Genomic DNA, 55131 nt, shown 5'->3' with positions numbered 1-55131 from the left:
AGATTGCCATTTATGATGTCGGCATGGGCTTCTGGGCTTATCTTGTCGGGATTTTCATTGGCGGCATTCTCTATGCGCGGCTCGGTATGAAGCGATCGGTGTTGATCAGCCTTGTGCTCATGTGCGTGTCCAATTTCAGCTTTGCCGCGCTGGCGGCGCTCGGCAAAAGCAATTGGGGCATGGCCGGCGCGATCGGCTTTGAAAATTTCGCCAGCGGCATCGGCGGCGTCACCGTCGTCGCCTATTTCTCCGCCCTGTGCGACCTGCGCTTCACCGCGTCGCAATATGCGCTGATTTCCGCTGCCGCCAGCATCGTCGGCCGTTTCCTGACCGGCACCACGGCCGGCGCGCTGATCGAGCGGTTCGGCTATGTCGATTTCTACCTGCTGACGACGGCGTTGGCCGTGCCCGGCATATTGCTCTTCTGGCTGATGATGCGGGCCGGGTTGATCGACGCCAGCGTCGGAACGGCCGCAAAGACCGGAAAGGATCAGCACGCCGCGTAGAGGTCCAGCGGCCGGCCCAGGTCGCTATGCGCCTGTGCCACCGCCTGAAGGCAGGTGAGGGCGCCGAGCGCATGATCGTTGCCCAGCAGCGCGCTCACCTGGTCATAGGCTTGGTTCGGGTCCCGCAGGGCAAGGCCAGTCGCCTCCATGATCATGGCTTCGTCCGCAGTCATGCGCGCGCAGCAACAGGGCGCCACCATGATCCGGCGGCTCGATGCGCGAGCCAGTTCCAGCATCATCGCGCGCATCAGCACCAGGGGCCGTCGATAGCTGCGCCCGAAGGCCCCCAGCATGGCGTTAGCCGCATGGGCATCATTCACGCCGGCGCTCGCCATGCGCCGCATCACGAACAGGAATAGCCGATTGCCGTAGCCGCCGGGGATGGGACGGGGCAGGTCGATCGGGGAAGTCTCTCCATAAGCCATAGAATCGCGCCTTCTCAACTAATCCGAGGCGGAGGATACGCTATTGAGAGGCAGTCGCAAGTATAATCAGTCGGGGAGTTGCGCGTTCAGTCGCAAAATCTGCCCGGCCAGATAGAGCGATCCTCCAATCAGCAGCTTTGGCGATGTGCGGAAGGGAAGGCTGGCGGCTATGGCTTGGATCGCTGCCCCTGGGCCATCATGCGCCGTGATGCCAATGCCCCATTGATCGGCGATCGCGGCAAAGCGTTCGGCCGGGTGATGGTCATGTCCCGGCACCGGCAGCGCATGGATATGCCCGACGATCCCTGCGAACGGCGCGAGGAAAGCGTCGATATCCTTGTTGGCCAGCATGCCGATCACGAGGTGAACCATCTGGCCGTCCAGCCTGTCGGGCGTGAAATAGGCGGCGATGGCCTCACCCGCTGCGGCATTATGGCCGCCGTCCAGCCACGCGACCGTGTCGGGCGGCAAGGGCGTGAGCAAGGGGCCGCGGTCCAGCCGCTGCAATCGCGCGGGCCATTGCGCCCAGAGCGGCGAAGCTTTCAATGCGGCATCCGACAGCGGCACGGCCTGCTGATGCCGCAGCATCGCGATGGCGAGCGCCGCGTTCTGCGCCTGATGCGCGCCAGCTAGACGCGGCAAGGGCGTATCGAGCCGCCCTAGGGCGTCGCGATAATGGAGCCGGTCGCGATAGACGGCGGCATCCCACCCGTCTCCCTGACCAATCCATTGGGTTCCGACCCTTTGCGCGGCGGCTTCCATGATCGGACCGAGCTTGTCGGGATAGCGTTGCGTGACCAAAGGGGCGCCAGCCTTGGCGATCCCCGCCTTTTCCGCCGCGATCTGCGCCAGCGTGTCGCCTAGAAAGGCCTGATGGTCGATGCCGAGCTGCGCAATGCCGCAAACGACCGGGTCGGCTATGACGTTGGTCGCGTCCAGCCGTCCGCCCAGTCCGACTTCAATGATGCAGGCGTCGGCGCGCTGCTCGGCAAAGGCCAGGAAGGCGGCGGCAGTCGTCACCTCAAAGAAGCTGGCATTCACGCCCTCCGCAATGTCCAGCACGCGCTCCAGATAGCGCGCCAGCATCGCGTCGTCGATCAACTGGCCAGCAATGCGTATCCGCTCGTTGAAGCGCACCAGATGCGGCGAGGTAAAGACATGGACGCTCTTGCCATCGGCCTCCATCGCCGCGCGGAGGAAGGCGCAGGTCGATCCCTTGCCATTGGTTCCGGCGACGTGAAGTACGGGCGGCAGCGCGCGATGCGGATCGCCCAGCCGCTCCAGCAGCCGCGTGATCCGCTCCAGCCCCAATATGTCCGCGCCCGGCGATAGCGACGAGAGCCGGTCGAGTTGCGCCTGGACGTCCGGATCGTCGGAAACGGCATGGTCGGCCACGGCGCTGCTTCCCCTTGGCGCGTGGGGGTCAGGCGGCGGCGCGCGGCCGCAGATAGCCGATCACCCGCGCCAGCGTATCGCGCAGGTCACGGCGATGGACCACCATGTCCAGCATGCCATGGTCAAGCAGATATTCGGCGCGCTGGAACCCTTCGGGCAGCTTTTCACGAATCGTGCTCTCGATCACGCGCTGGCCGGCGAACCCGATCAGCGCATTGGGTTCGGCGATCTGGATGTCGCCCAGCATGGCGTAGCTCGCGGTGACGCCGCCGGTCGTCGGATCGGTCAGCACCACGATATAGGGCAATCCCTTGGCGTGCAGCTTCTGGATGGCGACGGTCGCGCGGGGCATCTGCATCAGCGACAATATGCCTTCCTGCATCCGGGCGCCGCCCGCGGCAGTGAAGATCACATAGGGGCAATCATGCGCGATCGCGTCATTGACGCCCTGGATGAAGGCCGCGCCGACACCCATGCCCATGGACCCGCCCATGAAGGCGAAATTCTGCACCCCCATCACCAGCGGCACATCGTCGATCGCGCCGCGCGCGTTGATCAGAGCGTCCTGGTCGCCAGTGGCTTGGCGCGCAGCCTTGATCCGATCGGGATAGCGCTTGCTGTCGCGAAACTTCAGCGGATCTTCGGGCACATGGGGCGTCGGCAACAGGATGAAACCGGCGTCCAATATCTGTTCGAACCGCGCCGCCGGGCCGATCCGGCCATGATGGTCGCAGCGCGGGCAGACCGACAGATTTTCTTCCCACTCCTTGATGAACACCATTTCCGCGCAGGACGGGCATTTGTGCCACAACGTTTCGGCGGTGGTTTCCTTCTTGGTGAAGGGGAGGGCGTTGCGGACGCGGTTGATCCAGCTCATGCGGCAGTCTCTTGGGCTTGATGGGTGAGCGCACCGCGCAGCGCGGCGACGAATTCCTGGACGAAGGGCGCGGCGGCATCACCATGGCTGCCGACGATGTCGACGATTGCCGATCCGACGACGACGCCATCGGCCACGCGGCCGATCGCGGCGGCCTGTTCTGGCGTGCGGACGCCAAAGCCGACCGCCACCGGCAGGTCGGTCGCGGCCTTCAATCGGGCGACGGCTATCTCGATCGACGATTGCGCCGCCTGCTGCTTGCCGGTCACGCCAGCGACCGCGACATGGTAGAGGAACCCGCTCGCGCCCTCGAGAACCGCGGGCAGGCGCTGCGCATCCGTAGTCGGCGTCGCCAGGCGCACCGGATGGACGCTGGCCGCGCGCAGGGCTGGGCCGATCTCGGCATCCTCTTCGGGCGGCACGTCGACGCAAATGACGCCATCAATGCCAGCCGCTTTGCACTGATCCGCGAACCAGTTCGCGCCGCGCACCAGCATGGGATTGGCATAGCCCATCAGGATGAGCGGCGTGTCGGGATGGCGCGCGCGGAAATCGGCGGCGATGGCGAATATGTCCTTCGTCTTCGTGCCCGATCCCAAGCTGCGCAGGTTCGCCAGTTCAATCGCCGGCCCATCAGCCATGGGATCGGTGAAGGGCATGCCAAGCTCGATGATATCCGCGCCGCCCGCGACCAGCGCATCCAGGATGGCGGGCGTGGACGCGACGTCGGGGTCCCCCGCCGTCACGAAGGTGATGAGCGCGGCGCGGCCCTGCGCCTTGCAGGCGGCGAAGCGGGTGGAAAGGCGATCCATCACATCTCCACTCCCAGCGCATCGGCCACGGTGAAGATGTCCTTGTCGCCGCGACCCGACAGGTTGACGACGATGATCTTGTCCGCGTCCAGCGCCGGGGCGACCTGCTCGGCGGCGGCGATGGCGTGGGCGGATTCGAGCGCGGGAATGATGCCTTCGAGGCGCGAAAGCGACTGGAAGCTTTCCAGCGCCTCGTCGTCCTTGATCGGCATATATTTGACCCGGCCGATTTCGTGCAGCCAGCTATGTTCGGGGCCGATGCCCGGGTAATCAAGGCCGGCGGAAATGCTGTGCGCTTCGGTGATCTGGCCGTCCTCATCCTGAAGCAGATAGGTACGGTTGCCGTGCAATATGCCTGATGCGCCGCCCGCCAGGCTGGCCGCATGCTTGCCGGTCAGCCCTTCGCCAGCCGCCTCCACGCCGATCATCGCCACTTCCGGATCGTCGAGGAAGGGGTGGAACATGCCGATGGCGTTGGACCCGCCACCGACCGGGGCGATCAGCATGTCGGGCAGGCGCCCTTCGGCTTCCAGCATCTGCGCGCGGGTTTCCTTGCCGATCACCGACTGGAAATCGCGCACCAGTTCGGGATAGGGGTGCGGCCCCGCCGCCGTGCCGATGATGTAAAAGGTGTCATGCACGTTCGACACCCAATGGCGCAGCGCGTCGTTCATCGAGTCCTTGAGCGTGGACGATCCGGAATGTACCGGGATGACTTCCGCGCCGAGCAGCTTCATGCGAAAGACGTTGGGCTTCTGCCGCTCGACATCCTTGGCGCCCATGAAAATCTTGCATTCCAGGCCAAAGAGCGCCGCGACGGTCGCAGTGGCGACGCCATGCTGGCCAGCCCCGGTTTCCGCGATGACCTTCTTCTTGCCCATGCGGCGGGCGAGCAATGCTTGCCCAATACAATTATTGATCTTGTGCGCGCCGGTGTGGTTGAGTTCCTCGCGCTTCAGATAGATTTTCGCGCCCTTGCCGGGTTCCGCCTTTGCGCGCAGCGCCTCGGTCAACCGCCCGGCATAATAAAGCGGGTTGGGGCGGCCAACATAGGTGCGGAGCAGTTCGGCCATCTCCGCGTCGAACGCCGGGTCCGCCTTGGCGGCGTTGTAGACCTTTTCCAATTCCAAGATCAGCGGCATCAGCGTTTCGGCGACGTAACGACCGCCGAACGCGCCGAAATGGCCATTGGCGTCGGGCTGGCTGCGCAGGCTGTTGGGCAGGGCGATGGTGTCAGTCATGAATCGGTCTTTCCAGAAGGACGAAAATAAGGGCGGTCGCAGGTGCCGGCTGGCACGCGATCAGCGCCATCGTCCTTCAATGCGCGGGGCAGGGGCGGGGAGCGTCAACATGCAGATACCGCTTTGCAGAAGGCCATGATCTTGTCCACACTCTTGATGCCTGGCACGTCTTCCACACCCGACGAAATGTCGATCAGCGGCGCGCCGGTTTCGCGGATGGCGTCGCAGACATTGGCGATGGACAGCCCGCCCGACAGGCCCCAGGGGGCGGGGATCGCTACGCCGCGCAGCAATCCCCAGTCAAAGCGCAGGCCCATGCCGCCGGGCAGCGCGGCGCCATCGGGCGTCTTGGCGTCGAACAGCAGGCGATCAACGGCCCCGGCATAGGCGGCCGCACCCTCTACGTCGGACCGCGTTTTCACGGAAATGGCCTTCCACACCGGCAGTCCGAAGCGCGCGCGGACGGCGGCTGCGCGTTCGGGGCTTTCCTTGCCATGCAATTGCAAGGCGCTAATCGCTCCGGTTTCGGCGATGCGCGCCAGGTCCGCGTCGTCGGCATCCACCACAACGGCGACCCGCTCGACATACGTCGGCACAGGCGCGGCGAGCGCGCGCATCTGGTCAGCCTCCACATGGCGCGGGCTTTTGGGGAAATGCACAAAGCCCAAATGGGTCGCCCCCGCGCGCACGGCCGCGCCGACGGTTTCGGCCGTCGACAGGCCGCAAATCTTGATCGCGAGTCGGGACATGGCCGCGCTTTAGCGGTGATCCGACGCGAAGTCACATGGCGGGCGATGGCCCTCCATGGTCAAATCCATGTCATGCAGCGCCAGCCACTGGTCGGCATGAGCGACACATGCCGCGCCCAGATAGGCGTCCAGCGCGGCGATGATGGCGGCATCGCTCATATCCCTGGGGTCAATCGGCGCATGCCAATGCAAGTCAAACCGGGGACCTTTGGTGCGCAGCAGGTAGAAGGGCAGGATGCGCGCGCCGACCTTGCGCGCCAGTCGCAGCGCGATCGACAAGTTGCCCGAAGGCGCCAGCGGCCGGCCGAAGGTCGGGAACCACACTTGCCGCTCGCGCCTCTCATCGGCCAGGATATAGAGCGTCGCACGGTCCTTCTGCGTCAGATGCTTGAGCACACCCCGCGCCGCGCCCTCGCCGCCGATCGCCTCGCCCATATAGCTGGAGCGCGCTTTCTTAAGTTGAGCGGCGATCCTTGGGTCTTCGGGGTCTTCATAGACGCCCAGGCCCGGCCGGTCGGTCGACCATTTGATGTGCGCGGCGAGCAAATCCCAATTGCCCAGATGACAGGTAAGCGCGATCATCGGGCCGGGACCATCCAGAACCTGGCTGTAGCCCGCCGCATCAATGACCCGCACATGCGCGTCATTTACCAGCCGGTCGATATTGGCCAGTTCCGCCATGGTCCGCCCGACATTGACCCATCGCCGGGTCAAAATCGCCTCGCGCTCGGCTTCGGGCAGATCAGGCCGCAGGATCGCCAGATTGGCCCGTGCCCGCGCATCGCGCAGTTTCATGTTGCGCCGCGCGACATGCGCCGACAGCCATCCGCCAAGCGACGACGCCATGGGCGCGGGTAGATGACGCATCAGCGCGAAGAGAAAGGGGTTGGAGAGCATGGGCCGAGCGTCATACAGCAGCGGTCGAAACGGTAAAGGGTGCGGCGGCAAGGATGATATGGCTCTGGGCAATTCTTCAGATGCTCACCCTGATCGGCGTGGCGACCTATTGGCGTCACCTGCCGACTGAGCGGAAGGAAGAGGCGCCAGAGGGCGTTGCCGTCGTGCTGAGCCTGCGCGACGATTGGGACGGGTCGCCCAATCTCATCGCACGATTGAAGGCGCAGCATGTCTGCTTTCGCCTGATCCTGGCAACATCGGGGGACTGCCCCGCCGCGCGCGACCTGGCGGCGCGCGAGGGCGACTGGGTGCAATTGGTCGCTGCCGGCGTTGCCGAAGGTGAAGGGCAGAAGGTGCACAAGCTGCGCGCGGCCCTGCGGGAATTAAGGCTTGAAGACCGCTATCTGGTTTTTCTGGACGCCGACATTGTCCCACCCGCGCGGCTGCTCGGGCGGCTGCTGTTTCCGCTGGTGCGCGACAAGGCGGATATTGTGACCGGCTATCGCCTGCTGCTGCCCGGTCGTGGATGGATGTCGGGTCTGGTCGGCGCCGTGGAAATGCAGCTCGCGACCTTGCCGCGTTCGGCCACTGCCACCATGCCCTGGGGCGGGGCGATGGCGATGACGCGCGCGGGGGCTGACCGTCTGGACCTGGACGCGGTGCTGGCGGGGCGACTGTCCGACGATATGAGCATTGGCCTTGCCGGATGGCGCGCGAAATTGCGGATGCGGCCGGTGCGCGATCTGCTCGTCGCCAGCCCGATCGAGGGTCGCGCCGCCGACTTGCTGGCCTTTGGCGTCCGCCAATATCGGCACGTCCGCACCAACAGCCTGCGCATGTGGGGCATCGCGACTGGCGTCGTCGCGGTGCAATCGGCCGCCTGGCTGTGGGCGATCGGCTGGGGCAGCTGGACGGCGATCGCAATCGGCTACGGGGCAGCCTGGGGCCGGGCGCTGATCCGACGGAAGATCGTGACTTCCGTGCTCGAACCTAACCAGGCGAAGGTGGCGCAGCGCTCACTCTATTGGGACATGGCCACCCCCTTCGTGGTCACATGGGCGCATCTCGCGGTCCAGCTAGCGGCTGCCATGTCGAATGACATTCGCTGGGGCGGTTGGCTTTATCGCGTGAAGCGCGGCCGGGTCACGAGCATGTCTCGTTTGCCCAGCTGAGATATAGTCTCAACGCCAGCGGCTATGAGATTAAAATCCGGCCGGAAACTGATGCTGGCCATCATCGCCAATGCGCAGGACCACCTTGCCCGCGACCGCGCTCATCGGCAGGTCTCTATAGAGATGCGGGAAAAGCGCCCCGCCGCGCGACACCTCCCATTTCACCGCATCGCCAAAGGGCGCGAGGTCGATCATCAGCATGACCAGCCGATCCTGCCCGGCAAAATGCTTCGCCACCGTCTCCGCCGCCTGTTCGCGCGTCGACATGTGAATATAGCCATCGGCCAGGTCGACCGGCGCACCCTTGAACACGCCGTCGGCCTTGAACTGGTCGAACTGCTCTGCGGTCAGCACCTTGTAGGCGAACAGCTCGCTCATGCCTCGCTGCTGTCGCCTTCGCCGTCCGGATCGGCCTCCGCTTCGCTCTCCTCGATCTTCGCGGCGCTGACGACATGCTCATTGTCGGCCACATTGAACAGGCGCACGCCCGCCGAATTGCGGCCGATGACACGCAGCGAATCAAGACCCATACGGATAAGCTTCGCCTGATCCGTCACGAGCATCAGCTGATCGGCGCGAGTCGCGGGGAAGCTGGCGACCACCGGACCATTGCGACCGATATTGTCGATGTTGGTGATCCCCTGTCCACCGCGCCCGGTGCGGCGATATTCATAGGCGGACGACAGCTTGCCATAGCCATTGGCGCACACGGTCAGGATGAACTGCTCATTCTCCTGCATGCGGGCAAAGACCTCCAGGTCCTGCATCTCGCCGTCCTTTTCCGGTTTCCACGGGGCGAAGCGCAGATATTCCTCACGCTGCTCAGCGTCCGCACCCGACCGATGCAGCACGGACAGCGAAATCACCGAGTCGCCATCGGCCAGCTTCATGCCGCGTACGCCGGTCGAATTGCGGCTCTGAAATTCGCGCACATCCTCCGCCTGGAAGCGGATCGCCTTGCCCATATGGGTGGCGAGCAGCACGTCGTCGCTTTCGTCGAGCAGGGCAACGCCGATCAGCCGGTCATCCTCATCCTCGCCCTCGAACTTCATCGCGATCTTGCCGTTGGATGGGACGTTGGCAAAGGCGTCCATGCTGTTGCGGCGGACCGATCCCTTGGCGGTCGCGAACATGACGTGCAGATCGGCCCATTCCGCCTCATCCTCCGGCAGCGGCAGGACGGTGGAAATGGTTTCGCCCGGTCCCAGCGGCAGCAGATTGACCATCGGCCGCCCGCGCGTCGCAGGCCCGCCTTCTGGCAGACGCCAGACCTTGAGGCGATAGACCTTGCCAGCGGTGGAGAAAAACAGGACCGGCGTATGGGTCGAGGTCACGAACAATTCGGTGACGGCGTCCTCATCCTTGGTCGCCATGCCGCTGCGTCCCTTGCCGCCGCGCGCCTGCGCCCGGAAGGTATCGAGCGGCGTGCGCTTGATATAGCCCTGCATGGTCACGGTGACGACCATGTCTTCGCGCTCGATCAAGTCTTCATCGTCGATCCCGTCGGCAGCGGCGGTGATTTCCGACAGGCGCGGCGTCGCAAATTCGCTCTCGATCGCTTCGAACTCCTCGCGCATGACGGCATAGAGTTTGACGCGGTCGGCGAGGATGGCGAGATATTCGGTGATGGCTTCGGCCAGTTCCGCCAGTTCCTTGCCGATTTCGTCACGGCCGAGCGCCGTCAGCCGGTGCAGGCGCAGATCCAGGATCGCGCGCACCTGAATGTCCGACAGCTTATATGTGTCGCCCTCGATATCGCCTTCGATCGCTTCGACCAGTCGCAGATAGGATGCGATCTCGCCGATCGGCCATTCGCGCGCCAGCAGAGCCTCGCGCGCTTCGGCCGGGCTGGACGATCCACGGATGATCTTCACCACCTCGTCCAGATTGGTGACGGCGACCACCAGGCCGAGCAAGATATGCGCCCGGTCGCGCGCCTTGTTCAGTTCATATTTGGTCCGCCGGGTGATGACCTCTTCGCGGAACTTGATGAAGGCTTCGATGATGTCGCGCAGGCCCAGGACTTCCGGGCGGCCGCCGCGAATGGCGAGCATGTTCGCCGGGAAGCTCGACTGCGCGGGCGTGTTGCGCCAAAGCTGGTTGAGCACGACTTCGGGGGTCGCGTCGCGCTTCAAGTCCATGACGATGCGCACGCCTTCGCGGCTCGATTCGTCGCGGATGTCGCTGATGCCCTCGATCCGTTTGTCCTTGGCGGCTTCGGCGACCTTCTCGACAAGACCGGACTTGCCGACCTGATAGGGGATGGACGTCAGCACGATGGAGCGCCGGTCGCCGCGTCCTTCCTCGACATCGTGCCGCGCGCGCATGATGATCGAACCACGCCCGGTATTGTAGGCGCTCCGTGCGCCGGACTGGCCAAGGATTAGCGGCGCCGTCGGGAAATCGGGGCCGGGGACGATCTGGATCAGTTCGTCGGTGGTGATGCCGGGATTGTCGATATAGGCAAGGCACGCGCGCAGCACTTCGCCCAAGTTATGCGGCGGGATGTTGGTCGCCATGCCCACCGCGATGCCGCCCGCGCCGTTGACCAGCAAATTGGGGAAGCGGGCCGGCAGAACCTGCGGCTCGCTTTCCGACGCGTCATAGTTGGGCGTGAAGTCGACCGTATCCTTGTCGAGGTCCTCCAGCAGCGCGTTGGCCACCTTCGCGAGGCGCGCTTCGGTATAGCGCATCGCCGCCGGCGGATCGGGGTCCATGGAGCCGAAATTGCCCTGGCCGTCGATCAGCGGCACGCGCATCGACCAGTCCTGCGTCATCCGCGCCAAGGCGTCGTAGATCGAACTGTCGCCATGCGGGTGATATTTACCCATCACCTCACCGACCAAGCGGGCGGACTTGCGATAGGGACGGTTGTAGACGAAGCCCGATTCCTGGGCAGAGAAGAGAATGCGCCGGTGGACCGGCTTCAACCCGTCGCGCACGTCCGGCAAGGCGCGGGCGACGATGACGGACATGGCGTAATCGAGATAGCTGGCCTTCATCTCATCAACGATGGAGATGGGGCTGATATCCGAAGGGTCGGCGAGGACGGTCTCGTCGGTCAATGCGATTCTCTTTTTGGATGGTGCGTTGCGATGTCCAAGCACTAGCCCAGCGAAACAAATCTGTCACCCCTCGCGCGCGCGCGTCAGGCGCGCCGCCCGGAACGAAAGCTGCGCATAGAGGTTGCAAATCACTCCGATTTAGGCTTGTTCAAAGCCCGTTCACGCGCCGGCCCCTAACCGGTTGCCAAACCCTGGAAGGTCGCCTGGATACAGGTGCAGAGGAGATGAGGATCATGCGTTTTGTAACCCCGGTGGCGCTCGCGCTGACTCTGGCGATGGCGAGCGGCGCGGTTTCTGCCCCCGCCTTTGCCGCGAAGAAGGAAGAGAAGAAGGCCGGGCCCAAGCTCAACGTCACGCCCGACGTGCTCAAGGCCCTGCAGGCGGCGCAGAAGGCGTCCGAAGCCAAGGATCTGGCCGCCACCAAGGCAGCGCTCGCCGAAGCGGACAGCAAGGCGACCTCCAATGACGACAAATATCAGATCGGGGCGATCAAGCTGAACGCTGGCATCGGCAATAATGACGAGACTCTCAAGATGGAGGGGCTCAACCAGATGCTCGACAGCGGCCTGACGCCGCCCGAGCAGGCCGGCCAGTTCAATGCCGTCGCCGCCGATGCGGCGCTGGGGCAGAAAGATTACGATGTCGCGATTCAGCGCGGCCAGGCGGCGCTTGCGGCCGGATATAAGGCTGAGGCCGTGCAGCCGACCATAGCACAGGCTTATTTCGGCAAGGCCGGAACGACCAACACGTCGGCGGAACCCGCGCGAGGATTTACGCAGCAGGGTCTGGCCGCGCTCAAGGCGGCGGCAGATGCCATGAAAGCGTCAGGGCAGCAGGTGCCTGCCCAATGGTATCAGATCGGCGTTGGTCGCGCTGAGGCCGCCAAGCTGCCCGACGTGACGGAATGGGCCAAGATGGCGTATCAGGCCAATCCCAGCGGCGAAAATCTGCGCACCCTGGTTCGCCTGTTCCAGCGCGCCAATCCCAACATCACCAACCGCGAAAATCTGGACGTGCTGCGCCTTTTGGGCGCCTCGGACGGCCTCGTGGTCGCGCAGGACTTCACCGAATATGCCGAAATGGCGTCGAAAACCGGCATTTATGGTGAGGTCAAGTCGGTGATCGATAAAGGCCGTTCGAAAGGTGTGCTGAACGCCAGCCAAGGTGCTGACCTGTATCAGACCGCCGTTCCCAAGATCGCGAATGACAAGAGCACGTTGGGGGCTGCGGAAGCGGATGCCCAGAAAGCTGCAAATGGCAAGATCGCTGCAGCGACCGGCGACGCTTATCTGGGCTATGGCGACTATGCCAAAGCCGCCACCATGTTCGAACTGGCCAAGCAGAAGGGCGGGGTCGACGCGGACGAAGTGAATACCCGGTTGGGCATCGCCAAGACGATGAGTGGCGATATGGCCGGGGCCAAGGCCGCCTTTGAAGCCGTGCAGGGCGGCGCGCGCAAGCAGATCGCGGGCCTGTGGCTGGCCTATCTGGGCACCAAGGGCGCCTGATCGCACTGGGCCGCCGGAGCCGATAACGGTTCCGGCGGCCTTCTTATTGCAGGGCAGGGCGGTTACGGTGCGGGTATCGCACCGACGAGATTGACAGGATTGGCGGGGGCTTTTGTGGGTGGTTTGAACGGATTGCGCGGCGGACTGGCAATTGCGGTCGCCTTGAGCGCGCTGATGACAGCGCCGGTATCGGCGAAGAAAAAGAAGATCGTGGTGGCAGGCCCGCCCATCACCATGTCCGACAGCTTTCGCGCCAGCGCGGCATCGGCCGAAACGGCACTGAAGGCGCGGGATACCACAACGGCGGCAGCGCGTATCGGCGCACTGTCGCCAACATCCGATTTCGAAGCCTATGTCGCGGCCGCGATGCGCTACCAACTGGCTGTGCAGCGCCGCGACGTGCAGGCGCAACGGATCGCGTTGACCGACCTTTTCAAAAGCCCGGAGCTTCCCAAGGCGGAAGCACCGCGGTTGCGCTATATTGCAGGCTATCTGTCCTTCATGGTCGGCAATTATGACGATGCGACCGCGCAACTCGATTATGCCAAGACGCTGGGATATGACGGCATAGACGCGACCATGCTGCGCGCTGACATCGCGTTGCGGCGGAACAAGCCAAAGGAGGCGCGCCCCCTGCTTCGCGAAGCGCTCGCCCGTCAGCGCGCCTCTGGGCAAGAGGTGCCGCTGGCCTGGATCGACCGTGCGATATCGCTCGCCTATCAGGCGCAGGATTTCAATGAAGTTGGCGCGCTCTATCGGGAACGCCTCGCGCGAACGGCCAGTCCGCAGGATTGGCGCTCGGCTTTGACCAATTATATGTCCGCCGCCGATCTGGAGGCGCAGGCCCAGTTGGATCTTTACCGGCTTCAAGCCGCCAATGGCGCCATGGCGAGCGAGCGGGACTATCAGGCCTATGCGCAGCTCGCCGAAAAGGCCGGCTTCTTTGCCGAGGCGAAGGCGATAATCGAGGCCGGCCGCAAGGCAGGGAAGCTGACCGCCAAACAGGCCGCCACCAGCCAGCTGCTCAAGACCGTAACGCCCAAGGCAACCAAGGAAATTGCCGGCCTTCCGGCGATGGCCAAAAAGGCGGCGGCCGCGTCGACCGGAAAGGAAGCGCTCGCCCTGGGCGACAATTATGTATCGCTCGCCCAATTCCCGCAGGCGGTTGAGCAATATCGGCTGGCGCTGTCCAAGGGCGGCGTGGATGCCGGCCGCGTCAACGCACGGCTGGGTATCGCCTTGGCGCGCTCGGGCGACTATGCCGGCGCGCAGGCGGCGCTGGCGCAGGCGACCGACAGCGACTGGGCCAGCGTTGCGGGTTTCTGGTCGACCTGGATCGACCAGCAGAACCGTAAAGCCGGGGCAGCTTAAGCATCAGCAACGGGCCGCTGCCGGCTCAGACCGGCAATGGCACGCCTGGCTGATTCTTCGATGTGCGGATGGTCAGCGATGTCTTGACGCTGACGACGTTGGGAGCTGGCGTCAGTTTCGACGTCAGAAATTGCTGGAAGCTCTGCAAATCCCGCGCCACGACCTTGAGAATGAAGTCGATTTCACCATTGAGCATGTGGCATTCGCGCACTTCGGGCAATCCGTCGACATGCTGCTGAAACGCCTTCAGATCTGCTTCGGCCTGGCTCTTGAGGCTGACCATGGCGAAAACGGTGATCGTGTAGCCCAACATGGCCGGGTCCACGACGGCATGATAGGAGGTGATTGCGCCCGATTCCTCCAGCGCACGCACCCGGCGTAGGCATGGCGGGGCGGTCAACCCGACCTTGCGCGCTAATTCCACGTTCGTCATCCGCCCGTCATTCTGCAGTTCGCCAAGGATTTGCAGGTCGATGTCGTCGATATTGGGGCCGGCCATTATCCTGATTATTTCCTATCTTGAGTGATCGCCGCATCATAATAATATTTCAGGGCATTGCAATTGTCCCACTATGCGACGGATTGTTTCTGTCGCGGACCAACCCCTTTCCCTCAGCCGAACATGCGCCTATCGAAGAGGGAGCAACGCGTCGCTGCGCGGTTTGATGGGGAATATGGTGCGGTTCAACGATCTTCTGCAAACGGTACTGGCGGCGGAAAGCCGCTCTGGACTGAGCGCGGTGACGTTGTGGCGGCAGTGCGTTGACCTTCTGGCGCAGCACGACCGTATCGACCGAAATGCTATGGCTGAGGAGGAGCGGGACCTGCTGCTCGGCCGACTTGCCATGCTGCGACCGCAATTGAGCGAAGCCCAGCGGATCGCGACGGTGGTGGAATTGGGTCGGCGTCTGCGGTCGCCTGCATTGATCAGCTTCTTCGCCAATGACCGGCCTTCTGTGGCGGCCGCCGCTATTGCGCGCGCGGAGCTTCCCGACCTTGCATGGGCCGAGATTTTGCCGCAGCTGACGCCGACCGCGCGGGGCGTGCTGCGCGGCCGCCGTGATACGGGGCCTTACACGCGCAAGGCGTTACAGGCCTTCGGCGCAGCTGATCTGGTCCTCACGGCGGCAAATTCCGATCCCAAGAGCGACGATGCGCTTCTGTTGACGCAGGAGGTAGCGTCGGAGCCCGAGCCGCAGGTGCGGGTGGCCGACAAACCAGCGCCTCAGCCAGTACGCGCCTTTCCATCCGGCCGGGATCAGGATCAGATTCGGAACCTGGTCGATCGCATCGCTGAATTTACGAGCAATCGGCGCCCGGTCGGTGAGCCAGCCGCCCAAAGTGATGCGCAAACTCAAGCGCCCCGCGCTTTCGCCTTTGAAACCGATACGTCCGGGGCGATCCTCTGGATCGATCAGGGGCCGCACGCGGCATTGATCGGTTTAACCTTGGGTGAGGCGGCGCTGGAGGGCGGAAGCGGGCCGGATGGTCATGTTGCGGGCGCTTTCGCTCGCCGGAGTGGGTTTCAAAACGGTCGCTTCACCATCATGGATGGCGTGATGGCGGGGGAGTGGCGCATGTCCGCCATGCCCTTTTTTGACCCCCAGTCCGGGCGTTTCCAGGGATTCCGCGGTGAAGCGCGGCGTCCGTATCTGCACGAGGTCGCGGCCCGCACCGTCCCGCCCTCGATGGAGGTCACCGGGCTTTCGGCCGATTCGCTGCGACAGCTCGTGCATGAGCTTCGCACGCCCCTGAACGCTATTTTGGGCTTTGCCGAGATCATCGAGCAGGAATTATTTGGCGCGGTCGGCGGGCAATATCGCGAGATGGCGGGCAATATCGCGGTTGACGCGCGCCACTTGCTGGTCGCGTTCGAGGATCTGGATCTGGCGGCCCGCGTCTCGCGCGGGGATGGCAATGGCGCGCCGAAGCGCATCAACCCCGAAACGCTGATAAGACAGGTCATTGATCGTTTTTGTGAACAGGGCGGCGCAGAATTGCCCGCGATCGACATCGCCGTCGCGTCTGACCTGCCGCAGATTCTGGTCGATCCTGTTCAGGGTGAGCGCATGGTGCAGCATTTGGTGCGAACCATCGTGTCCGTCGCGCCACGGGACGAGGCGGTTACAGGGGCGTGCTGGATGCGTCCCGATGCCGGGCATGGCTGCGTTATGCTTGCGGTCGACCGTCCCTCGACGCTGGCGGGGCTGGAGGAAGCGCAACTTCTTGACCCGGGCTATAGTGCAGATGGCAATTGGGTTGACGGCCCCCTGCTGGGTCTTGGATTTTCGCTGCGGCTGATCCGTAGCCTGGCCGGTGCCTGTGGCGGATCGCTCGACATTGAACCGAAGCGGATATTATTGAGCATTCCGGTTGCCGGCGTCGCGAGCGGGGCCGTCGATATCGGCTGATCGCGCAGAGGCGTTGCAACCCTATGGCAACCATTGGGCGATAGAGGATGGGCATGATCGCTTCTTCGCACGACGGCAATTTGCTCCTGCCTCCCTTGGATCAGGACCGCATCCAGCTCGACCCTGGTTTCGGCACCCGGTTCATGCTCTTTGTCGACACCGAAGAAGAGTTTGACTGGGATGGGCCATTCAGCCGCGCGGGCCATGGCGTCACTGCGCTGCGGGGCATGGCGCGCGGGCAGGCCTATTTTCAGTCTGCCGGGGTCAAGCCTGTCTACGTCACGGACTATCCGATCGTCGAATCGGACCATGCCGTTGCATTGCTCGGGCAATGGCGGGCGGATGGTTCGGCCGACATTGGCGCGCATCTGCACCCGTGGGTCAATCCGCCGCATGTGGAAGAGGTGAATACCGCCAATTCCTATGTCGGCTTCCTGCCCGAAGCGATTGAACGCGCCAAGCTGGAAGCGTTATGCAGCCAGATGGAGGCGCGGTTCGGCGAGCGTCCTATCTGCTACAGGGCAGGGCGTTACGGTGTGGGACCACACAGTGCCCGGCTGCTTGAAGATGCGGGCTTCAAACTCGACACCTCGGTACGAAGCCGCTTTGATTATAGCGGTCAGCATGGGCCTGACTTTCAAGGATTGCCCCAAAACCCCTATTGGTCGGGACCAAGCCGTTCCCTCATCGAGCTTCCTTTGTCGACGGCCTTTATCGGTCTGGCGCGCGGCGGTGGAGAGGCGCTTTATCGCACGGCACAGCGCGTCAGGCCCTTGGCAGCGGCACTTTCGCGGGCGCGCCTGCTCAGCCGTGTGCCGTTGACCCCGGAAGGTGTACCGGCGCGTGATGCGATTGCCGCGATCGACGCGCTGATCGAGGAGGGGGTGCGGGTGCTGAATTTCAGCTTCCATTCGCCAACGCTGGCGCCGGGACACACGCCTTATGTGCGTAGCGAAGGGGATCTCGCCACCTTCTACAAATGGTGGGACGCTGTCCTTTCTCATATGGCATATCGTGGCGTCGCGCCCGCCAGTCTCAACGCGTTGCTGGCGGCGGTCCCGCTGCGTGCAGAGGCTTGCAAAGCGGCGTGATGCTGCCTAATCCGTCGGCCAGGTGGGGCCTGTAGCTCAATGGTTAGAGCTGGCCGCTCATAACGGCTAGGTTGCGGGTTCGAGTCCTGCCGGGCCCACCAACACTCGATTTCATGAACATTATGCGGTATCATAAATCCCTGTGAATCAGGGATTTGTGAGCCGTTCTTCATCCATAATGTCTCAGGATGTATCGGGGTATCTCACGAATCGTGGGGTATCGGTGGGGGTATCGAAACCAATTTTTGGGGTATCGATGACTCTTACATACGCTGAAGCGAAAAACGCCGCCGCCACCGGGCGGAACTACAAGATGACCGATTCTGCTGGTCTCTATCTCTATGTAACAAAGGCCGGCGCGAAGTCGTGGCGGTTCAGATATCATTTTGCTGATCGCGAGAAGCTTGTCACTTTCGGGCTGTTCCCCGAGGTCGGGCTTGCCGAAGCGCGTGATAGGCAAAAAGAGGCACGCGAGTTGCTCCGGCAGGGCATCGACCCTGCAGTGGAGTTTCTCCGACGAAAGGCGCAGGCCGTAGTTCAGGCGGACGCCAGTTTTCGCGCCAAGGCCGAAGAATGGCTCACGGAGAACGAGCCTTGGTGGTCTGCCGCCAATGCCTTCAGGGTACGATCGAGGATCGAGAAGGACATCTATCCCGAGTTCGGGAAGCTGCCTGTCAGTCAGGTCACCAGCGAAATGGTACTGATCGCACTCCGGAAAATCGAACGTCGGGGCGCGATAGAAACTGCGAAGCGGGTCCGCGGCTACATCCTGGGTATTCTCAAGCGCGCTCGCGGCGAGGGCCTGGTGACCACAGAAACGATCGTTAGCGTCGAGATCGTCGCTGATGCGCTGAAGCGCTCGCCTCCGGGGATCAAGCAACCAGCGCTCACGCGCGTATCGCAGCTGCGCGAATTTCAGAAACGCGTCGATCTCTCGACCGGTGGCCCGTTGAGCAAACTTGCCTCCCGGCTGCTTGCTCTCACCGCCGTCCGTGTCGGCGTCCTTCGAACTGCTGAGTGGGACGAGTTTGAAGGTATCGACTGGGAAGATCCCGACAAGCCTGCGCCCGCGGCAATCTGGCGGATTCCCGCCGAGCGGATGAAGCTGGCGGTCGAGGACAAAAGCAATGCCGCGTTCGGCCACGACGTGCCGCTCTCTTGGCAGGCCGTCGAAACGCTTCGAGCCGTAAGGGTACTCACCGGAAAGTTCAGCCTCGTCTTTCCGAGCAGCAGGTCCTGGCGTCTGCCGATGAGTGACGCGGCTGTCAGCACCTTATACAAGCGGATCGGGAATGGCGCCTACAAAGGGAAGATGGTGCCGCACGGCTGGCGTTCGGCTTTTTCGACCGTGATGAACGAACGAGCTGCAGAACTCGAGCGTGACGGCGATCGCATGATCATCGATCTTGTACTGTCGCATGTGCCCAAGGGCGTATCGGCGTCGGAATGGGCCTATAACCGCGCACGCTATTTTAAGCCGCGTCGGGAGATGTTGCAGGCTTGGGCTGACCTGATCGGCGACGGGCTGGAAAATCCATTCGCCTTGGTGAATGTGAAAATGGTCAAAGGAAGGACGCTCTCACGCTGGGAGAGCACGCCAACTGGGCCAAACATCATCCAGTTCAGGCCGGCCCGACGTTAGGCCAGTCGATTCTGTCCATTAGGTCCAAGCGGAGATTTGCCATGGAAAGGCGTTGCGTTTGTGGGAATCCATTTCCCACAAACGTTATGTCGCAAGCGGTAATGCACAGCCCGAAAGCCTCGAAAACTGATCCGCAACCTTCCTGACCGCTAAAGCATCGACACCCATCTCGATGAGAAACTTCCTTTGAATGCCAGGAGGGACCTCGGAGAAGAATGAAAAGACGAGAGCGTTGAAGGCGTTCGCGCTTTGCACATCGATGAGAAGTTTGGCCAACTCATGCGCAGAAAGATCCGTCCCGTAAGGAGCGCTAATTGTTGCCAGAACCTGTTTCGCTACGCTGCTCATCCAACTACCTGTCGCGACTTCTAATGATGTGAAATCACAATATTTCTGACCTAGATCATTAACCTGCAGTGAGCGCAAACGACAAATATTCGCCTCAGGTTTTCGCGATCTGGCTAGCTGACGGCTTTTTCATCTAATAGCGACCTGACCGATTCCATGGGCAACAGCAGAACCAGTTCGCCTAAAGGCGAAGCTATGAAACCATGCCGAGCGTAGAATGCGGCCGCCTTTTCATCGATCGCATGAACGACCACGGCCCTGGCACCAACGATTTCCGATGCTGCCGCGCAGCGGCGAAGCGCATCTGCCAACAGGTCGGCGCCAAGCCCAATACCTTGAAATCTCGCATCGACCGCGAGCCGGGCAACCAGTAGCAGCGGCACTTGCTCGGGCATTCCGCGGCGCAGCTTTGCGGATGGCAGCGCCACGCGCTGCTCCATCGCAGTGGTGATCGTGTAGTAGCCGACCACCCTTTGGCGCTGTGCCGCGTCGCACACCACGTAGGTACGCGCCGAATTGCCTTCGCTTGCGAGCGCCCGATCATGCAACCATGCATCGAGCGATTCATGCACGCCATTCGTGAAGTCGTTGACTTCATGTTGTGCGGCCAAGCGCTCAGGCGCGGTGACGCGAATTTCTGCCATGGATCGCTCGCGAACCGACCGTCAGCGTTCCCAGGACGGCTTCCGCTGCATCAGCTTTTTTAGCTGCTCTGACGGCGCCGGGGAAGAATCTAGCGTTGCCAGGAACTGCTCGTGCTGCTCTGCGTCCAGAAAGAACGTGCGCTGGTCCAGGATCGCATCTTCGGCTTCCCGGCGTGCGCTGTCGAGCATGAACTCGGAGAGCTTCTGACCACGTAAAGACGCAGCGCGGGTGAGGATGGCTTTCATGCTTGCAGAGGCACGAATCTGAATGACATCATTCTTGGGCGCTGGAGTACGGCGGGTAGAATGAGGTTGTGCGGTCTGTGCCATGGTTCCAAGCTTTCTTTCAGATACCCGATATGTCGATCCGTCATGACAATGTCAATACACGTCGCCGAGGTCGTGGAACCACGATCCAGTCTTACCGACGAACACTGCCCGGCTATCATACGCCAACGAACTTGGCGCATAGACAAGAGCGGCGATTAGTATTTATTGGAGCCGGCTATCATCGGGGCGGGGATCGCCTCGTGACCGACCGTATGAAGGCCTGTGGGTTTGCGATAAAATCCTCGATGTCGCTGCCATACCATCCAACGCATCTTGGACTGATTTGCTGGCGACTGGGGAAGTTGCCCGCCGCTTCCAATCTGTAGATTGTTGCGCGTGAGAGACCAGTCCGCTGAGCAACCATGGCAATGCGCCAGAGGGAATCAATGCGACGATCCTTCGCAGAAGATGTGACGAGCTCCGCAGTGTCCGGGGGCATCGAAACTTTTTTAGGCATCAATCAACCTCTTGAATGAGGTCTGCCCGGCCAAAAGAAATGATGCCCCGGAATCGCAGGAAAATCAATTGATTTGCTCGATTTATCTGATGGCTACGGCATTTTGTGAGAGCGAAAACTGAACCCGAAATGGGGCACCGACGAAGGGAAGGGGGAGGACGCGAAGGGTAGCAGGGGATTGGAGTGATCGGATCTTGGTTAACCAACTGACGGGAGGACGAAACTTCCTGTTTCCGGAGCGTTAGCTATTTTCCGCGCGGCTCCAAGATGGTAGGTTCGGCGAAGAGGAATTGATGATGGCTGCAACCTTTGAACCCAATGATGCGGATCGGGATCCCGGCGAACTTCGTCTCAGGAATTGGCTTTGGCGACCCTGGTACGCGAAGCTCTGGTGGAGCGGCGTGCCAGCCTATTGGCTTGGCATGCTCGCTGCCATTCGGTTTGATGGGTTAGCGTCGATCTATCATTCGGCGTTTGGAGGATATCTCAACATCGTCTTCTTCCCTCCTGTGATGGCGCTCGTTCTCTCGTTCGGATTTCTCAAACGCTGGCTAGCCAGCTTGCCCGCTCTTGAGAACGATGAATTCGACGAGGAGGAATACTGGAGAAAGCGAAGGCTTGGCCCATCGGGCATGCCAAAGGAGGTTGATCCGCTTGAGCCTAGCTCCGGTGTATTTTGGCTCGGCAGTCCGCTAAATCCACTCAATCCCGGCTACATCAATCGCGGGTCTTAAACGCTGGATTTCCATCCGTTGGTCCGTGCCCGAGATCTGTCGAAAGGCGGCCTGTGCGAAGGATCGACGATTGCTCCAGAGATGTGACAGGCGCGCTAATGTCTGTGGTGCCGCGACCGCTATCTGCTTCGCGCAAATATCTATTCCGCAAGCCCTGCGGACCAAGAATATCGGTTGCAAGGTGACCGGCGAACGCATCCGCGGGGTTCCCGGATTTGGAGGCAGCCTGCTCGGCATTTGAAATTGCCTGGCGGACATCATAATTCACTACGTTGAGTTGAGCGCTAGCAACTTCGTTGGTCGATCCTGTCTCCTGGCTTGAAAAACCGATTGATCCGCTCACTCGGCCAGCGGCAGCATTCGGTTGCGATTTGCGGCTTTGGCTGCGCCCACTCGATGTTGAACCTCCAATCTCGCCCTGCGCTGATATGCTGAACGTGTTCTGATCCTGTGCAAATCGGGCGATTGAGCGATCCCACCCTGTCTGCGAAATAATGGCCTGCACATCGCGCTGTAGCGTGTCCGCTATTTGCGGCTTCAAGCGCCAATTGCCCTTCCGGTCCATCTCGAACCCGCCCTTGAGCCAATTCGCCATGGCGGCGTGACCTTCGGCACCACCGCCCATGAAATGCTCGATCGTGTCGGGTCCAGCCTGCTTGCCCGCCTCGAACCGCGTGCTTGTGTCGTTGCGAGCCGATTTTGCGAACCCTGCGCTGCTCGAAACGAGGAGGTCATTATGAGCCAAGCTGAAGCGGGCATGGCCGCCATTGGCGACCGCGCCGAGCTGGCTCTCGTTGAGCAGGCCGGCCTGCCACATCTGGGCGGCCGTCGCCGGGGTGAGATTCATCCTGAAATCGCCATTCTGGTCCATGGCGATCTGGCGCTTGCTCATTTCGATGCCGTTGGCCCGCAAGAGCGCCTGCATACGTGACAGACGCTCGCGCTCGACAATGCTGGTCATCCGGACGTTTCGTGCCCGGTCGGCGATGCCTTCAGCGCCGCCTTCCGCCATGTCGAGCTGATTGCCACTCGTATCCGCCAGCGCCCGAATGAAGCTGTCGAGGCGGGCGGCCTCGCGCGTCGACATGCCGGCCGCCTCGGCACCTTGCGCGAAACCGAAACTCTCCGACTGACGCCGCTGCTCGCCGATCCGGGCGGCGCCGCGCGTGCCGTCATGCCCGATCTCCTTCTGGGCGTCGAGCTTGCCCGACCGCTCGGCAAAATCGTAGCCGGCGGCCTCCCGGGTCCGACCGTAAACGCTGGTGCCTTCGCGCGCGGCTTCGGCCGTCGCCCCATCCGCCGTGCCAAGATCGGTCGCCGCCCGATAGGTTTCGAGGGCCTTGGTGACTTGGGCCTCATTGCGGCCAGTAGCGCGGGAGAGTTGGGTGATGGCGGAGGAGCGCGCTTCGCCGGAGAGAGCATTGATGAAGGCGATGCGGCGACTCATTTCATCAACAGGAAGACCGAGCATGCCTGCGGCGTCGCGCTGACCCTCGTTGCCGCCCGTCCGATGGGCCTGTTCGGTCGCGACATTGCGCCGTTCCACCTGGGTGACCCGGTCACCCGCATAATCGCGACGGCCCTCCATGGCGCCAACCTGGACCTGGGCCGAGGTCAGATCATTGCGCAACATCTCCTCCTGCGCATAGCTGTTGGCGATGAGCTTGGCGAAGGTGGGATCGGCGCTTGCCTCTGCGATGACGCCGCTTGCCTTGAGCGCCGCGTCCTGCGGAGAATATCCGCCGCGCTCGAAGTGCCGCGTCGCCGCCTGCATCATCATGCCATAGGCGCGGGTGTCGCCGAAAGCCCGCCACTGGACCAGACCTTGGGTGAAAGCGCCAAATGCCTTCTCGCCCGCTTCGCCTTTCCCGAAATAGCTGGTTCCAAGACTGCGCAGAGCATCCTTCTCGGCAAAATTATGGATCGCGCCGGTCGCCGCAGCGGCGCTCACAGCGCTGGCCGTCGCCGGATCGTTGAGGTCTCGGCCGTGCAGGGCGGGCGCAAGGCCGCCCAGTTCGCGGGCGGCGTCGATCGATCCCAGACCCATCGCCGCACTGCCCGGTGCCCCACCGCCATGTGCTGCGTCGACGGCACCCGCCGCGCCGAAGCTGCGGTTGGTGCCGAAGGTCGAGCGCTCACCAAAATCCCCGAACCCCGAAGCGGCCGAGCGGCGGCTGCCTGTGCCCATGGCGGAGGCTTGGGCCTCCAGCGCCGAGGCGAAGCCTTCTGTGGTCGAGACCCCCGCCGCCGCCGCCGATCCCTGGGCCTGTACCCCGAGCGACCCGCCGGTGAAAGACGAGAAAACGTTGCCCGAGAAGCGGAACACCGTGAACACGAAGGCACCGGCAAGGCCTGCCGCCGCCGTGCGGAAGCTGCCGAAAATGGCGAGCGCCTTCATTGCGGAGGAGGGGGCAAGCATCCAGGTCGTGGCCGAAACATGACTGGAGCGCATCTCGGCCAAGACCGCCATCGCGCGTCCCAGGGTCAGTTGATAGATGCCTGCGTCGATGACGCCCCAGAGCGCCACGAACACGAAGAGGCCCAGCGCAAAGCTCGCGACCCGCAGGTTGATCGGGGTGAGGATGAACAGCAGCGCGATCGGCATCATGAAGAGCATGATCCCGAACACCGTGGCCCGGATCGTCGGCATCCATTCATTGGCGGTCGACATGGTGGCAAGGCCGCCCGCCACCACCGCGCGATTGGCCATGACGCGAGCGGCCGTCGCTGGGCTGTCCTCGAACAGTACATCGCCCACGCTGTTTCCAAGCAGGAGGTTGGTGAAGAAGGCCTGGACGGTGAGCGGCGTTCCCAGCATCATGTCACCCATCTCAGCCAGATTGCTGCGGCAGCGCGCAAGTTGATCCGCCTTGGCGATGTCATAGCCGGTGCGCTGGCAGACCTGAGAGGAATAGCCCTCGAAGATCGCCGGGTCGGAGAGCCGGTCGGCGATATGCGTCCAGGCCTCGTTGCAGCTGACCGTCGTTCCGCCCTTGTCCGAGGCGGTGAAGACGGTGCTGAAGGTCGACGGCCCCGCCATCGCGGCGAAGGATGAGGGGAGGTCCGAACTGGTACGGAAAAGCTGGTCGTCATCGATGCCGTAGGCCGGAGAGACACGGGCGACCGGATAGCATTGGCGGACATAATCCATGATCGTCGCATCGAGAAACGCATCGGTCATCGGCCCGCGCGGGCTTACAGCATTGAGAAACAGATCGAACGCATGGCCGCCCGCGCCGAACTCGAGCTTGGCATGCGGGTCGAGCGTATTGTCGTCGATCGTCTCGGCGAGCGCCCGTTCCATCATGTTGGTGACGCCCGCCACCAGAACTATGAGATTGGGAACGTCTCCGACCGGCTGATAGGCGTTGCGCACCCGATCATAGACATCGACGGTGCCCGTCGTCGCAACAAGGCCGACGAACAGCCCGATGCCAACCAGCATCTGGAGGCCAAAAGCAACCAGCCCCATGCCCGTGCCACGGATCATGGCGAGCACCGCGCCAAGCGCCATTCCGACGACCGCGACGATCAGCACCAGCGTCTCGTAGCGCGGATCGGCAAAGATCATCGATACGAGCCGAAAGGCATCCACAGTCTCGGCAAAGCCGTCATAGGTGTGGAAGCTTGTTTCCAGGGCATAAGCGGGGGAGGCGACGAACAAGCTGGCGAGACTGCCAATCAGCGCGGGCAAGCGGATCATGCGACGCATGGTATCGATCCTTCAGCGGTTGCGGCTGGCGGCGGTGCCGGCGGCGTCACGCGCGTCCCGGTCGCGCTGGCGGATGAGGCCGGCATAGCCCGTCGAAAGGTTCGCCTGGGAAAGCGCCGCCATATAGGATTGGCGCATTTGCGCGCGCTGGCGGAGCACCTCTTCGCGCAGGTCGCGCAGTTGCTCGATGCCCTTTGTAAGGATCCGGGTCTGGCAGATGTTGGCGCTCGTCCCATCGGCGGCGCCTGCCGCGCTGGTGCCGCGTTCGGCATTGGAGATCGCAAAATCGATGCTGCGGGTAAGGTCGTTCAGCATCTGATAGGCAAGCGTCAGCGCGACCAGTTCGTCGGTATCGCCGATAACCGAGTCGACCACGTCTTGGCGCACGCCCCATTCGAGCATTCGATAGACGGGAAGGGTCCTCACATTGGCGACGAACTGCCGCTCCTCGGCTGTCAGAGCGGCGCGCGTCCTGATCTTCTCGGCGATCGAGGTCATGCGCTCGCGGGTGAGGGCCAGCGCGCCCTTGGCTCCGTCCTGCGTGCAGTCGGCGGCGGTCGCGGGCATGTTGAGGGCGCGGCGCATGACCCGACCGCTCAGAAAATCCTCCGAAGATTCGGTGTCCTGTCCGGCGCAGGCGGGGATGGCCGAGAAGAGAGGAACTTTGTCGGTCGCGTCCCAGCGCATATAGACGTCGCCCACGCGCGCGCGCATGACGCTCGCCCAATCGGCGGCGCCTACGCGGGCAGCGGCATGCGAGAGCAGCGACCCGGTGCGGAAGATGTCGGTGACTTCGGCCGGGCAGTTGGCGAGCGCGTCCTTCAAATCCTCGGTCGGGCTGTTCCCGTTTGCCTGGATCTTCTCGCGGCTCTGCTGATAGCTTTTGGCGTAGCCTTCCTTTACCGACTTGTAGCCGGTCATCTCCTCGATGATGCCCGACATATTATCATCGCCCTTGGCGATCTGGACCATCCGGTTGGCAAGACGGCAGTCGTTGACCTGGATGGAATTGAGAAAATTGGTGGCCGCCTCCATCTTCGAGATGATGTTCCCCATCTTCTCGTCGAGCGTCTCGAGCAGATATTGGAAGGCGACAGCGGGCGCGGCCTGAAGGATGCTTTCCAACTTCTGGACGAGATAGTCGGGATCGAGGAAGGACATGCCTCCGAGGAACATGTCGATGCCGCCGCAGCCTGCCTTCACCTTGGGCATGGTGAGACTCATCAGATAGTCGCTATGGACATCGATCCGGCCCGACATGCCGCCGGCCGTCACATAGCCGCGCGTCTGGTCCTCGAAGCTGCCGGGGCTGGTATAGGTCACATTGTCGAACCAATGTTCCGCCCAGCTTTGGGCGTGGGCAGGCGCCATGGTGCCGCAACTCGCGAGGAGCGTGGCAAGCAGCGCGGTCCAGCGACCGGGTCGCGCACGGAATGTCAGATGCAAACGGGCAGGGGTGCAGCGATCGGCCATGGCGGACTCCAGGGGTTTGGGGAAGTGGAGTGAAGGTCAGAGCCCGCCATTGCTCAGTCCTTCACTTTGCTGATTGTTTGAGAGGGCGCCGGAGCGCTGACGATACCGGTGAACTTTGCCATCGCGCGTACGCCGACCGCCGCCCGCACGCCGGTCTGCATCTTGATCCCGAGATAAATGTTGCGCGCGAGATTGGCCGCGTGATCCGTTCCGATCGCGATCGGCAGGGTGCGGGTCTCATCGGACACGGGTCGAAGCCAGGCGACGGGATGGCCGATCCAGGGGAGACCGAGCCGTCCTGAGCGGAGCATCGCCTGGTCCCTGCCGAGCGGCCGGACCGTCAGACCATATCGGACTTTGAGCGCGTGAAGTTTCGACCAGAGATCGCCGCATGGCAGACAGCCTGGCGCGGTGCTCATCTCGATGACGAACGCGGCACCCTGGCCTTGCAACGCTGCTTCGAAATCCGGCGGATAATCAACGGTTCGAGGAACACGGGCGAGCCAGCCCTGCATTTCGCGGGCGCTGGACACCGGATGGATAGCGGCGCGGGCGGCTTGAACCCGGTCAGGCTTCGCCCGGTCCAGCTGAGCGTGGACCGAGAGCGGCAACGAACCCAGGAGCGCTATACATGTTCCGAGGGGACGGACTCTCACGGGCGGCTCCCGCCTGGATTTGCCATCGGATCAGCAGCCGCGACCGGGCCATTGGCCAGCGCGTCGAAGAAGCCATTCTCTTCGCCGGCGCCCGTGAGGAACTGTTCGGGCCTGATGTCGCCCGAGAGCAATTTTACCGCCTGATAGGCAGTCTGGATGAGCGTCGGGAAAGCTTCGACCCCATTGGCGATGACCATGCGCTGCGCGGAATTGCGGCGGATGACCATGGTGGTCGGCGTCACCTCGACGCCAAAGCGGGCGCCGAGTTCCGGTCGCCGGTCGAGATCCTCGCGGATGATCTGCCAGCCTGTTTCCTCCTGGAAGCGCTGAATGATCGGCCATTGCACCCGGCAATAGCCGCAGGAAGTGCGCGAGAACATGACGAGCGCGAATTCCGGGCCGCGCGAGCGGAGATAGGAGCGGCGCACCGCATCCTTCTGTGCGCTGAGTGCATCGCGGGCGTCGCCGATCATGGGATTGGCGGATTTGGCGTTGAGCTCCGGATGGGCGAGCATCGCCAACTGGGTGACGCCGGCAAAAGCCCGCGCCTTGCGGCGCGCAAAATCCTCCAAACGCCAAAAATCGGACACCGCCTCGACGGTAAGGACGGTTGCTGCATAGTCGCGCTGGTCGGCGATCAGCTTGGCGATCCGTGGCGGACTCCATCGGGCGAGTTCGGCCATAGGCGGAATGACGGGCGCTGGCGGCACATCATCGGGCGGCGTCTCGGCGGGATCGGCCTTCGGGCGATACCACCAGTAGCCTTGCCGGATCGTGTCCGCCGCAACGGCTGCCGTTGGGAGCAGCAGGCCAGCCACGGCCAGCAGAACGAGCGCGCGCTTCACAGGATGCGCTCCATACGGGTGAGGCGATCGAGCCTGACCGGCCCGAAATAGCGGCTGTCAAACCCTCCGGCGTGGTCGGAACCGACATAGATATAGCCCGAAGGGATCGGCCGATCGCCCCAGCGCAGATGCGGAAGGGGGCGGCCGTCGCGGCCGAAGGGGCGGCTAGCGCCGAGGAAGGTGCGGCCACAATAATACCAGCCACGGGTGCCTTCCCGGCCGTCGACCGAAAGCCGCTCGATTTCGCGGAGGCGCTCGCCGGGGAGGCACAGCGCCCGCTTGGTAACGCTCACCGGCTTCGGGCCTGCGATGGGATGGGAGAGCATGAACTCGACGAGATCGCTCTTGCGGATCGTTCCAGGTGCACGTCGCACGGCCCAGGCGTCGATCGACGGACTCATGACGAGCGTTACGCCCGGCAGGCCGAGCCAGGTAAGCGTTGCGATCGGCAGGATGACCGCGAGGTTCAGGGTCAGTCGCCTGTTGTCGGCAGGCTGGTTCCCGACCGCTCCGCCCAGCGCGCGGGCCGCCTGGATGGGCAGGACCTTGAGAGCAGGCCAGAGCCGTCTAGCGGCGAGACAGGCGAGACGCAGCATCGCGGACCTCCTCCTTGCCGCCGAGGCGGGCATATTCGTCCATCAGTCCTGAAAGGGCCGCGTCGCCAAAGACGAGATGGCTGGCGCGGGGCGCAACCTCCTCGTCGCGCTCGCAATAGGGAAGGGTGGGATCGCCCGGCACCATGGCGAATGCGGGAACTTGGGCTACGCCGTGCTGGCGGAAGAGGATCGGGTCGACGACGATCTGGACATTGCGCATCGTGCAGGCCGGGCCTTCGCAGCCCGGATCGACGCGAAGGATCTGCGCTGTCAGTTTCGCCATTGGGCCGATTTTGGTCAGGCCCCCAGGGACGCCGCGAAAAGCGATGACCCCGCCCACTGTTTCGAGCTGCGCGGCGTAGTTGCGCAGGGTCTGAAGCGGCATGGATGAAGAGGCGAACAGCATCGGCACCCAGTTCTTTGCCGAAGGCGCCGCGTGCCCGTCCTTTGACTTTTTGGTATCAATCGGCGCGGCGAGGCCGAGGGCTTCGTAAAGGCGGGCTTGCATGGCGTCATGCTCGGCCGCCATGCGCAGCCTGGCGTTCTCCCGGTCCTCCCGCGCCCGCGCCTCGATTTGTGAAAAGCGGCCCTTTTGCCGCATCGCTTCGAACGCGCGGCGGCGCATGGGCTGCGATGGTTCGGGAATGCCGGTTGGACCAGAAATTGTGGGGCGGTCCGATGCCAGCAGTTGGCTGTCGCTGGTGCTCGGGCCGCTCTGTGCCGCCAGCGCAGGGCTGGCGGCACAGAGCGCGGCTACGGCACCGGCGCACAGCAGCCGTTCAGGGGTGGATGATGCTGAGCGTCGCATCGATCTTCTCCTTCATGTCGATCTGAATGTCGGATTGGGCGCGGGCTTCGATGTCCGAATAATATTCGGAGAGGTCCATTCGGCTGAAATCGAGCGCCTGGAACTCTTCGGCGGAAAAGCCGCGGCAATAGGGATGTTCGGGCGTACCCCAGCCAAGGCTGTTGAAGGCCGCCAGCTGGGGGCGGCCCTGCTCCTGGATGATGCGGCCGAGCCTGGTGTTGAAGCAGCAGTGACCGCGCGCCTTCTGGATGCAGATGCCAAGGATACTGGATGAGCAATAGGTGCCGACCTCATGGCACATGCCCGAGCCGCGCAGCATGCCGGTCTCCATATCCTGTTGGTCGCAGCCCTGGAGCAGCACCTCGATCATATAGTTGATGGCCAGGCTGATCGCGATCGAGGTGGGATCGATGCCGACGATGATCGCATGGGCGCCCGCCGAGGCTGCTTCGCCCGCTGTCGCTCCGGCCTTGAAGGCGGTATAGGCCGCTTTCACGCCCGTGAAGACGCCCTTGGCGATCGCGATCTTGGTGGTGATCGAGGTGAGCGAGCCGCCCATCCCGTCCTTCACGATCTTGCCCTTGTCCTTGCAGCAATTCTGGAAGGTGACGCTGGCGCCGGGTGGCCGGCAACGCAGCGCCCGCCCGCCGAATATCTCGATGGTGCCAAGACAATTGCCGTCGGCATCGACCGGCCCGTCATTGGGTGCGCCTGGATCATCGACGACTTCCTCATTATCGATCGGCGTGGCAGCGGTATCGATACAGCTATTGGGCGAGCAGGCCGGCACGCCCCCAGTCGTCGGTGTGTAGCAGGCAAAAGCGGCTCCAAGCGGACAGGCGTAGCCGCCCTGCGCGTCGGTCACGCAGTCGACCTGGCCAATCGGGCAGAGCGTGCCACCGTCCGCGGTTGCCAGGCACTGCGCCATCTCCCCCTCATCGGCGGCATCGCCATTGCCGTTGAGGTCCGCCGCGCAAATCTGCGCTGCGTGGGCGGACGGGCTCATGGCAATGCCAAGCGGCATCAGCGCACAGGCGAGCAAGACGAAGGATGAGAGCCAGTGGATCATCGAGCCACCGCCGTGCAGGCAAGGTCCGAGCCAGCGAGCCGGACCGTCTGCATCATCACCACCGCTTCGGGGAAGTCATTAAGGCAGCCGCAGGGTGAGACGATCTCTTCGCCCGCGCCCAGCGGACAGACATTGTCGCTTGAACAGACATGATAGAAGCTGTCCCAGCCGACGGGCACATTCTGCTTCTCCGCCACGGTTCCTGCCGGAGCGACGCCATCATTGGCGCTGGGCGCGCGGGTCTTGCAGATGGATTCGCATGCCGCAACGGCGGGGAGGTCGGGTAGCGCGAAGGCGCGGGTCAACTGGACGAGGGAGCCGTCGCTGGCCCGCGTCTGATCGGCGAGCATCGTCTCGGTCGAGTGATCGATGATATAGGCGGCACGGCTGAGATCAGGTTGCGCTGTTCCTGATGTGTCGACGATGCAGGCGTAGCGGCGGGTCCGCAAAAAGAAGTCGCGGCTATATTGGAAGGTGCAACTGCCCCTGCCGAACAGGCGGGTGAGGGGCAGGGGTTTGATCCCCGTGACGACGCCATTGCGGACAGTTTCTACGCCGTCGACATCTTCCTGGGACAGGTGGCAGGCAGGGTCACTCGCGTAGCCGGCACAGAGGTCAACCAGTCGCTCGCTGACCTCGCAGGTGGTGTCGACTTGGATCTCTACTGTGACATAACCCCAATTGCCGCCACCCCCGCCGCGCACCCGCGCGCTGACAGATGTCGCGCCGGACTTGAGCCTGTCGGTGAAATCGATGGGCGTGCGATTATACCGGGGATCATCGCTGATTCGGCAGTCGCCGGACGGCAGCCCATCGCCGGTCCACGGGCGCTTGCCGGCGTACCCCACAACCTGACCATTGATCCGTCCCTGGACCCAATCGTCTGCGCCCATTTCGATGATGCGCGCCGAGACGATCCGGTTCGGCATGAGCGGATTGAAGGTAACGGTATAGACGGGCGGGTTGCTGCCACAGCTCCCTGCACCCCGGATCTGGAAGCGCAGGCATCCGGTTCCGCAACTGCTGGTCGATGTGATCGACCCGCTGGCGGAGACGATATCACCAAAGCCCCATTCCTTGACGTTGATCTCGCGTTCGATTGTACAGGAGCGCGTTTCCTCCGCCTTGCCATTGCCGGCTGGCGATGCCGCCAGCGCAGTGAAGACCGAGCTCGTCTGCGTGGCTGCATAGGCATCGCCGTTGATCGCGGTCGGGTTGGAGCGATAGGCAGTCGCTGAGACACTTGGTGAGGCAGTACAAGCCGTGGTCTGCGCGCCGGTGTAGCGGATGACCGGGCCATCGATACTGGCCTGCGCCACCGCGATCCGGGGGTCTGCGGTTGTCAGCGCACCGATGACGCCCCCGCCCAGATCCTTTAGGATGGACGGTAGATTGCCCGAAGCAAGGTTGGCGCCGCAGCTTGCGTTGACGCAATAGCAACCGGAGAGGTCGGCTAGGTCGACCTGCGTGAGCTTCAGGTCACCCGTGCCGCCGACATCCCATTTGAAACTCTGGCACTGGTTCCAGCTTCCGGGGGAACAGGAAATCACGCCATTGGCGCAGATCCCCGAAACCGGGACCGGGAGGGTCAGCGTGGTGTCAAAGGCGCCGTCCAGATCCTTGTCGCGGGAAATGGTGAAGTGCGTGATGTCGCCGGTGCTGCCGGGCTGGACCAGCATCTCGAGCATGGTCGCGCTTTTCTGGCAGGCAAGGTTGGGCGTAAAGCTGCGGCTGTTGTCGACCGTGTTGACCGGCTGGTTGGCGAGGCCCGGCGTTAGGTAATTTTGACCAATCGCGTCGCTGTCGCTGGACTTGGCGCGCGACGCGGCAGCCGCCGCCCGCGCCCGTGCGTCCATGTCCTGAGCGAAGGCTGATTGCGCGAGCAGTGCTGACAGCATCGCTAGGCTGGTCTGGAGGCGTGTCCTCATGCCTCTTTCTCCCTAGTCCGCGAGCGTCCCATGGCGCGGAGCCGGAACAAGGGGCACGATCCGGCAATATCGGATGGTGCCGAGAGGCATTGGAAGGCAGCCCTTTCGTTGATGATGGTCAGCACGGCCAAAGCGGGCGAGGATTCAGGCAGAGGGGGGTATCCTCGCTCGCCGGGGGTACATCTGGCCGTGCTGACCTTCTTCCCATGCGTTTCCAAAGCCGCATGGGAAGAATGGGGTGTTGGAGCGGCGTCGGATGGCGCCAACGCCGCTCCGCCCGCGCAGCGATCGAACGGCCCATCGTGGCCTTGGCGGGCAGACCTTCGAAAGTCGGGAATCGCTGACGGGATCGGGGGAAGGGCTCTGCTGCTCATGGGGTTGATACCACCGCGCAGCAGACTACCTTTTCAAACGACATGAACTGAGCATTGTCCTTGCCCGGCGCATGTTTGGCCGAGGACCAGAGCGCGCCCGGTCGGCCGATATTGACGCATTTGCCGCCCTTGACCGGCTCCATGATCTGGAGCTTGTAGCGGCTCTTGGTCCAGATCGGCTGGGCCTTGAACGAGCAGCCGTCGGCGGAACTGATGGTAAGCGCACCAAGGCGGCCCATCATGAAGGTGCCGCGCGCGGCAAGCCCTGCCCAGGCTTCGACGCTGTCGCCAAAATGAATGTCGCCGGCGACCGGATAGGTGGCGCCCCAACTCCCCATGCACCAGAAAAGCGGATCGATGACCTTGCCGGCAGCCGCTGCGGCGCTGTCGGCCATGCAGGCTAGGCCTGCAGCGGGATTGCCGAAGAGAATGCCCTCAGGCTGAATGATCGCGCCCAGTGTCCCCGACTGCCAGGTCGGCAGCACTTCGGTGATCATGGCGACGTCGAACCCGTCATCCTCGATGCAGGGCAGGTCGGTGAACATGTCGAGCATCTTCCAGACCGGCGAGATATAATAATGCATCTGCGCGAACATCTTCTGGCTGTTGGTGCCGTCCGCGATTCCAGACTGGCTGCCTTGCAGCCCGCCGCCGGTCGGCAAGAGATCGGCGCCCAGCGCCATCATGCATCCGGGCTCAGTCACGACGTCGATCATCCGGTTGGGCGACCAGAAGCTCACCTTCACACCGAACCAGAAGGTTGCGCCCTTGCGGCAGGCGCAGAGCGGCTTGGACGCAGACTGGGCATCAAGCTCCTTGTCGAGTTTGTCGAAACTGCCCACCCGCACGCCGCCGATCGTGATCGGGAAGATGCAGTTCCAGCGGACCTTGGTGATGGGATTGAAGATTGTCCCTGCCTCGCATTTGGAGGCGTCGGCGGGCGCCGAGGCGCTACCGGCGGCGAGGGCCAGCGCGAGCGGCGCCATGCGCGTGAAAAGCCTCCGCTTCATGGTCGTGCACTCCCGCCCGCGGCGCGGAGCGGCGCATATTCGGTGAGAACGAGCTTCTTGCCCTGCTGGGCGACGATCACCGGCGCGACGGTGAGGCCGAGCCTTTCCTTGACCCGCTCCTCCAGGATGAAGAGGGGCCGGCCGCTCCGTTCGGAAAGGTCCAGCGCGTCACCGGCGGTCAGCAGGATGAAATCGGCAAAGCGCGCCTGCTTCAATGCCCAGCCAAGATCGCGGGGATGGATAATGACGAGGCGCTGGGGCAGTGACACATAGTCGAGCGGGTTGAAGGTAAAGCCCTTGGGATAGAGCAGCCGACCATCGGGCAGGCGAATGTCGTCCTCCACCGTGTAGAAGGGAATGAGGCTGCGGACCCGATCGACCTTGGCCTGCCCCAGTTGCGCAGCTCGGAGCGCCGACCAGGTGGAGCGCGGGCCAATTCGGGAGGCGAGGCTGGGCGCCTTTGCGGCGCGAGACTCGATCTCCGCCATGGCGTCGGGCTCGGCGATCGGCCAGGTCCGGCCGATCGTGGAAGTCGCGGCCGTTGCCGTCTCGGCGCAGGCTAGGGCGAGCATCAGCGCGCCGATCAGCGCGTGACGGGCGCGGTGCGGATAGCGCGGCTCAACGGTCATGGCGCAGTCTCCACCATGGTTTGTCCTCAGGGCTTTCGCCGCGGATCGCGCAGATGAGCGCCGAGACGCCGAGCACCCAGCCGGCGAGCAGCAGACCCTGGAGGCGCAGCGGCAGGGTGCCGGGTGTTTCGAGCACCAATATGGTGAGGACGAGCAGCATTAGCTGTGTGCCCACCAGAAGGCGGATCGGCCCGGCTGCCGGGGCGGCGCTGAGGATGCCCTTCATCGCCGGTTCCACCAGTTGCGCAGCCATTTGGCCGACCTGTCTGCAGCGCCGGTCATGCCGATTAGCAATATGCCGCTCGCAAAGCAGCCCGCGGCCACCATGACCGCTGCGCGAAAGATCAGAAAGGGCGGCTTCTGGAGCGCGATCCCGGCGGCGCCGACGAGAAAGCCAAGCATCATCGTCTCGATCGTCACGAGCCGAAAACGCCATTGGAAAGCCTGCGCCTCTGCTTTTGCCGCGGCGCGCGCCTCGATCAAGGCTTCCAGTTTCGGGTCCGGATCGAAGTCGAAGAGGGTCTGTTTTGGGTCAGGAGGCGTGCGCATCAGAGCGGCTCCCCGGTATAGCCAGAGCCGAGGATTTCGGTCGCATCGACACCGGCCAGATCGCAGATTGCTTCGAGCGGCGACATGCCCCTGCGCAGCCGCGCCTCGAATGCCGCCACCTCCTGTGGCGCGCTGGTGTTGATCCAGTAGGAGAAGGGATCGACCACGAGGCGGGCGATGCCCAGGCCAAGAGGCGAGTCGATGAAGACCTCGGAATAGTTGGGCTTGTTGTTGCGAACCGACTTCAGGAGCTCGAGGACGAAGCCCGAATAATCGAGGATCTTGTTCTCGACAGCCCGGTCATAGGTTGATCCCTGAAGGAGGAACCGCGTGGCTGCGTTTTCAAGGATGACCTGTCCCGTCCCGCCGAACAGCAGCAGGTCGCTCATCGACTGGAGGACGACGCCAAAGCTTCCCTGATATTTGCGCGCCCGCCTGTAGCCCTGGCCGAAGACCTCTGCGAGGCGGGACAGGTCCTGCCCGTCGGTCCGGGTCATGAACTGCGCTGCCTCATCGCACAGGACAAAGCGGGGCCGGTCGCGCGCGGAAAGATAAAGTTCCTGCGTTACCGCGTTTACCACCACCATCACGATCACATTGAAGAGATCGGGCATGGCTTTCAGGCGCTCAAGCTCGAGTACGACAAATTCATCGGCAGAAATGTCGAAGGTCGAAGGGCCATTGAAATAATGGCCATAGGCGCCCGAACTGGCGAAATCGCGAAGATTGAACGCCAGTTCGCGGGCGGCGGGTATCAAATGATCGACCTTGTCGAGATCGCTTGTGGCATAAGCGGGATAGGCGCCGAGCCAGTCGCGCACTGCATCGATTCCCGCCTCGGCCCGACCGCTGTCGATCGTCCACTGCACTGCGGATTTGAGGAGATTCCATTCCGAGGTGCTGACGCCCTTGCGGGTCGCGGCATGGGCCATTTCCGCGACAATCGCGACCGCCATGGAAATGGCCGACTGGCGATCGTCGCCGTCGAGCGCAAAACCCATGTCGAAGGGATTGAGGACGAGATGCTCTTCGCCAATGTCGATGTAGCGGCCAGAGCATAGCGTGCAGAGCTTGGCGTAGCTTCCGCCGATATCGATGATGCGGATGAGTGCGCCTTGCGCATAATATTGCTGGCAGAGATTATTGAGGAGGAAGCTCTTGCCCGCGCCGCTCTCGGCCGAGACGATGAAATTATAATTGTTGATGCGCTGATCGAAGAGATCGAGCGTGATGAGCTGGCCCTTGCGCCCGGCATAGAGAAGGGCGGGGCGGCCCCCGCCGCGAAAGTCGGTCTGCACGGGCGCCAGCAGCGCCGCCGCCTTGGCGGGCATAGGAAGGTCGCGCTCCAACATCCTGACCGTGCACCGGTCGGGATAGAAGCCGAAGGGGAGCGCCATCGGCAGCAGGACCGGGTTGAGATAGCTCTCCTCCTGCATCATCCAGGGTAGCGGTTCGCTTTCCCAGAGCCGCTTGGCGCGCGCCGCCATCTCGCGGGCCTGCGCGCTGTCTCGGCCGAACACCCAGATGACCGGGATCACCGAGACGAAGCGGCTGTTCCCCGCCTCGTCGAGCACCCAGCCAATTTCCTCGATCTGCTTTCCGACCTCGACCGCGAAACTGCCGGCGGCCTTTTGCGCGGAGAGGATCTGCGCGCGTTTGTGGATCTCGAAGCTCGAATGATCGAAAAGGATGTTGAGCGTATAGAGGAAAGGGCCGCCAATCTGGTCGCTATCCTCCGAGGCGCCGCGCATGCCGCCCAGCAGCCGGTTGCAGCGCTCGGCAGTGACGCGCCGGGCCGGGGATTTGGGGGTCAGGCAGCGCGCGACCTGATCGCCGAGAAAGAGTTCCGGGCCATCAAAGACGAGATCCGGGCCGGCATCGATCAGCTGCTTGCGCACCGGGCGCGCGGGCATGTCCTCGCTGCCTTGGGAAAAGACCCCAGGCGCATTTTCGAACACGCCGTTGAAGATGCGGCGATAGAAGGTGACCAGTGCGTCGGGCGCAAGGCGGGTGATGCCGAGCTTGGAGAGCTGTTCCTCGATCTGACGCCGCAGATCATGGCCCAGCGGTTTACGGGTCTTGATCGAGAGCAGCAGACGGAAATTACGCAGCGGAATGCCATGGAGAGCGTCGAGACCCTGCGTTCCCTCGCGCAGATAGTCGCGGGTTCTGCGCGCCGAGGCCTGGATCAGCGGATCGGGCCGGGATTTCAAATCGAGGAACGCGTCGAGCGCATCATCGATCAGCGGGTCGGCAAAGCAGTGGAGCTGGACGACGGTGCCAGTGGCGAACTGGATGTTGAGCAGGCCAAGCAGCGCTTGATGGACATGGGCGAAGAGATAGGCGGAGGGGATGAGTTCCCAGGCCTGGCCCCAGCCATCATCGATGCAGAGAAAGGCGTTCTCCTCTTCGACCCAAGCCACCATGGGCAGAAAGTCGGAATAGGAATCGCGCGAGACGCTCTGGCGCAGCCGCTCGAAGGTCATGCCGCCGCCATGGCGGGTGCCAGGCGCCCTCATTGGCCCTGCTCCTGCGGCGGCGCGGGAATGTCGCTGCCCTCGCTCAACGCGGGATTGGCCTTCACTTGCTCCAGAACCGGCACGCGGGCCGCCGGATTGACAGGGGTCACCAGATAATCGCCGACCACCCATTGGGGCTTGTCGAGGATCGAATAGACATAGCGGGGCATGTAGAGCCGGTCGGGACGTTCCCGGTCGGCATAGGGGAGGATGAGGGTGCGGATCGTGCGGCCGGGGCGCAGCATCGGCGTCACCGGCGCTTCGACCAGACCCTGCAATTCGCGATAGACGCTGTCGCGATAGCCGAGATAGGGGGGCGTCACCTTGCCCCGGCTGCCTCCGGTTGTACCGGACGCCGTGGCTGCGGTGCTGCCCTTCAGCATTTTCCTGTCGTTCGTCACCTTGGGATCGGACCGAGAAACAGCGCCGGCAACGGCGTCCTCATAGGCGCGCTCTGGGTGGATGCACTGGCCATGGTCGCTATTCTTGCAGCTGAACTTTTCTGGGTAGGGCGACATGACCGATCCGATCGTGCTGCAAGCGGGGAGGCAGGCGAGCATCAGCAGCGGCGCGCCGGCGCGGCGTACGGACGAGGCTGATGGAAAGGCGAGGAGCGGCATGGGCGGGTCTCCTTGTGTGAGGGGCGGGCGCATCAGAATTTGCTTCCCGCGGTCGGCTTGATTTCGAGGGCGACGCCTTCTTGGATCACCACGACCACATCCTTGGCGGCGCCCACCTCGACGATGGGACCGGCTTGGCGCGCGAGATCGAGATAGAAGTCGGTGAGCTTGTCGGAGGATTTGGAAAGGCCGCCGGCAATGCCGGTTTTGGCCGCGTCGCCCGCATCGAGCGATCGGACGGTGCCGAGCGCGGAAACCGACGTGTCTCCGAATGTGTTGTCGACGCTCTGGCTCATGCCTGAGATCGTGCCGGCAATGAAGCTGCGGGCGAGCGCTGCGCCGGCGCGGGTGACGACGCGGCCCGACAACCCCTTCTTCCCGTCGGTATCGACGAAGAAGCCCTTGATCGGCTGATCGACCACCGAGCGTTCGTCAAAGTCGACGCAGGAGAGGGAGACGAGTTGGACCTCGACCCGCTCCTTGGCAAGGCTGCCCGTCGCGTTGCCGACGACAAAGCAGCCTGACAGGTTCGCCTTGACGTCATTGGGCAGTACGGCGGGGGCCTGAACGCGAGCGATCAGCGGTTCCGGGTTCGAGGTCGCGTCCCGGCTGGCGAGCGCGTCGATCCCGGTCAGCAGCCGCGCCTTCATGAAACCAGGTGGCAAATAGATCGTCCGGGTCTTTTTTTTAACGCTTGTTGGCCCCTTGTCCCCGGCATCGGAAGTAAGCGCGGCGGTGGCGGTTCCGATCGAGCCGACCTGGCGCTCGACCGGCGGGGCGGGCGGTGCAGCAGGAGCCGAAGGCACGGGCGGTGGTGGCAGGCTACCGTCTGCGCTTTCCAGTTCATGCGCGCTGGGGCTGGGCGGGAAGGCCGGGATGTCCCCGGGCATGGCGCTTGGAAGGTCGCCCCCTGCTGTGTCCGTTGACGATCGCGAACCCGGCGCGATTTTTCCTTCCTCGATCGCGGTTACCCGGTCGCCCAGCAGCGCCTGGCCATCGAGGATTTTCTTGAGATCGCCGCGCACCTTAGTCTCTAGGCTGTCGCCGCGAAGACCCGCGCCCATGTCGAGGCGCGATGCTGCCGGCGCGGCCGGCGCTTCGTCCTTTGATCCGGTCGAGGCGGTATAGAGGCCGTAGCCGAACATCGCGATCACCACGCCGACGCCGGCCTGCCGGGCGCGCAGCTGCTGTTTGGCGCTCAAGTTTGCCCAGCGAGCTTTCAGGTCGAGAAGCGCGGGGCCGCGCAGGGGAACGATTTGTCTGTCGTCGCCCTCACTGGCGCCGGCTCGTTTGGGTGGACGGGAATAGCCCTGCATCCCGGCATGCTTGCGAGGTGCGTCTGGGCGCTGGGCAGGATTGCCGCTGCTGGTGCCCTTGTTGTCCGTACCCTTGTTACCGGGGCCTTGATTGTCGCCGCCGCTCATAGCGCGTCTCCGCGGCGGAGCAGGATGAGGCGGGCGCTCTCGCCAGCGCGCAGCGACAAGCGATCAAGGGTGACGCTGAAGATCCGGGCGCCCATGGCGGTGTCGAGGAACAGCCGCTCGTCGACCTCGCTATCGGCGCTCGCTTCGATCCAATATTCGGATGCCGAAAGCCCCGTGCCTTCGATCGCGACGCGGCGGCGCTCGGTGATGCGCAGCGCGGGAGCAGCGGCAAGCGCAAGCGGCCTTGGTGAAACAGCGACCTCGGTGAAGCTGGCGGGCACCCGGTCCTGGAGCATCGAGAGGGTGATCGAGACGGCGCGCTCCTCCTCGACCAGCGGTCCCAGCAATTCGCCATTGGAGCGGGCGCGCTGGCTGGCGCCCGGCGCAAGCGTCACGGTCTGGGCGGGAATATCGGAGGGCTCGGCATAGAGCGGATAGATCGCGCCATTGCAGGTTACGAAGAATTCCGAAGGGGTGGTGACGAAACTGCGCGTTACCTGGCCTGCGTCATCGCTCTCCCTGACGAGGAATTTGACCCAGGCGTCCGCCCCGGCCTTCTCGACCGCGATCGCCTTTTCGGCCGAGAATTTGACGTCTTCGATTTCGCCGCCTTGGCAGACGAAATGATTAATGTCCCGGTTGGAGAGGCGGATGCTGCTGGTCTGATCGGGCAGGGCCATGATGGCATTGCTGGTCGTCTCAGCCATGGCGATGGCGGGAAGACAGGCGGCGAGCAGCGCCGCCGGCGCGCGCAGGCGCTTACCGAAGGTCGGCATCGAAATTCTCCTCGGTGAGAGACAGGAGCCAGAAGCGGCCAGCATCGATCGTGTAGCGAATGCGCAGATTGCCCCGGAACTTGCGGATGACGCCGCCGATGACGCGCACCTTTTCGACGGGCACCAGGATCTGGCGATCGGTCCAGGTGACGGGCTGGTCGGGTCGGATATAGGTCGCGATCGAGAGCGTCGGGTTATTGGCGAGTTCGTCGAGGATCGCGTTCAGGCTGTCGCGGATGCCATTATAAGCGGTCGGGTGGACGATGCTGAGCAGTTCCTGGAACTGCCGGTCTGCCGACAGCGCGGAATATGTGCCCGAGAGCGCGACGATATTGCGCATCATGGTGCGCAGGTATGCGGGGGAGGGCGTGCCCCCGGTCACATAAAGGTCGCCGCCTGCGCCAAAGGGGACCACGACCGTCCGCTGATTTTGAGCAGTCGTGTAAAGGGCAATGCCCAGCACAGCAGTGATCCCGAACAGGCCTGCAATCGAGAATTTGAGGAGCCGGTTTTCTTCGAAGAGGTTGGATGACCCCTGAAGGTAGCGATGGATACCGAAGCTCGCCGGCTTCTCCAGCAGCGGATCGCTGGCTTCTCGGGTGGATGATCTGCCGAACATGGGATACCTCACTCGCAAAAGCGGGTCTGGGTCGGGCCGGGATAGCGGGGAAGCTTGAGCAGCCCCCAGCGCCAGGCGAGATGCGGCATGAAGCCGCGCGGCTTGGTTCGCTTCCAGGGAATGAAGAGGAGAAGGACGCCGAGGAGCGACCAGCCCACCAGCCCGCCGACGATGACGGCGACGAAGATGGTGGACACCACGACGATGAACTCCTGCGCGTCGAACCAGAGGATCTGGACCGGTTTGTGCAGAAATTGTGGAAGTCTCTCGTCCACGTCCTTCTCCCTTGCTTCATCACGCTTGGACCAGGCGTGATTGTTACGAGGAGCGACCATTCGCTCCTCATTTCCGGCGCGGGGTGGACAGCCAGACCCGCGCCAGTCCCTGTTTCAGGCGGGTTTCAGACCATCATGCCGAAGGTCTGGAGGATGGAATCCGCCCGGATCAGGCAGACCGCGGCGACGATCGTCGGGATGCCGATCATGATGTTGGAGAAGAGGCGGCTGACACCGAACAGGAAGGCGGCGACGCCGCCCACGAAGCCGAGCGGTCCCTTGACCCCCTGGTTCACCACGATGTCGTAGATATCGTAGCCAAGGTCGCCGGCGGCCGGCGCCTGGAAGGCGTGGGCGGCCGATGCCAGGGTCATCGCGATCAGCAGGGTTCCCACGGCATCGGCCGACGCAAAAGAGAGGCGGCGCATCCGGTTCCGGGAGGCTACGGGCAGTGAAGCAAGTTTGAGCATGGGCTTTTCTCCAGGCAATAAGGAGCCGTCCCCTGTGAATGCCTGCCGGCACCGACGCGGGTGTTCGTTGACGGCCAGCGAAGGGATGGGTGGCTCCTCGAAAATCGGGGCCCTATCGCCGGCATCTCTTGCTCAGGGCGTCGGCGCTTGTTCGTGCGTCGCCATGAGCCCGCCAAATTTGAGTGGATCAGCTGGGCGGCTTCTTGGGCGCCTGTTTCTCATCGAGCCAGGCTTCGATCTCGGCCTGCTGGAAGCCGGAGATGACGCGGCCATCAAGGATGACCGTTGGGGTTCCAGAGATGCCCATGGCTTTGACGGCCTCGGCATTTTTGGCGACGTGCGCTGCGCCATCCTTGCAGGCAAGCACGGGCTTTGGTGCCTCACCGGCATAGGTGGCGCGGAAGGCAGCCGCCTGGTCCTTCGAGCAGAGGATATGCTCGGCCTTGGATGCCGCTTGAGGGTGGATACCGCTCACGAAATAAATCTGGCGGCGCACTGGCTTGCCTTCGGCGGCCTTCGCCGCCCAGAAGCGGTCGAGGGCACGGCAATAGGGACAGTCGGGATCGGTGAACTCAATGACTGTGGGTGCCCCTGGCGGTCCGATGGTGAGCGCCTGGGTGGGATCGAGGCTGCCGAGCTTTCTCCGCGCGCTGGCATCCTGTGCGAGGGCGGTCAGGTTGACGCCGTTCCGGTCGTAAATGGTGGCGAACATCAGATGGTCGCTCTGGGGCGCATAATAGAGGATGCGGCCACCAGCGCTTGCCTGGAATAGCGGACCCGTGACGGGCGCCGGACCGAAATCCTCGAACTGGAGGTTGGCAAAACTTTGATGAAGTTGCGCTTCTGCCGCACGTGCGGTTGCCGCCAGATCGGTTTTGAGTTGCTCACTTTCGGCTGCGGAGGCGGAATGAGCGGCAATGACGGCGAATGCGGCGATCATGTACCGATGGCGCGATAAGGGAGGGGTCATTGGCCCAGATCCTTGTCCAACTGTAAGTGCGGTCCGAATAAAGCTGCGTCAAATCGAATGCCTTGACCCAGCGTGATCATCGGCGTGTCGATGGCGACTGCGGCGCTAACGGTGTGTACGAAAAAATCCCCGTTCGTTTGGGAGGTCTGCAGAGGCTGCGGCCTGGACGGCTTCTGATTTTCAGCCTTGTGGCCGGCCGCTCCTGCTGGCGCGGTCAGCAAGGCGGCAGGCAGCAATCCAGCCAGAATGGCCGGGCGAAATGCCGACATCGGATTGTCTCCTTTTCTTCAAGGCACGATGCCTTGTCGGACCGACAGGGGGCTGAGGCGCTTATCTTCATCTGCTCAATTGAGCGTTCACATCAGCGCCCCCGTTCGGGATGAACCGGAGTAGTGCTGACAGTGCGGTTTGCCGCAATAGGGAGGGCACTGAGATGCCGAATGCGGCACTGAAGTGCCTAAAGCGGCATCTCAGTGCCGCTTTTCGCAATAAGGCGCCGCTGGAACGGCGATTCAAGCGATAAACGGGGCGGATCGCGAGTGACGAGGCGCTCTTCGCGAATCACTCAGATCACGTCTTCAGTTGAGAGGTCAGAGCAGCAGCGCAGATGCACGGCAGATTGGACGCGCCGATACCAAGACGTTCATGTCGGGATTTGGAGGTGTGGGCGGGCTTGGCGTGCTCGCAAAGCGGAGCCGCCGCCTCGTTGTGCAGGCGAGACGAAGCGACATCATCTGCACCCTCGCAACGCGCATTTGAACTTCCGTCTGCTAGGTTGGCTTAGCCGCGTTCTTCAGATGCTACTGCCTCGAACCTAGTTGGTCGGGCTGAAGCTGGTCGAACCGCTCTGCAATAGCTATCCATCGCTGCACACCTACTTCATCGCCAGCAAGTGCAAGTTCGGTGACTCTCGTGGCAATATGATCCGGCGCATTCCCGCCGTACCGTCGTTCGATGGCCAGTGCCTCGGCCTATCTTTCCTGCTCTTTCGTCACAGCAAGGAAGGAGCCGACGGGGCTGGCTTTGCTTTGTTCCAGGCCTCGGTGGTGCGCTCCATCACGATCAGGTCGTCAGGAAAGCACCGGTTCTGAAAGCCGATAATGTCCTCGAAGCTGCCGCGCAGCCATTTCTCATATTCATCCTCATGCAGCAGCACGGGCATTCTATCATGGACGGGGCGGATCGCATCGTTGCAGTCGGTCATCGCCCCTGAAAACACCGGCCCCCACTCAGCGCTGTCGCGCCAAAGCCCGGCCCATGCAAACACAGCGCCGTCGCGAAGGGAGAACCAGGTTCTTGTTTTCGCGCCTTTGGGGCCTTCTGCTTCCGCAAAATGCGTGACCGGGATCAGGCACCGAAACTCGGGTTTACGCGCTGCGCCAATCCAGAAAGGCTTCTTCAGATCGGCAATATTGTTAACCGGCTTGGGTTTGGATTCCGGCTTCATCGTTTTGAGCCGCACCGGCCAGCCCCATGTCATGCTTTGCAGCACGCGCTCGCCGCCCTGCTCGCGAACCACCATTCCGGGATAGCCGGGATAAACTTCATCGGGAGCGTTGAACTGTGCAACAGGGAGAGTGACGCCGAAATGCGCTGCAACCTCTGCGGCGCTCTTGCGCACGGTGAACAGATTACAGATGGGGTGTTCCTCCATATGTTTCGTCGATCGCTAGAGTAACATAGGCGCTTAGGCAGTAAAGCCGAAGGTAATCCAGCTCTCTGCTCCATCGATAGCGGTCGCAGCGGCCCCCATTTTCTGCCAGTTTCAAGTCTTCAGTAGCGAATGATCCGCGCTTCTGGAGGGTGGTAATGATGGCGCGACGTTCGGCGCCTGCGCCAACCATCGCGTGCTTTCATAGCCGCGTTCTGCGGATCGTGGGTCGCCTCCCAGCGGGCCAGTGGAACACACAAATGGCTGAGAGGTTGTGACGGTAATAGCCGTCAGGAGGCGTTCATGGCTGCGCGACCCTATTGGAAAGGCCAGATCCGGCTGGCTCTAGTCTCGATCCCTGTCGAAATCTATGCAGCGACAAAGAGCGGCGCGACGATCGCCTTCAACCAGATTCACGAACCATCGGGCAAGCGCATCAAATATGAGAAGGTCGTCCCCGGCATCGGGCCGGTCAACCTCGACGAGATCGTCAAGGGCTTTGAATATTCCAAGGGCGAATATGTACTCCTAGATGAAGAGGAAATCGAAGGGGTTAAACTTGAAAGCAAGAAGACCCTAGAACTGACCCAGTTTGTCGATGCTCAAGACATCGACATGATCTATTTCGAAAAGCCCTATTATGTCGTGCCCGCAGACGATCTGGCCGAAGAAGCCTTCATCGTCTTGCGCGAAGCATTGCGCCGTAGCCGCAAGGTCGGCCTTGGCCAACTAGCGATGCGCGGCCGCGAATATGTGGTGAGCATCAAGGCTTGCGGGCGCGGGATGGTCATGGAAACGCTTCGCTATGCCGACGAGGTAAACAAGGCTGCCAGCTATTTCCGTGAGATCGGCGACGGTGATCCGGATGAAGAATTGCTCGATCTTGCCACGACGCTGATCGACAAGAAGACGGGCAAATTCGATGCGAGCGAATTTCATGATCGCTATGTCGATGCGCTCAAGGATCTGATCGAGCGCAAGAAAAAGGGTAAGACCCTCAATATCGACAGCGATGATGACGGCGGCTCTAACCCTCGTGGCAGCAATGTCGTTGACCTGATGGCGGCGCTCAAGAAATCGATCGGGCCTGCGGGTGGGAGTGCCGCCAAAGCCAAGGCACCGGCCAAAAAAGGGACGGGCAAAGCGTCCGCCAAGGCGACGACAAAATCGGCAGCTAAGCCGACGCGCAAGGCTCCTGCCAGGAAACGGGCTTGACGCGGTGAACGATAATTCCCTGCGCGGCGAGGATGATGAAAGCGATACAGCCTTTGCCGAAGCATCCATCACTTTATGGAGCAATCTTGTGGCGCTGATCGGTACGCACATGCTGGAAACCGGTATGCCCCGGCAGGAATTGCTCGACATGCTGACAACGCTGCACGAAACCAATGAGGAGACGATCCGTTCGCCGCGGGCGCGTGCGATAGCGGGTCGTCATCTCATGTCGGTCTATCGCGCGCTGGGAGACACCTGAACGATCTTCATGCGTTTGGACCAAAGCGCTTCCTGTCCGGGTCGCGGCTGCACCGAAATCGATCCTTCACATGCAAGTTGAAAAAGGCGCCTGCGGACAGCGCCTCGCAAAACGCTTCGAAGGTCGAGACCGGAACATCATGGTATAGATATTTTCCGGTATCACGGAAGGTGACGATGAGGATGCGTTGATCCTCGTCATATCCGATCCGGTCGATCATGGAGGAGTTTAGACGTCTGGCGCGCATGGCTATCGAGCGTTTGAATAACCAGGACGGTTCCGCCTTCAACAAGTCCCTAACGCCAACTTGCACGCTCGGGATGCCGGGTTGATGATGGCGCGCTCTTTGAACCTGCGCATGGTCAGCGGGTTTATGGCATCATGACAGATGAACCGATCGACCAGAAGCTGCGGGACATGGCGGAGCATCGGGGCCTCAAGCTTTTGAAGTCTCGCAAACGCAAGCCCGGCAGCGGCGACTATGGGAAATTCGGACTGACGGACGCTGAGGGCAAGGCTCTGCTGGGCGTCAGCGATAAGGGGCTGACCGCTTCGCCAAAGGACATTGAGGCGTATCTGCGAAAGGGGGCCACCGGCACCTGGAAAGCGTCGGCGGAGGCAACGCCCGCCCGACCGCCACATCCGTCCAAAGCGCGCGCGCAGGATGAAGAACCGGACGAGGAGCCAGTCATTCGGCGGCGGCGCGGGGCCACAGACCGAGTGAGAGGGCCTGGGCCGACAGAAACGGCGTCGGCCCCGGCGGCCGCGAGCCGGCCGGTTTCGCGTGCCTCGGACAAAAGCGCAAAACCAGCTACGCGCAGGCGCTCCAAAATCACCGCCGCGGCTGCACGAAAGCATGATCGACAGGCAGATGCCCCCGCCAAGCCAGCCCCCACCGCCCTTGAAATACGGATCGCCAAATCGTCAGATGCGGCAGGACTGTCAGGGCTGCTGCGCCAGCTTGCAGCCGGTAACGCGGACGAACTGGGCATCGCGCGAAATCTTGAGAAACTGCGCAAGGCTGGCGGCGGGGCTTGCGTCGCTGAGAAAGGCGAGATCATCGGCTGCTGCTGTTGGACCAGCATCCAGACGCTCCAGCATGGCCTCATCGGTCGCATAACCCTGCTGTTAGTGGACAAGGGCCAGCGGCGGCAGGGGGTCGGAAGCGCCTTGCTGAACGAAGCCTGCGCAGCGCTTCGCAAACTGGGCTGCAGTCGAATTGAAGCCATGAGCGATATTGCAATCAGCAACGCTCATAATTTCTTCCGCGCGCTCAAGTTCGAGCAGACCAGCTACCGGTTCGCTCGAGATATGGCGTCAGACGACTGATCCGCTTCTGCTTCCCTGCCAGCCTGACCGAGATGCGCGGTTACCGCATAAGACCGGCTGCGCGAAGGGCGTCATGGATGACTTTTTCAACGCCGGCCCTCGCGGACCCGGCAGGGGGTGAAGTCTCAGATGCCATAGGATCGAGTCGGCTGAACTTCACCGCCGGCAAATGCGCGGGCGTTTCATCTGGGCGCTTATAGGTAGAGGCCGCTTGAGCCGTTTGATCGGCGCCAAGCAGACCCCAGGTAGATGCAATCCGCCGGGTTGAGGAGATGCCGGCGTCGAGCATATGGGGCATTGCGCTACCGCATGCTTCCGGCCCGGTAGTCGCAATGGGCGTGCCATGGCCCATTTTGGCAATGCGAAAGTCCTCGACCAGGGGGCGGCTAGAGCCGTCCTTCCAGACGCGGCGGCGATGCTGCCCGATCATTTCGGTGGCGGCGGTCGTGGGATCGAGATCGTGAACCGACAGCCATTGAGCAAGGATCGCATCAGCATTCTTGCTGCTGACCGTCTGATCTGCACTACCGTGCCAGATCGAAATGCGCGGCCAGGATCCTTCATGGCGCGACGCTTTGCGTACTAGATCCCCGAGCTGTTTCGCGTTGATCGCGCCCGGATCGCGCATGGCTTGCAAGGCCTGCTGGACATTGTCCGCCGACCCATGCGGGAGACCTGCGATGATGGCGCCGCCTGCAAAAAGCTCAGGATAGCTCGCCAGCATGACGGACGTCATGGCCCCTCCAGCCGAAAGGCCCGTCACGAAAACGCGCGAAGGATCGATATCATAGGCCGCCACCGTGGCGTCAATCATCTGGCGAATGGAGAGGGCTTCGCCTCTGTCTCGGCGATTGTCTGCCGGAGAGAACCAGTTGAAGCAGAGATTGGGATTGTTCGTTCGCTGCTGCTCTGGAAACAGACACACAAAACCCTGTTCATCGGCAAGGTGCGACCAGCCTGAACCATGGTCATAGCCGTCAGCGGTCTGGGTGCAGCCATGAAGAACCACCACGAGCGCGGGTTTTTCGTGGAGCCTTGATGGCACGTGAATTCTGGCCATCAGGGCGCCCGGATTGGCGCCGAAGCCCTCCAGATCTTTCAAACGGCTTGCACCGACGGCATTCGCCGGAGCGGCTGTCACGCCGCGCATAACGGTGAGCTTTGCAATAGTCGCAGATAATTTGGTCACGCGGATATCTCCCGTTGCCCGGCAGCGCATGAGATCGTCCTAGAGGGCGTTTATGCTGCACTGCACAATATGGCGAACAAGCAAGCATGTGCAAGGTAATAGCGACAAGCGAAGGGACCAAAGTCGTTGCGTTATGCGGTGGAACGACTTGCTCGTGCTGCAGGTTGATCGGCGGTAGCTTGGAAGAAGAAGATGGCTAAAGCTTCGACGCGCAAAGCGGACGACAGTCTCGCACTCTATCGTGCGAAACGGGATTTTACGCGAACCAAAGAGCCGTCCGGCGCGAGCGCACCGATAGCTGGCAATGGCTTCGTCGTGCAGAAACACGCCGCGTCTCGTCTCCATTATGATTTCAGACTGGAGCTGGACGGCGTTCTCCTCAGTTGGGCCGTTACCCGGGGTCCAAGTGCAAACCCGGATGACAAGCGGCTTGCGGTACGCACGGAGGATCATCCACTCGACTATGCGCGCTTCGAAGGCACCATCCCCAAGGGTGAATATGGCGGCGGCACAGTCATGCTATGGGACAATGGCACCTGGGAACCGATTGCCGGGAAGGATGCGCGCAAGACGTTGCCGGAAGGGCATCTTCACTTCATTCTTCATGGGCGACGCATGCAAGGCGAATGGATCCTGTTCCGCTTGAAGCACCGCGGCAGGGAAAAGGGCGAAAACTGGATTCTCAGGAAGGTGAATGACGCTCATGCGGGTGGTTCGGACGATCTCGTGGGCACGCATCTCACCAGCGTCGACACCGGGCGGACCATGGAAGAGATCGCGGCCGGAAAGCCCGTGCCAAAGCGGAAGACGGCGCGGGGCTCCTCTGCCAGGCTTTCTGCCGCGCCGGTTGCCACAGCAGCATCGAAAGCACGCCGGAGGGGCAAATCGGCACTGCCTCCGTTTCGGCCGGTACAGCTGGCAACGCTGGTCGATCATGTCCCGGCGGGAGACCAATGGCTCCATGAACTCAAATATGACGGCTATCGCACCTTATTGGCGATCGGCGGCGGAGAGGGACGGGCTTATACAAGGTCGGGCCTCGACTGGTCCGACCGGTTCGCGAGCCTCATCGCAGACGCCGTGACGCTGGACGCCCGCAGCGCGCTTATCGATGGCGAGGCTGTCGTGATCCTGCCTGATGGACGGACGAGCTTCCAGGCACTTCAGGCGGCGCTGAAAAGCGATCCGGGCAAAATCGACTATATGGCTTTCGATCTGCTGGCGCTTGATGGTGAAGACCTCACAGGCCGCCCGCTGCTTGAGCGGAAGGAGAAGCTGGCTGCGCTGATCGGTGAGGGCCGGGACCATATCCGCTATTCGGACCACATAGGCGGGCGGGGCGAGCAGTTGTTCGATAGTTTTTGCGGCGCCGGGCTGGAGGGCGTCATCTCCAAACGTAACGATGCACGCTACACGGGCTCGCGATCGGGCTCATGGGTCAAGACCAAATGTATTCGTCGTCAGGAATTCGTCATCGTGGGCTGGACCCCGTCGGACAAGCAGCGCGGTTTCCGTGCGCTTCTGCTGGGCGTTCACGAAAAAGGAAAGCTGCGCTACGCCGGTAAGGTCGGGACCGGTTTTAGCGGTGGCGAGGTCGAGCGGTTAATGGCGCTTATGGCGTCGCTTGAACAGAAAAGACCCACGGTTGATGCGCCGCGGGCCGCCGTGCGGGGGGCGACCTGGATCAAGCCTCGGCTCGTTGCCGAGATCGCCTATATCGAGTTCACTGAAGAGGGTGTGCTGCGGCATTCAAGCTATCTGGGTTTGCGGGAGGACAAGAAGCCCGAAGCTGTTGTGCTGGAAGTTGAGAGCCCTGTTACGACCGCGGCGCGATCGGCGATCGCCAGCGGCGTCAGGATCAGCAACAGGGACCGGGTGATATTCCCAGAAGGCAAGCTGACCAAGGGTGAACTGGCTGACTATTATGAGGCCGTGGCTGATATCATGCTGCCTTGGGCCGGAAGCCGCCCTGTCAGCCTCGTACGATGCCCGCAGGGTCGCGCTAAGAAATGCTTCTTCCAGAAGCACGATGCCGGGAGCTTTGGCGACAGCGTCAAGCAGGTCGCGATCCTGGAGAAGGATGGCCATGAGGAGCCCTATCTGTTTGTGGATTCGGCGCAAGGCCTCCTCACCTGCGTTCAGATGGGCACCGTCGAGTTTCATGGCTGGGGCGCGCGGATCGAGGATGTCGAAAAGGCCGATCGCCTCGTCTTTGACCTGGATCCTGATGAAGGACTGGAATTCAAGGATGTCGCCTCCGCTGCTCTCCACCTGCAGGATGTGCTGGGGCAGATGGGGCTGGTGACCTTTCCGATGGTGACGGGCGGTAAAGGGGTTCACGTGATCGCGCCTCTGACGCCGACGGCGGAATGGCCGCAGGTCAAGGATTTTGCCCATCGCTTCGCGTTGGCTCTGGCGCAGGCCGATCCCGACCGCTTTACCGCCGCCCTCGCAAAGGCCAGACGCACGGGCAAGATTTTCATCGACTATTTACGCAATCAGCGGGGCGCGACGGCCGTGATGCCCTATAGTGCGCGATCAAGGCCGTTCGCCCCGATCGTTGTGCCACTGACATGGGAAGAGCTGCGCGATCTTGATAGTGCAGCCCATTGGCATATTGGCGACGCGGCAGAGATGGTGAAGCGAGCCGCGTCCAGGAATCTGGCCAATTGGGGGCGGGCCGACCAGATCCTGCCGGACCTGTGAAGATCGCAACCTATAATGTGAACGGCGTGAACGGACGGCTTCCTGTCCTTCTGCGCTGGCTCCGCGAGGCAGAACCGGACATCGTCACGCTCCAGGAATTGAAGGCGCCGCAGGAAAAATTTCCCGAAGCGGCCATCCGCGATGCAGGCTATGACGCGATCTGGCATGGGCAGAGCCGATGGAATGGCGTGGCGATCCTGAGCCGTATTGGTGAAATTCATGAAACAAGGCGGGGTCTGCCGGGCGATCCCCATGACGAACAGAGCCGCTATATCGAGGCGGCGGTCGGCGGCATCCTCATTGCAGGCCTCTATCTTCCCAATGGCAACCCAAGACCCGGTCCCAAATATGATTTCAAGCTGCGCTGGTTTGATCGGCTGCACCAACATCTGGCAACGCGTATCGATCTGGACGCGCCGGTGGTGATCGCCGGCGACTTTAATGTCATGCCAACGGACCTCGACGTCTACGCGCCCGACCGCTGGCGGGACGACGCGCTTTTCGCGCCCGAGGTTCGCGCTGCCTATCAGCGTCTGCTAGAACAGGGCTGGACGGACGCGCTGCGACATCTGCACCCGGACGAGACAATCTACACCTTCTGGAAATATCTGCGCTTCGCCTTCGAGCGCGATGCTGGCCTTCGCATCGATCATTTCTTGCTAAACGCCAAAGCAAAGGCGCAACTGATCGCAGCCGAGGTCGATAGGGCGGCGCGAGGCTGGGAGAAAAGCAGCGACCATGCGCCGGTCTGGATTGAGCTGGGAGAAAAGCCACGTCGGCGCAGAGCGAAGAAGCCGACCTGATCAGACAGGCCGCGCGGCTTTTCGGAACGAAGCCATGCGGTCCCCCGTTCGACGTTGATCAAAGGTGAAACGCAACAGGAGCGGACAGTGGAAGAGCCAAACCCCGGTCAGAAGCCAAATGCTGAAAAGCGCGCCGCGCAGCAGGGCATCCATGAACAGGCCGCGCCTCGGCCTCAGCCCATTACCGACAGGGAAAAAGCGTTGATAAAAGATGGGCAGGCAAAGGCGCGCTGGGATCGGGATGACGCGCTGGCTGGTGGCCATGGCGATCATAAGGGAGAGGAAGGCAACTGAACGCCCGGGCCAGAACTGTCAGGCAAAAAGAAGGTCGGTCCTGAAAGGGCCGACCTTATTGAGTTTTAGGAGAGGATGCCTGAAAGGCAGGGCGCATGTGGCATCGGGCGCTTGAGCTCGCAAATGCGAAGAGAAGACTGCCGCATGCAGCATTTGCAATCGGCTTAGCTGTCGGCATCGAGTGCCGCAAACCAATCAGCGTACGGCGTATTGCGGGCAAGATGCCGATTGAAATCCGGAGCGCTGTCCTCCCACCAGACCGGCCCCCGCTCGCCGAGCTTCCGCTTGGCAGCATCGACCCGATCCCGCGCCTCTCGCTCCCTTGATATGTTCCCTGCGCGCTTGGCTGACCCCACATCACGACGCGCATCCATGAGCTCGTGGACAAGGAGCTGGCGCTCATCTTCACTCAATGCCGGATTGGTCGCCCGCCATAGTCGACCGCGCACTACAAAATAGCGACCATCCGGGGTCACCGGGCAGGGCGGCGGATCAGTCCTTGCGCTCAGGAAGCTTTTTCCTCTTCGTCGCAGCGAATTCCTCAAGCTGCTTTTCAGACATGGACTTCTCCATATCTTTCGATGCGCCTTTGAGCTTCGATTTGGTTGTTTCGCCGCGCTTGGCGGACAATGCCGCGCCTGCGGCTCTTTGCTGGGCTTTGGACGTAGCGGGCATGATCGCGACCTCTCCTATGCTGAAAGCCTGAACGCCCGGTGTGGTTTCAGGCTCCGTCGCGCCGATTTTTCAGACTGCGGAAGGTGATCGACCAACGGGGAACCTCCATATCCGCGATGCTGTGTTCCCATTCCTGCCGGGCCTCTCCCGACAGTTGGTAGATGGATCGAGGTTCAAGCGGTACCGTCCGCCGGTCAAATCCACTCTGGGTCCGCCGCCTGAAGCGCATGGATGCACTCGCACCAAGCGAGATGCCTACGACCTGATCGAACACAGGGCGGTCACGGTGCCAACCGATGCCCGCACCCCTATCGTAGCGGATGAGGAGGGCCTGGATCAGAAGTTCCGGCGCAAGGCCGGCAAAGCGGGCAGCCCGGTTGCGGATGGAGAGCAGCCAGCCGGGCATAGGGTCGGTCGGGCCAAAATGACCATTCTCAAAATCATAGGTCCAGCCATAGCTGGTGGTAAGCCGTTTTCCGGTCCACTGGTGAAACCGAAATGGCGTGAGCGGGGCCGCATTGATGTGTTCGATCAGGTCCGCTTCCTCAGCCTCGCTCAAAAAGTCGGCGGCATAGTCGAGGCCCGGAAGAAGCGCTGGCGCGAACAGATCGATTTGTTGGGTATCGGCCATCTTCATAGCAAAGCCATCTGACTGTCAGCTGAAGGCGGCAACTGCCGACTTCTCCAGAGGTCTTCGGTCCTCTCGACACGGAACCGCTCGGCAGCGAAGGGCGCTCGGTACTGAAATCCGATCACGCTTTCGATCGGGCCATGCAGCCATGCGGCATATTCATGAGAGTCCAGAAGTACGGGCATCCGATCGTTCGTCCCCATAATTGCCTCATTGGCGGGCATCGTCATGCCGGCATAAACCGGGCCCTGTTCCGGCATGTTCCGGCAGAAGCCTGCCCAGGCCATGATCGGCTGGCGCTTCAACGAAAACCATGTCCGCGTGCGGCCGCCGGGTGGCCCGTCGGGATTGGCGAAATGGGTCATCACGATCAGGCAGCGATAGCGCGGATCTGCCACCATCTGATCCCACATGGGATTTGTGAGGTCGGCGACCAGTCCGATCCTTCCTGGCTCTTCACCGCGTTCGCGCATTTCACGTGTCATGCGGCGAAACCCCCATGTCACGCCGCGCATGATTCGCCGACCCTTATTCTCGAAGACCACCAGTCCCAGCGCGCCTTCGCTGGTCTCGGATGAAATCTCGATCGGGGCCGGCATATCGGCGCTGAAATGCTCGGCGACCTCGCCCATTCCCGCAGCCATGCAATGCAATCTCGACATGACCGATCAGTTGGGCTTCTGGCCGTCGCCGGCGATAGAATTGAAACGGTCGAGCAGACCATCGATCGGATGGATGCCGGTCTCTTCAAAGGCCGAGCGTAGATTTTGCGCATGCTGTCCGAGCATCTTGCCATAGGCCTCGGCGCCCTTCCGCAGGCTCTGCCGTGTCGGGAATTCAGGTGCCTGCTCCATGATGCAGGCAAGGCCCATCAATATGCCTTCCACCGCGAGATCGGGATCGACCGTTTGCTCGCTATCCCGAACTGCTGACCCCAGGATCAACTCCAGCGTCTGCTGGGCAACGCGAAGCTGCGTCGCCTCGCTGGGCGGCAGGCTATCGATGCCTCAATGGCGATGATGCGTGCGGTCATGCTGCTGCCTCCTTACCAAGGAATTTCATCATCGGTGACAAGCTCGGGATCATGGCTGGGATGATAACGCGCCGATGACGATTCGTGCTCCGATTCGGCGGCGGGCTGGAGGATCGAAGGCTCTTCAGCCTCGTCCTCCCCAAGCTTGAGGCTTAATTTTTTTCGCTGCGAGACCATCGGTTTTCCTGCCTTGTTTCAGAAGCGTATCGCAGAGGATACGCCTGCTCGACTCCACCCCCGTTGACTTGGACCCTGTATAGAACAAAATAGGAACGAATCCAACCGCGAGCCAAAAGGAGGCCCTTCGATGATGGAAAGAGGGGCGCGTCCCCGCGTTGCTGCCCTGCGT

59 protein-coding genes and 1 tRNA gene (1 of these 60 only partly in view) are annotated in these 55131 nt (G+C 62.5%); 14 read left to right on the top strand and 46 right to left on the bottom strand.

Going from position 1 to position 55131, the window contains the following annotated elements; translation table 11 throughout:
• Positions 1–506, top strand: the 3' portion of a protein-coding gene (locus tag SAB01S_RS16065) for an AmpG family muropeptide MFS transporter (protein ID WP_062734293.1). It extends 820 nt beyond the left edge of the window; 506 of the gene's 1326 nt are visible here — the last part of the coding sequence; the start codon falls outside the window, past its left edge; the stop codon is at positions 504–506.
• Here the strand turns inward: SAB01S_RS16065 and SAB01S_RS16060 are convergent.
• The 7 genes from SAB01S_RS16060 to SAB01S_RS16030 form a co-directional block, all read right to left on the bottom strand.
• On the bottom strand, positions 491–931 hold the full coding sequence (locus SAB01S_RS16060) for a DUF6628 family protein (RefSeq protein ID WP_062734291.1): 441 nt from the start codon (positions 929–931) through the stop codon (positions 491–493). The genes SAB01S_RS16065 and SAB01S_RS16060 overlap by 16 nt on opposite strands.
• A 66-nt stretch (positions 932–997) precedes the next feature.
• Complete coding sequence (locus tag SAB01S_RS16055; RefSeq protein WP_062734289.1) at positions 998–2326, bottom strand: bifunctional folylpolyglutamate synthase/dihydrofolate synthase; 1329 nt, start codon at positions 2324–2326, stop codon at positions 998–1000.
• Positions 2327–2354: 28 nt separating this feature from the next.
• Positions 2355–3203, bottom strand: a complete 849-nt coding sequence (gene accD, locus SAB01S_RS16050) for an acetyl-CoA carboxylase, carboxyltransferase subunit beta (protein WP_062734288.1) — start codon at positions 3201–3203, stop codon at positions 2355–2357.
• Positions 3200–4015, bottom strand: a complete 816-nt coding sequence (trpA, locus tag SAB01S_RS16045) for a tryptophan synthase subunit alpha (protein WP_062734286.1) — start codon at positions 4013–4015, stop codon at positions 3200–3202. The genes accD and trpA overlap by 4 nt, the downstream gene beginning before the upstream one ends.
• Positions 4015–5256, bottom strand: a complete 1242-nt coding sequence (gene trpB / locus SAB01S_RS16040; RefSeq protein ID WP_062734285.1) for a tryptophan synthase subunit beta — start codon at positions 5254–5256, stop codon at positions 4015–4017. The genes trpA and trpB overlap by 1 nt, the downstream gene beginning before the upstream one ends.
• 104 nt (positions 5257–5360) lie before the next feature.
• Positions 5361–6005: a phosphoribosylanthranilate isomerase gene (locus SAB01S_RS16035; protein ID WP_062734283.1), complete on the bottom strand. Its 645-nt coding sequence runs from the start codon at positions 6003–6005 to the stop codon at positions 5361–5363.
• A gap of 9 nt (positions 6006–6014) precedes the next feature.
• Positions 6015–6902: a lysophospholipid acyltransferase family protein gene (locus SAB01S_RS16030; RefSeq protein WP_062734282.1), complete on the bottom strand. Its 888-nt coding sequence runs from the start codon at positions 6900–6902 to the stop codon at positions 6015–6017.
• A gap of 53 nt (positions 6903–6955) precedes the next feature.
• Here SAB01S_RS16030 and SAB01S_RS16025 point away from each other — a divergent pair, with 53 nt between their 5' ends.
• Positions 6956–8074, top strand: a complete 1119-nt coding sequence (locus tag SAB01S_RS16025) for a glycosyltransferase (protein WP_062734280.1) — start codon at positions 6956–6958, stop codon at positions 8072–8074.
• 30 nt (positions 8075–8104) lie between these two features.
• On the opposite strand, the gene SAB01S_RS16020 is transcribed toward SAB01S_RS16025, so the two are convergent.
• Positions 8105–8452, bottom strand: coding sequence for a DUF952 domain-containing protein (locus SAB01S_RS16020; protein ID WP_062734279.1), 348 nt, complete (start codon positions 8450–8452; stop codon positions 8105–8107).
• Positions 8449–11139 carry a DNA gyrase subunit A gene (gyrA, locus tag SAB01S_RS16015; RefSeq protein WP_062734277.1) on the bottom strand — a complete coding sequence of 897 codons (2691 nt, stop codon included), beginning with the start codon at positions 11137–11139 and terminating at the stop codon, positions 8449–8451. The genes SAB01S_RS16020 and gyrA overlap by 4 nt, the downstream gene beginning before the upstream one ends.
• A 233-nt stretch (positions 11140–11372) precedes the next feature.
• On the opposite strand from gyrA, the gene SAB01S_RS16010 reads away from it, so the two are divergent.
• Together SAB01S_RS16010 and SAB01S_RS16005 are read left to right on the top strand one after the other, a co-directional pair.
• Complete coding sequence (locus SAB01S_RS16010) at positions 11373–12647, top strand: hypothetical protein (RefSeq protein WP_062734275.1); 1275 nt, start codon at positions 11373–11375, stop codon at positions 12645–12647.
• Between the two features lie 174 nt (positions 12648–12821).
• Positions 12822–14018 carry a hypothetical protein gene (locus SAB01S_RS16005; protein ID WP_062734318.1) on the top strand — a complete coding sequence of 399 codons (1197 nt, stop codon included), beginning with the start codon at positions 12822–12824 and terminating at the stop codon, positions 14016–14018.
• A 25-nt stretch (positions 14019–14043) separates the two neighbouring features.
• On the opposite strand, the gene SAB01S_RS16000 is transcribed toward SAB01S_RS16005, so the two are convergent.
• On the bottom strand, positions 14044–14517 hold the full coding sequence (locus tag SAB01S_RS16000) for an Lrp/AsnC family transcriptional regulator (protein ID WP_062734274.1): 474 nt from the start codon (positions 14515–14517) through the stop codon (positions 14044–14046).
• Positions 14518–14692: 175 nt separating this feature from the next.
• On the opposite strand from SAB01S_RS16000, the gene SAB01S_RS15995 reads away from it, so the two are divergent.
• The 4 genes from SAB01S_RS15995 (at position 14693) to SAB01S_RS15980 (ending at position 19162) form a co-directional block, all read left to right on the top strand.
• Positions 14693–16429: a sensor histidine kinase gene (locus SAB01S_RS15995; protein WP_062734272.1), complete on the top strand. Its 1737-nt coding sequence runs from the start codon at positions 14693–14695 to the stop codon at positions 16427–16429.
• Between the two features lie 53 nt (positions 16430–16482).
• On the top strand, positions 16483–17520 hold the full coding sequence (locus SAB01S_RS15990) for a polysaccharide deacetylase family protein (RefSeq protein ID WP_062734316.1): 1038 nt from the start codon (positions 16483–16485) through the stop codon (positions 17518–17520).
• Positions 17521–17545: 25 nt separating this feature from the next.
• Positions 17546–17621: transfer RNA gene (locus SAB01S_RS15985), tRNA-Ile, on the top strand.
• Between the two features lie 155 nt (positions 17622–17776).
• Positions 17777–19162, top strand: a complete 1386-nt coding sequence (locus SAB01S_RS15980) for a tyrosine-type recombinase/integrase (RefSeq protein WP_083951396.1) — start codon at positions 17777–17779, stop codon at positions 19160–19162.
• Between the two features lie 84 nt (positions 19163–19246).
• Here SAB01S_RS15980 and SAB01S_RS15975 read toward each other — a convergent pair whose 3' ends face one another.
• From SAB01S_RS15975 to SAB01S_RS18220, 4 genes are all read right to left on the bottom strand, one after another.
• A complete protein-coding gene (locus SAB01S_RS15975; RefSeq protein WP_062734270.1) occupies positions 19247–19510 on the bottom strand; it encodes a hypothetical protein in 264 nt (87 codons plus the stop codon).
• A gap of 113 nt (positions 19511–19623) precedes the next feature.
• On the bottom strand, positions 19624–20154 hold the full coding sequence (locus tag SAB01S_RS15970; protein ID WP_062734269.1) for a GNAT family N-acetyltransferase: 531 nt from the start codon (positions 20152–20154) through the stop codon (positions 19624–19626).
• 21 nt (positions 20155–20175) lie between these two features.
• The gene (locus tag SAB01S_RS15965; RefSeq protein WP_062734267.1) at positions 20176–20484 is read right to left on the bottom strand and encodes a type II toxin-antitoxin system TacA family antitoxin; all 309 of its coding nucleotides are present in this window, start codon (positions 20482–20484) and stop codon (positions 20176–20178) included.
• Between the two features lie 178 nt (positions 20485–20662).
• Complete coding sequence (locus tag SAB01S_RS18220) at positions 20663–20848, bottom strand: helix-turn-helix transcriptional regulator (protein ID WP_228227532.1); 186 nt, start codon at positions 20846–20848, stop codon at positions 20663–20665.
• A 386-nt stretch (positions 20849–21234) separates the two neighbouring features.
• On the opposite strand from SAB01S_RS18220, the gene SAB01S_RS18215 reads away from it, so the two are divergent.
• Positions 21235–21675 (top strand): hypothetical protein, encoded by a 441-nt coding sequence (locus SAB01S_RS18215; protein WP_228227480.1) that lies wholly within the window; start codon positions 21235–21237, stop codon positions 21673–21675.
• Here the strand turns inward: SAB01S_RS18215 and SAB01S_RS15960 are convergent.
• The 23 genes from SAB01S_RS15960 to SAB01S_RS15855 all read right to left on the bottom strand — a co-directional run bounded on the left by SAB01S_RS15960 (position 21659) and on the right by SAB01S_RS15855 (position 44651).
• Complete coding sequence (locus SAB01S_RS15960; RefSeq protein ID WP_157078372.1) at positions 21659–25387, bottom strand: conjugal transfer protein TraG N-terminal domain-containing protein; 3729 nt, start codon at positions 25385–25387, stop codon at positions 21659–21661. The two genes, SAB01S_RS18215 and SAB01S_RS15960, sit on opposite strands and share 17 nt — an antisense overlap.
• Before the next feature lie 12 nt (positions 25388–25399).
• Positions 25400–26758, bottom strand: coding sequence for a conjugal transfer protein TraH (locus tag SAB01S_RS15955; RefSeq protein ID WP_228227531.1), 1359 nt, complete (start codon positions 26756–26758; stop codon positions 25400–25402).
• A 155-nt stretch (positions 26759–26913) separates the two neighbouring features.
• The gene (locus tag SAB01S_RS15950) at positions 26914–27375 is read right to left on the bottom strand and encodes a hypothetical protein (protein ID WP_228227478.1); all 462 of its coding nucleotides are present in this window, start codon (positions 27373–27375) and stop codon (positions 26914–26916) included.
• Positions 27376–27512: 137 nt separating this feature from the next.
• Positions 27513–28361: a conjugal transfer protein TraF gene (locus tag SAB01S_RS15945; protein WP_062734263.1), complete on the bottom strand. Its 849-nt coding sequence runs from the start codon at positions 28359–28361 to the stop codon at positions 27513–27515.
• Entirely contained in the window at positions 28358–28957 is a 600-nt protein-coding gene (locus SAB01S_RS15940; RefSeq protein WP_062734261.1) for a S26 family signal peptidase, read from the bottom strand. Before SAB01S_RS15940 ends, SAB01S_RS15945 begins: the two co-directional genes overlap by 4 nt.
• Positions 28929–29765 (bottom strand): type-F conjugative transfer system pilin assembly protein TrbC, encoded by an 837-nt coding sequence (locus tag SAB01S_RS15935; RefSeq protein WP_083951392.1) that lies wholly within the window; start codon positions 29763–29765, stop codon positions 28929–28931. Before SAB01S_RS15935 ends, SAB01S_RS15940 begins: the two co-directional genes overlap by 29 nt.
• Entirely contained in the window at positions 29737–30771 is a 1035-nt protein-coding gene (gene traN, locus SAB01S_RS15930) for a conjugal transfer protein TraN (protein WP_174525673.1), read from the bottom strand. The genes SAB01S_RS15935 and traN overlap by 29 nt, the downstream gene beginning before the upstream one ends.
• A 59-nt stretch (positions 30772–30830) precedes the next feature.
• Positions 30831–32762, bottom strand: a complete 1932-nt coding sequence (locus SAB01S_RS15925; protein ID WP_062734257.1) for a hypothetical protein — start codon at positions 32760–32762, stop codon at positions 30831–30833.
• A 370-nt stretch (positions 32763–33132) separates the two neighbouring features.
• A complete protein-coding gene (locus SAB01S_RS15920; protein ID WP_062734256.1) occupies positions 33133–34146 on the bottom strand; it encodes a TraU family protein in 1014 nt (337 codons plus the stop codon).
• The gene (locus SAB01S_RS15915; protein ID WP_062734254.1) at positions 34143–34775 is read right to left on the bottom strand and encodes a hypothetical protein; all 633 of its coding nucleotides are present in this window, start codon (positions 34773–34775) and stop codon (positions 34143–34145) included. The genes SAB01S_RS15920 and SAB01S_RS15915 overlap by 4 nt, the downstream gene beginning before the upstream one ends.
• A complete protein-coding gene (locus SAB01S_RS15910; RefSeq protein WP_228227476.1) occupies positions 34765–35028 on the bottom strand; it encodes a hypothetical protein in 264 nt (87 codons plus the stop codon). The genes SAB01S_RS15915 and SAB01S_RS15910 overlap by 11 nt, the downstream gene beginning before the upstream one ends.
• Positions 34998–35324 (bottom strand): hypothetical protein, encoded by a 327-nt coding sequence (locus SAB01S_RS15905; protein WP_062734252.1) that lies wholly within the window; start codon positions 35322–35324, stop codon positions 34998–35000. Before SAB01S_RS15905 ends, SAB01S_RS15910 begins: the two co-directional genes overlap by 31 nt.
• Positions 35324–37843, bottom strand: coding sequence for a TraC family protein (locus SAB01S_RS15900; protein WP_062734251.1), 2520 nt, complete (start codon positions 37841–37843; stop codon positions 35324–35326). Before SAB01S_RS15900 ends, SAB01S_RS15905 begins: the two co-directional genes overlap by 1 nt.
• Positions 37840–38463 carry a TraV family lipoprotein gene (locus SAB01S_RS15895; protein WP_062734249.1) on the bottom strand — a complete coding sequence of 208 codons (624 nt, stop codon included), beginning with the start codon at positions 38461–38463 and terminating at the stop codon, positions 37840–37842. Before SAB01S_RS15895 ends, SAB01S_RS15900 begins: the two co-directional genes overlap by 4 nt.
• Before the next feature lie 32 nt (positions 38464–38495).
• On the bottom strand, positions 38496–39887 hold the full coding sequence (locus SAB01S_RS15890; RefSeq protein WP_228227475.1) for a TraB/VirB10 family protein: 1392 nt from the start codon (positions 39885–39887) through the stop codon (positions 38496–38498).
• Positions 39884–40663, bottom strand: a complete 780-nt coding sequence (locus tag SAB01S_RS15885; RefSeq protein ID WP_062734247.1) for a type-F conjugative transfer system secretin TraK — start codon at positions 40661–40663, stop codon at positions 39884–39886. The genes SAB01S_RS15890 and SAB01S_RS15885 overlap by 4 nt, the downstream gene beginning before the upstream one ends.
• Positions 40647–41282 (bottom strand): TraE/TraK family type IV conjugative transfer system protein, encoded by a 636-nt coding sequence (locus tag SAB01S_RS15880; protein ID WP_062734245.1) that lies wholly within the window; start codon positions 41280–41282, stop codon positions 40647–40649. The genes SAB01S_RS15885 and SAB01S_RS15880 overlap by 17 nt, the downstream gene beginning before the upstream one ends.
• Positions 41283–41290: 8 nt before the next feature.
• Positions 41291–41557 carry a type IV conjugative transfer system protein TraL gene (locus SAB01S_RS15875; protein WP_062734244.1) on the bottom strand — a complete coding sequence of 89 codons (267 nt, stop codon included), beginning with the start codon at positions 41555–41557 and terminating at the stop codon, positions 41291–41293.
• A gap of 125 nt (positions 41558–41682) precedes the next feature.
• Entirely contained in the window at positions 41683–42027 is a 345-nt protein-coding gene (locus tag SAB01S_RS15870) for a hypothetical protein (RefSeq protein WP_157078370.1), read from the bottom strand.
• Between the two features lie 187 nt (positions 42028–42214).
• A complete protein-coding gene (locus tag SAB01S_RS15865; RefSeq protein ID WP_083951390.1) occupies positions 42215–42997 on the bottom strand; it encodes a DsbC family protein in 783 nt (260 codons plus the stop codon).
• The gene (locus tag SAB01S_RS15860; protein ID WP_062734239.1) at positions 42994–43266 is read right to left on the bottom strand and encodes a hypothetical protein; all 273 of its coding nucleotides are present in this window, start codon (positions 43264–43266) and stop codon (positions 42994–42996) included. Before SAB01S_RS15860 ends, SAB01S_RS15865 begins: the two co-directional genes overlap by 4 nt.
• A 531-nt stretch (positions 43267–43797) precedes the next feature.
• A complete protein-coding gene (locus SAB01S_RS19060) occupies positions 43798–43959 on the bottom strand; it encodes a DUF6961 family protein (protein ID WP_407696102.1) in 162 nt (53 codons plus the stop codon).
• A 29-nt stretch (positions 43960–43988) separates the two neighbouring features.
• A complete protein-coding gene (locus tag SAB01S_RS15855) occupies positions 43989–44651 on the bottom strand; it encodes an SOS response-associated peptidase (protein ID WP_062734237.1) in 663 nt (220 codons plus the stop codon).
• Positions 44652–44951: 300 nt separating this feature from the next.
• On the opposite strand from SAB01S_RS15855, the gene ku reads away from it, so the two are divergent.
• Both ku and SAB01S_RS15845 read left to right on the top strand, forming a co-directional pair.
• The gene (gene ku, locus SAB01S_RS15850) at positions 44952–45863 is read left to right on the top strand and encodes a non-homologous end joining protein Ku (protein ID WP_062734236.1); all 912 of its coding nucleotides are present in this window, start codon (positions 44952–44954) and stop codon (positions 45861–45863) included.
• A 4-nt stretch (positions 45864–45867) separates the two neighbouring features.
• Complete coding sequence (locus SAB01S_RS15845) at positions 45868–46122, top strand: hypothetical protein (RefSeq protein ID WP_062734234.1); 255 nt, start codon at positions 45868–45870, stop codon at positions 46120–46122.
• A 7-nt stretch (positions 46123–46129) separates the two neighbouring features.
• Here SAB01S_RS15845 and SAB01S_RS15840 read toward each other — a convergent pair whose 3' ends face one another.
• Together SAB01S_RS15840 and SAB01S_RS18895 are read right to left on the bottom strand one after the other, a co-directional pair.
• Positions 46130–46342 (bottom strand): KTSC domain-containing protein, encoded by a 213-nt coding sequence (locus tag SAB01S_RS15840; protein WP_062734232.1) that lies wholly within the window; start codon positions 46340–46342, stop codon positions 46130–46132.
• Between the two features lie 722 nt (positions 46343–47064).
• Positions 47065–47223 carry a hypothetical protein gene (locus tag SAB01S_RS18895; protein ID WP_245646509.1) on the bottom strand — a complete coding sequence of 53 codons (159 nt, stop codon included), beginning with the start codon at positions 47221–47223 and terminating at the stop codon, positions 47065–47067.
• Between SAB01S_RS18895 and SAB01S_RS18890 the strand changes: the two genes are divergently transcribed.
• Entirely contained in the window at positions 47179–47451 is a 273-nt protein-coding gene (locus SAB01S_RS18890) for a GNAT family N-acetyltransferase (protein WP_245646508.1), read from the top strand. The two genes, SAB01S_RS18895 and SAB01S_RS18890, sit on opposite strands and share 45 nt — an antisense overlap.
• A gap of 40 nt (positions 47452–47491) precedes the next feature.
• Here SAB01S_RS18890 and SAB01S_RS15830 read toward each other — a convergent pair whose 3' ends face one another.
• On the bottom strand, positions 47492–48640 hold the full coding sequence (locus SAB01S_RS15830) for an extracellular catalytic domain type 1 short-chain-length polyhydroxyalkanoate depolymerase (protein WP_062734307.1): 1149 nt from the start codon (positions 48638–48640) through the stop codon (positions 47492–47494).
• Positions 48641–48832: 192 nt separating this feature from the next.
• Between SAB01S_RS15830 and ligD the strand changes: the two genes are divergently transcribed.
• The gene (ligD, locus tag SAB01S_RS15825; RefSeq protein ID WP_062734228.1) at positions 48833–51346 is read left to right on the top strand and encodes a DNA ligase D; all 2514 of its coding nucleotides are present in this window, start codon (positions 48833–48835) and stop codon (positions 51344–51346) included.
• Positions 51343–52149 carry an exodeoxyribonuclease III gene (xth, locus tag SAB01S_RS15820; protein ID WP_062734226.1) on the top strand — a complete coding sequence of 269 codons (807 nt, stop codon included), beginning with the start codon at positions 51343–51345 and terminating at the stop codon, positions 52147–52149. The genes ligD and xth overlap by 4 nt, the downstream gene beginning before the upstream one ends.
• Here the strand turns inward: xth and SAB01S_RS15815 are convergent, their stop codons facing one another.
• From SAB01S_RS15815 to SAB01S_RS18525, 6 genes are all read right to left on the bottom strand, one after another.
• Entirely contained in the window at positions 52150–52413 is a 264-nt protein-coding gene (locus tag SAB01S_RS15815) for a hypothetical protein (protein ID WP_218016162.1), read from the bottom strand. It lies immediately after the preceding gene.
• A 522-nt stretch (positions 52414–52935) separates the two neighbouring features.
• The gene (locus tag SAB01S_RS15805) at positions 52936–53118 is read right to left on the bottom strand and encodes a DUF3008 family protein (RefSeq protein ID WP_062734221.1); all 183 of its coding nucleotides are present in this window, start codon (positions 53116–53118) and stop codon (positions 52936–52938) included.
• 46 nt (positions 53119–53164) lie between these two features.
• The gene (locus SAB01S_RS15800; protein WP_369405247.1) at positions 53165–53755 is read right to left on the bottom strand and encodes an alpha-ketoglutarate-dependent dioxygenase AlkB; all 591 of its coding nucleotides are present in this window, start codon (positions 53753–53755) and stop codon (positions 53165–53167) included.
• The gene (locus SAB01S_RS15795; RefSeq protein ID WP_245646507.1) at positions 53752–54381 is read right to left on the bottom strand and encodes an SOS response-associated peptidase family protein; all 630 of its coding nucleotides are present in this window, start codon (positions 54379–54381) and stop codon (positions 53752–53754) included. The genes SAB01S_RS15800 and SAB01S_RS15795 overlap by 4 nt, the downstream gene beginning before the upstream one ends.
• Positions 54382–54417: 36 nt before the next feature.
• On the bottom strand, positions 54418–54624 hold the full coding sequence (locus tag SAB01S_RS15790; RefSeq protein ID WP_169802580.1) for a hypothetical protein: 207 nt from the start codon (positions 54622–54624) through the stop codon (positions 54418–54420).
• 170 nt (positions 54625–54794) lie between these two features.
• Positions 54795–54959: a hypothetical protein gene (locus tag SAB01S_RS18525; RefSeq protein WP_157078368.1), complete on the bottom strand. Its 165-nt coding sequence runs from the start codon at positions 54957–54959 to the stop codon at positions 54795–54797.
• Positions 54960–55131 lie beyond the last annotated feature (172 nt).

The sequence above is a fragment of the Sphingobium abikonense NBRC 16140 genome (genome assembly GCF_001598335.1).
In the GTDB taxonomy this organism is placed as follows: domain Bacteria; phylum Pseudomonadota; class Alphaproteobacteria; order Sphingomonadales; family Sphingomonadaceae; genus Sphingobium; species Sphingobium abikonense.
The sequence above is the reverse complement of the archived record's forward strand: the minus strand, read 5'-3'. Positions and strand labels throughout refer to the sequence as shown.

Coding starts and splice junctions, on each gene's coding strand:
- SAB01S_RS16030 (WP_062734282.1), bottom strand. CDS start 6,902: ATGCTCTCCAACCCCTTTCTCTTCGCGCTGATGCGTCATCTACCCGCG.
- SAB01S_RS15805 (WP_062734221.1), bottom strand. CDS start 53,118: ATGCCCGCTACGTCCAAAGCCCAGCAAAGAGCCGCAGGCGCGGCATTG.
- trpB (WP_062734285.1), bottom strand. CDS start 5,256: ATGACTGACACCATCGCCCTGCCCAACAGCCTGCGCAGCCAGCCCGAC.
- SAB01S_RS16000 (WP_062734274.1), bottom strand. CDS start 14,517: ATGGCCGGCCCCAATATCGACGACATCGACCTGCAAATCCTTGGCGAA.
- SAB01S_RS16005 (WP_062734318.1), top strand. CDS start 12,822: ATGACAGCGCCGGTATCGGCGAAGAAAAAGAAGATCGTGGTGGCAGGC.
- SAB01S_RS16025 (WP_062734280.1), top strand. CDS start 6,956: ATGATATGGCTCTGGGCAATTCTTCAGATGCTCACCCTGATCGGCGTG.
- traN (WP_174525673.1), bottom strand. CDS start 30,771: ATGAGCCCGTCCGCCCACGCAGCGCAGATTTGCGCGGCGGACCTCAAC.
- SAB01S_RS15890 (WP_228227475.1), bottom strand. CDS start 39,887: ATGAGCGGCGGCGACAATCAAGGCCCCGGTAACAAGGGTACGGACAAC.
- SAB01S_RS18525 (WP_157078368.1), bottom strand. CDS start 54,959: ATGGTCTCGCAGCGAAAAAAATTAAGCCTCAAGCTTGGGGAGGACGAG.
- SAB01S_RS15915 (WP_062734254.1), bottom strand. CDS start 34,775: ATGACCGTTGAGCCGCGCTATCCGCACCGCGCCCGTCACGCGCTGATC.
- SAB01S_RS15965 (WP_062734267.1), bottom strand. CDS start 20,484: ATGGCACAGACCGCACAACCTCATTCTACCCGCCGTACTCCAGCGCCC.
- SAB01S_RS18215 (WP_228227480.1), top strand. CDS start 21,235: ATGATGGCTGCAACCTTTGAACCCAATGATGCGGATCGGGATCCCGGC.
- SAB01S_RS15800 (WP_369405247.1), bottom strand. CDS start 53,755: ATGAAGATGGCCGATACCCAACAAATCGATCTGTTCGCGCCAGCGCTT.
- SAB01S_RS15960 (WP_157078372.1), bottom strand. CDS start 25,387: ATGCGTCGCATGATCCGCTTGCCCGCGCTGATTGGCAGTCTCGCCAGC.
- SAB01S_RS15795 (WP_245646507.1), bottom strand. CDS start 54,381: ATGGGCGAGGTCGCCGAGCATTTCAGCGCCGATATGCCGGCCCCGATC.
- SAB01S_RS15895 (WP_062734249.1), bottom strand. CDS start 38,463: ATGCCGCTCCTCGCCTTTCCATCAGCCTCGTCCGTACGCCGCGCCGGC.
- SAB01S_RS15855 (WP_062734237.1), bottom strand. CDS start 44,651: ATGGAGGAACACCCCATCTGTAATCTGTTCACCGTGCGCAAGAGCGCC.
- SAB01S_RS16020 (WP_062734279.1), bottom strand. CDS start 8,452: ATGAGCGAGCTGTTCGCCTACAAGGTGCTGACCGCAGAGCAGTTCGAC.
- SAB01S_RS15950 (WP_228227478.1), bottom strand. CDS start 27,375: ATGCAGGGCTGGCTCGCCCGTGTTCCTCGAACCGTTGATTATCCGCCG.
- SAB01S_RS15900 (WP_062734251.1), bottom strand. CDS start 37,843: ATGAGGGCGCCTGGCACCCGCCATGGCGGCGGCATGACCTTCGAGCGG.
- SAB01S_RS18220 (WP_228227532.1), bottom strand. CDS start 20,848: ATGGTTGCTCAGCGGACTGGTCTCTCACGCGCAACAATCTACAGATTG.
- SAB01S_RS15995 (WP_062734272.1), top strand. CDS start 14,693: ATGGTGCGGTTCAACGATCTTCTGCAAACGGTACTGGCGGCGGAAAGC.
- SAB01S_RS15925 (WP_062734257.1), bottom strand. CDS start 32,762: ATGAGGACACGCCTCCAGACCAGCCTAGCGATGCTGTCAGCACTGCTC.
- SAB01S_RS15990 (WP_062734316.1), top strand. CDS start 16,483: ATGATCGCTTCTTCGCACGACGGCAATTTGCTCCTGCCTCCCTTGGAT.
- SAB01S_RS15910 (WP_228227476.1), bottom strand. CDS start 35,028: ATGGCTGCGCAACTGGTGGAACCGGCGATGAAGGGCATCCTCAGCGCC.
- SAB01S_RS15970 (WP_062734269.1), bottom strand. CDS start 20,154: ATGGCAGAAATTCGCGTCACCGCGCCTGAGCGCTTGGCCGCACAACAT.
- SAB01S_RS15935 (WP_083951392.1), bottom strand. CDS start 29,765: ATGCGACGCTCAGCATCATCCACCCCTGAACGGCTGCTGTGCGCCGGT.
- trpA (WP_062734286.1), bottom strand. CDS start 4,015: ATGGATCGCCTTTCCACCCGCTTCGCCGCCTGCAAGGCGCAGGGCCGC.
- SAB01S_RS15905 (WP_062734252.1), bottom strand. CDS start 35,324: ATGCGCACGCCTCCTGACCCAAAACAGACCCTCTTCGACTTCGATCCG.
- SAB01S_RS16060 (WP_062734291.1), bottom strand. CDS start 931: ATGGCTTATGGAGAGACTTCCCCGATCGACCTGCCCCGTCCCATCCCC.
- ligD (WP_062734228.1), top strand. CDS start 48,833: ATGGCTAAAGCTTCGACGCGCAAAGCGGACGACAGTCTCGCACTCTAT.
- SAB01S_RS15865 (WP_083951390.1), bottom strand. CDS start 42,997: ATGACCCCTCCCTTATCGCGCCATCGGTACATGATCGCCGCATTCGCC.
- SAB01S_RS15815 (WP_218016162.1), bottom strand. CDS start 52,413: ATGGCCACCAGCCAGCGCGTCATCCCGATCCCAGCGCGCCTTTGCCTG.
- SAB01S_RS18895 (WP_245646509.1), bottom strand. CDS start 47,223: ATGCTGGAGCGTCTGGATGCTGGTCCAACAGCAGCAGCCGATGATCTC.
- ku (WP_062734236.1), top strand. CDS start 44,952: ATGGCTGCGCGACCCTATTGGAAAGGCCAGATCCGGCTGGCTCTAGTC.
- SAB01S_RS15955 (WP_228227531.1), bottom strand. CDS start 26,758: ATGGCGCCTGCCCACGCCCAAAGCTGGGCGGAACATTGGTTCGACAAT.
- SAB01S_RS15840 (WP_062734232.1), bottom strand. CDS start 46,342: ATGATCGACCGGATCGGATATGACGAGGATCAACGCATCCTCATCGTC.
- SAB01S_RS16010 (WP_062734275.1), top strand. CDS start 11,373: ATGCGTTTTGTAACCCCGGTGGCGCTCGCGCTGACTCTGGCGATGGCG.
- SAB01S_RS15975 (WP_062734270.1), bottom strand. CDS start 19,510: ATGAGCAGCGTAGCGAAACAGGTTCTGGCAACAATTAGCGCTCCTTAC.
- SAB01S_RS15920 (WP_062734256.1), bottom strand. CDS start 34,146: ATGAAGCGGAGGCTTTTCACGCGCATGGCGCCGCTCGCGCTGGCCCTC.
- SAB01S_RS16035 (WP_062734283.1), bottom strand. CDS start 6,005: ATGTCCCGACTCGCGATCAAGATTTGCGGCCTGTCGACGGCCGAAACC.
- SAB01S_RS15885 (WP_062734247.1), bottom strand. CDS start 40,663: ATGCCGACCTTCGGTAAGCGCCTGCGCGCGCCGGCGGCGCTGCTCGCC.
- SAB01S_RS15860 (WP_062734239.1), bottom strand. CDS start 43,266: ATGTCGGCATTTCGCCCGGCCATTCTGGCTGGATTGCTGCCTGCCGCC.
- SAB01S_RS15870 (WP_157078370.1), bottom strand. CDS start 42,027: ATGCTCAAACTTGCTTCACTGCCCGTAGCCTCCCGGAACCGGATGCGC.
- SAB01S_RS15980 (WP_083951396.1), top strand. CDS start 17,777: ATGACTCTTACATACGCTGAAGCGAAAAACGCCGCCGCCACCGGGCGG.
- SAB01S_RS15940 (WP_062734261.1), bottom strand. CDS start 28,957: ATGCTGCGTCTCGCCTGTCTCGCCGCTAGACGGCTCTGGCCTGCTCTC.
- accD (WP_062734288.1), bottom strand. CDS start 3,203: ATGAGCTGGATCAACCGCGTCCGCAACGCCCTCCCCTTCACCAAGAAG.
- SAB01S_RS15880 (WP_062734245.1), bottom strand. CDS start 41,282: ATGTTCGGCAGATCATCCACCCGAGAAGCCAGCGATCCGCTGCTGGAG.